Origin of the sequence: Collinsella sp. i05-0019-G5, from assembly GCF_042851345.1 — a bacterium.
GTDB lineage: Bacteria > Actinomycetota > Coriobacteriia > Coriobacteriales > Coriobacteriaceae > Collinsella.
Genome location: NZ_AP031421.1, coordinates 1,435,835 through 1,490,948, shown reverse-complemented (window position 1 = coordinate 1,490,948; position 55,114 = coordinate 1,435,835). Strand labels below are relative to the sequence as shown.

The following is a 55,114-nucleotide window of genomic DNA, read 5'->3' as shown; positions in this document are numbered from 1 at the left end:
GCGCCATACCTTTGCGACCGACTTGCTCGAGGGCGGTGCGGACCTGCGCTCGGTTCAAGAGCTGCTAGGTCATGCGAGCCTGTCCACGACGCAGATCTACACGCATCTCACACCCGATCGGCTTAAACGTGCCGTGGCTCAAGCCCATCCCCGCGGCGAATAGTGGCTGGGACGTCCCGCGCCGCACTCAGGTGTGTGGTTTTGATTGCGGGTTGGCAGGAAGAGGCATTCCTGCTATCATTCATCGGGTTGCTTCACGGCAACATGTTTTTATCACGCACGCGCGGCTACTTCATACCGTGGTGCCCGGGCTTTGGTAGCACATGTCCGGGTTGGTTTTGGAGGATGACCCCGCGCGGAGGCAAACCACAGGAGGTTTAACATGGCTACCAAGATTAATATCCGCACCCTGCTCGAGGCCGGCTGCCACTTCGGTCACCAGACCCGTCGCTGGAACCCCAAGATGAAGCCGTTCATCTTCGGTGAGCGCAACGGCATCTACATCCTCGACCTCAAGCAGACCATCCTCGACGCCGACCAGGCCTACACCTTCGTCAAGAACGTCGCCAAGGGTGGCAACGTGCTGTTCGTCGGCACCAAGAAGCAGGCTCAGGAGGCCGTCAAGAACGCTGCTGAGCGCGCCAACATGCCTTACATCAACCAGCGTTGGCTCGGCGGTATGCTGACCAACTTCGTCACCATCCGCTCCCGCATCAACCGCATGGAGGAGCTCGAGGCCATGGTCGAGGACGGCCGCATGGCTGTTCTGCCTAAGAAGGAGCAGGCTGTTCTCGGCAAGGAGCTCACCAAGCTCCAGACCAACCTCGGTGGCGCCCGCGACATGAAGGGTCTGCCCCAGGCTCTCTTCGTCATCGACACCAAGCGCGAGGAGAACGCCATCAAGGAGGCTCAGCGCCTGAACATCCCCGTCGTCGCCCTGATCGACACCAACTCCGATCCCGACGAGGTCGAGTACGGCATCCCCTGCAACGATGACGCTATCTCCGCTGTCACCCTTATGTGCGAGCTCATGGCTGACGCCTGCCTCGCTGGCTCTGGTAAGGAGCAGGTCTCCGAGGCCGAGATGGCCGCTGAGCCCAAGGCCGAGTAAATCAGTCTTAGTTAATTCTTTTTCATCTCTTTGAAAGGAACCACAATGGCCCAGATTACCGCCGCTATGGTCAAGCAGCTCCGCGAGATGACCGACTCCCCGATGATGGAGTGCAAGAAGGCTCTCGTCGAGGCTGACGGCGACATGGACGCCGCTGTCGACGTTCTGCGTAAGAACGGCCTTGCCAAGGCTGCCAAGAAGGCTGGCCGTGAGACCAACGAGGGCGCTGTCGCCGCGTTCGTCTCCGAGGATGGCAAGACCGGCGCTCTGCTCGAGCTCTCCTGCGAGACCGACTTCGTTGGCTCTAACGCCAAGTTCACCGGCTTTGCTTCCAAGGTCGCTGAGGTTGTCGCTACCACCGAGCCTGCTGACGTCGACGCTCTGCTCGAGAAGCCGATGGGCGAGGAGACCGTTTCCTCCGAGCTCACCGAGATGATTCACATCATGGGCGAGAACATGAAGATCTCCCGCTTCGCTGCCCGCAAGGCTGAGAACGGCGCGCTCGCTTCTTACATCCACATGGGTGGTAAGATCGGCGTCCTCGTCGAGTTCGCCTTCGAGAAGGCTGAGACCGCTCAGGCTGAATCCTTCAAGACCTTCGCTCACGACGTTGCCCTTCAGGTTGCCGCCGTCGCCCCGATCTGCGCTACCCGCGATCAGGTTCCGGCCGAGACCGTCGAGCACGAGAAGCAGATCTACATGGCTCAGGCTGCCGAGTCCGGTAAGCCCGAGGCTATCCAGGAGAAGATGGCTGTCGGCCGTCTGGAGAAGTTCTACAAGCAGTCCGTGCTCACCGAGCAGGAGTTCATCAAGGACAGCTCCCTCACCATCAAGAAGTACGCTGAGCAGGTCTCCAAGGAGCTCGGCGACACCATTACCGTCGTTGCCTTTGACCGTCTGGTCCGTGGCGAGTAAATAAGCTCTTGTAGCTGGTAATGAGCAGGCTGTGGGTTTTACTCACAGCCTGCTTTTTCATGGCTCTTCTTAGAGCCTTTGATAGAATGTTGGGAGTTCAATCTAAAGGAGGATCGCTTTGTCCGACATCCGATATAAACGCGTGCTTCTTAAGCTTTCCGGCGAAGCGCTGATGGGCGACGGCCAATATGGCATCGACCCCAAGGTTACCGACCATCTTGCTAAGCAGGTCAAGGAGCTGCTCGCCGTTGGCCATGAGGTCGGCGTCGTTGTCGGCGGCGGCAATATTTTCCGCGGCATGGCAGGCGCTGCCGGTGGCATGGAGCGTGCTCAGGCCGACTACATGGGCATGCTGGCAACCGTTATGAACGCGCTCGCCCTGCAGGATGCCTTCGAGCATAACGATGTTCCCTGCCGCGTGATGAGCGCTATCCAGATGAACGAGATCTGCGAGCCCTATATTCGCCGTCGCGCCATCAACCACCTTTCCAAGGGCAACGTCGTTATTTTTGCCGCCGGTTCGGGCAATCCGTACTTTACGACCGACACCGCCGCGGCTCTTCGTGCGTGCGAGATCGGCGCCGAGATTCTGATTAAAGCCACCAAGGTTGACGGCATCTACGATAAGGATCCCGTCAAGTGCGCTGATGCCGTCCGTTTTGACAAGATTACCTATCACGAGGTTCTCGTCCGCGGTCTGCAGGTTATGGATTCCACCGCTACGGCACTGTGCCAGGATAACCGTATGCCGATTTTGGTCCTCAACCTCGATGGCGAGGACACCGTCAAGCGCGCGCTCGCGGGTGAGCCCGTCGGCACGCTCGTCTATCAGGAGGATTAAGCATGGCAGAGAACATCACCGCCCATATGGACAAGTCGCTCGAGTCCCTCAAGCATAACTTCTCCAAGGTCCGTACCGGCCGCGCCAATGCCAACATTCTGTCCGACATCACCGTCGATTATTACGGTGTTCCCACGCCGGTCACGCAGGTTGCCGCCGTCAAGACCCCCGAGGCCCACATGCTGCTCATCGAGCCGTGGGACAAGGCACTTATCAACGCTATCGTCAAGGCCATCGGCGCTTCCGATCTGGGTATTACCCCCAACTCCGATGGCACCGTCGTTCGTCTGCCGTTCCCGGCTCCCACCGAGGAGCGCCGTCGCGAGCTCGTCAAGGAGTGCCGCGAGTACGCCGAGCAGGCCAAGGTGTCTATCCGTAACATCCGTCGCGACTTCAACAACAAGCTTGAGCGCGATGAGGAGCTCACCGAGGACGATGTCCGTCGCGAGCAGGCCAAGGTCCAGAAGCACACCGATGAGTATGTCGCCAAGGTCGAGGAGCTTCTGAAGGAAAAAGAAGCCGAGGTCATGGAGATCTAAGGTGCAATACGACGAGCATAAACTGGTCGAGTACTTTGCCGACGCCCCTGCGGGCGTCGGTTTTTCCGACCTTGACCTCAATAACATTCCGCACCATATCTCGTGCATCATGGACGGCAATGGTCGTTGGGCCACATCGCGCGGTCTTGCACGCACCGAGGGCCACAAGGCGGGTATCGTCTCCCTTCGTGAGATTATTACCGCCTGCGTGCGTCTGGGCGTCGACGTGCTTTCGGCCTATGCGTTTTCTACCGAAAACTGGAACCGCCCGCAGCATGAGGTCAACGTCTTGATGCACCTGTTTGCCAAGACGTTTATCGACGAGCTGCCGCTTCTGAAGCGCGAAAACGTGCGCGTTGTCTTTTTGGGTGACATTTCCGCGCTGCCCAAGAAGACCCGCGACGTTTTTGAACGCGGTCTTGCCGAGTGCGCCAATCACACCGGCATGACGCTGGCGCTTGCCGTCAACTACGGCGCGCGTGCCGAGATTACCCGCGCTGTCCGTCAGATCGCACTCGACGCTGCCGCCGGTAAGATCGATCCTGGCGCAATTGATGACGACATGGTGGCTTCCCACCTCTATACCGCCGGCCTTCCCGATCCTGAGCTTGTGATTCGCACTTCTGGTGAGCTGCGCCTTTCGAACTATCTGCTGTGGCAGGTGGCTTATTCCGAATTCTACGTCACCGATACCTATTGGCCCGACTTTGATCGTTGGGGCCTTGTCGACGCCATTTTGGCCTATCAGGGCCGTGACCGTAGGTTTGGTGGACTGAGCAAGACCGAGGAGGCTTAATCGTGTCCGATCGTCCCAAGGCATCTGCTCCCAAGACGCCTGCGCGCAAAGCTGCCACTGCGGGAACGCCTGCAGTGAAGAGCGGCACCGGTTCGTGGCTGGCGGGCTTTATTACCCGTGCCGCCGCCGGTATCGTCTACGCCGTTGTCTTTATCCTGTGCCTGGTTTTGGGTATCGTGCCCACGGCCATCTTTGTTTCCGTCATGAGCGGTCTGTGCTGCTATGAGTTTTTCCGTATGACAAGGCTCGATGGCAAGATGGCTAACGAGCGCATGGGTATCGCTGCCGCCGTGCTCTTTCCGCTGTCGGCGTTGGGCGATTCGATGCTGCTGAATGCCCTGCTTTTTGCCCTGATGCTCACTGTGGGCATTTGGTATGTCTGGTCGCCGCGTACCCGTATATCCGATGTTGCCGTGACACTCATGGGTCCCATCTACACCGGTTTTATGCTGTCGGCTATCGTGCTGCTGCGCGATGCCGTGCCCGGTTTTGCCGGCGCCCTGCTTTCGGTGGGTGTTTGCGCGTCTCTCTGGGTCTCCGATTCGTTTGCCTATATCGTGGGTAGCCGTATCGGCAAACACAAGATGGTTCCCAAGATCTCTCCCAAAAAGAGCTGGGAGGGGTTTGTTGGCGGCATCCTGGGCTCGGTTTTGATTTGGCTCATCCTGTGGGCGACGCATTTCTTCAAGCTCAGCCTGCCCTATGCGCTGCTGTGCGGCGTGGTCGTGTCCATTCTGGGCGTTATCGGCGACCTTATCGAGTCGCGCATCAAGCGCGGTGTGGGCGTCAAAGATTCCGGCAACCTTATCCCGGGCCACGGCGGCATGCTCGATCGTAGCGATTCGCTTATCTTCGGCTGCATCACCGCGCAGCTGATGCTGATGATCGGAGGCGTGCTGTAATGTCATTCCAGACGACGTATGGCCCCGATGGACGCCTCCGTGTTGCCATCCTGGGTTGTACGGGCTCCATCGGCACCCAGGCGCTCGATGTGTGCCGCCAGCATGCCGATCGCCTGCAGGTGACGGCGCTGTCCGTTAACTCCAGTACCTCCGAGCTTGTTGCCGCTGCCCGCGAGTTCTCGGTTTCGGCGGTTGCCGTGGCCGATGTCGCTCATGGCGATGACGCCGTGCTGCAGGAGTTGCCCGAGGGAACGAAGCTCGGCGTTGGCGCGCAGGCGGTTTGCGAGCTCGCGCGTCGCGACGTTGTCGACTGCGTACTCGTCGCTATTGTGGGTGCCGCCGGTCTCGAGGCGAGCCATGCGGCCTTGACCTCGAATAAGCGTCTTGCCCTTGCCAACAAGGAGTCCCTCGTCGTCGGTGGCGACTTGCTTATGCCGTTGGCGCAACCGGGCCAGCTTATTCCAGTCGACTCTGAGCACTCCGCCATCTACCAGTGCTATCTGGGGGAGAACCCGCGCGAGGCTCATTGTATTTGGCTCACCTGCTCGGGCGGTCCGTTCTTTGGCCGCACGCGCGACGAGCTAAATCGCGTGACGCGTGCCGATGCCCTCGCACATCCCACGTGGGCCATGGGTGCTAAGATCACCATCGACTCCGCCACCCTCATGAATAAGGGCCTGGAGCGCATTGAGGCCATGCATCTGTTTAACTGCGACCTCGATTTCATTAACGTGGTCGTGCAGCGTCAGTCCAAGATTCACTCTATGGTCGAGTTTGCCGACGGCTCCGTGATGGCGCATCTCGGTGCTTCCGACATGCGTATTCCCATCCAGTTCGCGTTCTCGTATCCCGAGCGTTGGGATACCCCGGCGCCTCGTATCGATTTCCGCGAGCTGGGGCAGCTCACGTTTGATGCTGCCGACATGGATACCTTCCGCTGTCTGGCACTGGCCGAGCGTGCCGGCAAGACGGGTGGCACCATGCCGTGCGTGCTCAATGCCGCCAACGAGGTCGCCGTCGATGCCTTCCTGCACGATGGCTGCAGCTTTACCGATATCGATCGCATTGTGGAATCCTGCATGGATGCCCACGATATGCAGGCGGTCGATTCGTTTGAGCAGCTTCGCGACATCGATGCGTGGGCGCGTGAAAAGGCTGCGCAGGTACTCTCCGCAACCCGTTCCTAACCCATAAGGATTGCTTTTTCGTTTTATGGATACTGTTCTGAGCGTTCTCTCATCGGTCTTTTGGGGCCTGCTGATGCTTTCCGTCCTCGTGTTTTTGCACGAGGGCGGCCACTTTTTGGCGGCGCGTGCCTGCGGCGTCCGTGTGACCGAGTTCTTTTTGGGCCTGCCGTGCCGCTTTGACATCCATTACACGTCGCGTCGCATTGGAACCAAGTTTGGCGTGACCCCGCTGCTGCTGGGTGGCTACGCTGCCATCTGCGGTATGGATCCGACCGATGTCTCCTGCGCCGATCGCGTGCTCGCGGCTATCTACCGTCATGGTCGCGTGACCGTGGCCGACCTTGCTGTCGAGCTCGAGCTTTCCGAGGAGGATGTGCTCGAGGCTTGTGCTCTGTTGCTGGGCTGGGGCTCCATCGCTCCCTGGTATGAGGAAGGGGAGAAACCCTCGCCGAGCTACTATCCCACCAAGTATCAGACGCTGCCGCGAGACGCGGCGGGTTACACCACCTTTGACGGCCGCCGGTTCGATCGAGAGCATGCGACTGCCGAGGGCGATGTGTGGGAGCTGCCGTGCGGCGAGGCTGATTTCTTGGCGCAAGAGCGCTCGCACACTTATCTTGGCCAGGGCTTTCTCAAGCGCGCCTTTATGCTGCTCGCGGGCATTCTCGTCAATATCCTGACGGGTTTTTTGCTGCTTATGAGCATCTATTCCATTGCGGGCGTCACCGTGCCGATCGATACCAACGTGATCGGTCAGGTTGACGAGGGGTCTATTGCCGCCAAGGCGGGTATCGAGGCTGGTGATGCGATCCTTTCGGTTGACGGTGTATCGTGCTCCACATGGATGAACGTTTACGATGCCATCGGCAAGGCCGCCGGTAAGGACGATATCGCCATCGAGTACGAGCGTGACGGCAAGCAGCATTCGACCACGGTTGCGCTCAAAGAGGACGAGCGCCTAGGTGTGTATGCCTCTACGCAGGTAGTCCGTTTGGACCCCATCACCTCGGCGCGTCTGTCATTCTCCTATGTTGTGCAGACCGCGGAGGGCGTGATGCGCCTGCTCCAGCCGCAGCATACGATGGAGATTCTCGATCAGTCTTCTTCGATCGTGGGTATTAGCGTTATGTCCTCACAGGCTGCTGCTGCCGGTCCTGCCACGTTCCTTTCGTTTGCCGCCCTCATTTCGTTCTCGCTTGGCTTTATGAACCTGCTGCCCATCCCACCACTCGATGGCGGCAAGCTGGTCATCGAGATCATTCAAAAGATTGTGGGCCGCGAGTTTCCGCTCAAGGTCCAGACGATTGTGAGCTATGTGGGCATCGCGCTCTTTGCGCTGCTGTTTGTCTATATGCTTCGTTCCGACATCCTTCGATTTATTCTGTAGGGGAGTGTTTGGATTGTCTTTATCCCATCCTTTGCCTCGCGATTTGACGCGCCCCGTGCATGTGGGCGGCGTGCAGATCGGTGGCGGTGCGCCGGTGGTGGTCCAATCCATGACCTGCACCGATACCGCTGATGCCCAGGCAACGCTTGCGCAAGTGTGCGCGTTGGCGCAGGCTGGCTGCGATATCGTGCGCGTGAGCGTGCCCACCGAGGCCGCGCTTGAGGGTTTCCGCACCATCTGTGCCGAGTCTCCGGTGCCGATCGTCGCCGATATTCACTTTAACCATAAGCTCGCCATTGGTGCCGTTGAGGCCGGTGCTGCCAAGCTGCGCATCAATCCCGGCAATATCGGCGATTGGGCCAAGGTTGACGCGGTGATCGATGCTGCTGGTGCCGCGGGCTGTGCGATTCGTATCGGCGTCAATGCCGGTTCACTCGAGCAGGATATCGCCGAGCGCGAAGACCTCACGCAGCCCGAAAAGCTCGTGATGTCGAGCGAGCGCTTCGTCAAGCACTTTGAGGACCGCGGCTTTACGAACATCGTGCTTTCGGCCAAGGCCCATAGCGTGCAAACGACGCTCGATACCTATCGAGCCCTGTCGCGTGAGATTCCCCACGTTCCGCTTCACCTGGGCGTAACCGAGGCGGGTACCAAGCTTCAGGGCACCATTAAGAGCTCGGTGGGCCTTGGTATTCTGCTGTCTGAGGGTATTGGTGACACCATGCGCGTCTCTCTCACGGCCGATCCGGTTGAGGAGCCGCCGGTTGCCTGGGGTATTCTGCAGTCGCTGGGCCTGCGTCGCCGTGGCCCCGAGATTGTCTCGTGCCCCACGTGCGCCCGCTGCCAGGTTAACCTCATTCCCATCGCCGAGGAGGTCACCGAGCGGCTTAAGAACTACTCCGCGCCGCTTTCTATCGCTGTGATGGGATGTGCCGTTAATGGCCCCGGTGAGGCTTCTGATGCCGATCTGGGCGTTGCTTGCGGACGTGGTCAGGCCCTGCTCTTTTCGCATGGCCAGATCATTGGTAAAGTAGCTGAGGACCAAATTGTCGACGCGCTTATGGCCGAGGTCGACAAGCTTATTGAGGAGAAATAAATGACCCGAGCAATGTATATGTCTAAGCTCTATGCGCCGACGCTTAAAGAGGATCCGGCGGACGCTGAGCTCGCCAGTCACCGCCTGCTGCTCCGTGCCGGCATGATCCGCAAGGAGGCCGCCGGCCTGTATTCCTACCTGCCGCTTGCCTGGCGCTCGATCCGTAAGATCGAGAACATCGTGCGCGACGAGATGGACGCTGCCGGTGCCCAGGAGCTTATGATGCCTATCATGGTCGACGCCGAGTTGTGGCGTGAGTCCGGCCGCATCGACGCCTATGGCAAGGAGCTTGTGCGCTTTGACGACCGTCACGGTCGCGAGTTCGTCCTGGGTCCCACCCACGAGGAGACCGTCACGGCCCTGGTGCGCAATGAGCTGCGCTCCTACAAACAGCTGCCCGTCAACCTGTACCACATTCAGGACAAGTTCCGCGACGAGTTCCGTCCCCGCTTTGGCCTGATGCGCGGTCGCGAGTTCATCATGAAGGACGCCTACAGCTTCTCCGCCACGCAGGAGAGCCTGCAGGAGGAGTACGACAAGATGAAGCAGGCCTACGCTAACATCTGCGAGCGCTGCTACATCAAGGCTCTGCCCGTTGTCGCCGACTCCGGCGAGATCGGCGGCGACACTTCCGTCGAGTACATGGCTCTTGCCGACGCCGGCGAGGCTTCGCTCGTCTACTGCGACGATTGCGGTTTTGCTGCCGATGACGAGGCTGCAAGCACCAAGGTCGTTGTGACCGAGGGCCCCGGCGATGGCACGCTCACCAAGGTCGAGACTCCGGGTATGGGCACCATCGAGGCCGTTGCCAAGTTCTTCGGCTTCCCCGAGAACGGCACGCGCAAGTCGCTGGCACTCATCGACTCCGAGGGCAAGCCGGTCGTGGCCATTGTCCCGGGCGACCACGAGCTCAATGACTGCAAGGCCGAGCATGTCTTTGGCAAGGGCTACCGCATGATGACCGACGAGGAGCTTCAAGCGAACGGCCTGCACAAGGGCTTTATCGGACCGGTCAACCTGCCCGAGGGCATCCGTCTGGTGTGCGACGAGAGCCTGCGCGATTCCAAGCAGTGGGCCTGCGGTGCCAACGAGGTCGATTATCACTTTACCGGTGCCTGCCCCGAGCGCGACTTTACCGTCGATGAGTGGGCCGATCTGGTCACCGTTGTCGCCGGCGACCCCTGCCCGCACTGCGGCAAGCCGCTCTCCGCTGCCCGCGGCATCGAGGTCTCTCAGGTCTTCCAGCTGGGCACCAAGTATTCCGAGGCCATGGGTGCCACCTTTATGGACGAGGATGGCAAGGAGAAGCCGCTCATCATGGGCTGCTACGGCGTTGGTGTGTCCCGCTCGCTCGCTGCCGTCGTGGAGCAGCACAACGACGAGCACGGTATCGTCTGGCCGGTCTCCGTTGCCCCGTACGAGGTCGCGGTGATTCCGCTCGATCCCAAGAAGGAGGAGTGCGCTACCGTCTGCGAGCAGATCGTTGATGGCCTGTGCGCCAAGGGTATCGAGGTCGTCGTCGATGACCGTGACGAGCGTCCCGGCTTTAAATTTGCCGACAACGACCTTATGGGCTTCCCGTATCAGGTCGTTCTGGGTAAGCGTGGCCTCAAGAACGGCACCGTCGAGCTCAAGGACCGTGCTACGGGTGAGCGCGAGGACGTGGCGATCGACGAGGTCGTCGCCAAGGTCGCCGAGCTTGTGAAGGCGGCACGCCGTTAATCGGCGATTTCGCTTGTAGTTCGATATACGGGACGGCCCCGCATTTCTCCAGATAGGGGAGATGCGGGGCCGTCCTTTTATCTTGTCGGCGTACTCAATCGCTAAAAGGAAACCCCACAGCCCATGCGAGCTGCGGGGTTTCCTTTGTGCCTCCGATGCGAAATAAATCGCTCAGATATTACTGATAATCGACGACGTCGATCCAGTTCTTCAGGAACTCATCGTTCACGTTGCGCTTACGAGCGAGCTCGGAAGCGGCGACGATGCTCGTCCACTGACGCACGACCTGCATGGGCATGTCGGCGCGGTCGCAGTAGAGCTCCAGATAAGCCTCGGCCTGGTCCTTGCTGTTGAGGGCAAAGAGCAGGTAGGTGGTGGCAACGTCGGCAGCAGGGGAGCCCTGGGTAGCGTGTGCCCAGTCGCACACATAGAGCTGGCCGTCGTCGCCGACGATGACGTTGGAGGGGTTGAAGTCGCCGTGGCAGACCTTGAACTCCTTGATCATACCGTCCAGACGCTCCTGAAGGTTGTAACGCGTGGTGGCATTGAGCTGATCAAGGCTGTCGATCATGCGGGCGAACTTGTCGCGCTGACGGTTGAGCAGCGGGGAGGTGTAGCCGTGGATCTCGATCTGGAGGTCGACGAACATCTCGAGGTACTCACCGAAGCGCTGGGGCTCGGCAGTCATCTTCTCGGCAAGGGTGGTGCCCGGAACCTTCTCGGTCACGAGCGCCCAGCCGTTGGCGTTCTCGAGCTGGGAAACCTCGAGAGCCTTGGGGCTGCGGATGCCGCACTCATTGATGCGGGCAAGATTCAAAGCCTCGTTGAACACGTCGGAGACAGGCTTGGTCTCGTTAAAGACCTTGACAATCTTGTCGCCCAGGTCGTAAACGACCTTGTTGCCACGGCGGACGAGCTCGGTCTTGGAATCGGGTAGCAGCATGGTTGCATCCTTTCAACGATGCGATAGAAGCGACGGCGGGGGTGTGTGAAACACCCGTGCACCCCCGCCGTTAAAAACCGTGCTAAAACTAGCAGACGGCGTAATCCTGGGGCTCGCGGCCGTAGTAGGCGTCCAGGTAGAGCTCCTTGATCTCGCTCATGAGCGGGTAGCGCGGGTTGGCGCCGGTGCACTGGTCGTTGAATGCCTGCTCGGTCATCTCGTCGAGGGTGTCGAGGAAGTACTGCTCGTCAACACCGTAGTCGGCGATAGTCTTCTTGACGCCGATGAAGTCCTTGAGCTCCTCGAGCTTCGTGATGAAGTTCTCGAAGACCTCCTTGTCGTCCTTGCCCTCGATGCCGCAGTACTTGGCCATCTCGGCGTAGTTGTGCAGTGCGTTGGGGTAAGGATACTGGGAGAAGGTACCCATCTTGACGGGAGCCTCGGCGGCGTTGTAGCGCATGACGCGAGTCAGGATGACGGCGTTAGCGATGCCGTGGGGCAGGTGATGGAAAGCGCCGAGCTTGTGAGCCATGGAGTGGTTGAGGCCCAGGAAGGCGTTGGCGAAGGCCATACCGGCCATGCAGGAGGCGTTGTGCATCTCCTCGCGGGCGTGCGGGTCCTTGGCGCCGTTCGTGAAGCTGGAGGGCAGGTTCTCAAAGACGAGCTTGGCAGCGCGCTCGGAGAGGCCCTTGGTGTAGTCGGAAGCCATGATGGAGACGTAGGACTCGATGGCGTGGGTCATGACGTCGATGCCGGAGGCAGCGGTCAGGCCGCGCGGGGCGGTCATGCAGTTGTCGGCGTCGACGATAGCCATGTTGGGGAGCAGCGCGTAGTCGGCGAGCGGCCACTTGATGCCGGTCTCCTTGTCGGTGATGATGGCGAACGGCGTGCACTCGGAGCCGGTACCCGAAGAGGTCGGGACGGCGACGAAATAGGCCTTCTTGCCCATCTCGGGGAAGGTGAAGATACGCTTGCGGATGTCCATGAAGTCCATGGCCATGTCCTCAAACTTGCACTCGGGGTGCTCGTACATCATCCACATGATCTTGCCGGCGTCCATAGCGGAGCCACCGCCGACGGCGATGATGACGTCCGGCTCAAAGAGAGCCATCTGCTTGGCGCCGCGACGTGCGCACTGCAGCGACGGATCGGGCTCGACGTCGTAGAAGCAGTCGTGGGCGATGCCCATCTCGTCGAGCTTGGCCTCGATGGCGCGGGTGTTGCCATTCTTGAAGAGGAACTGGTCGGTGACGATGAAGGCGCGCTTCTTGCCCATGACGTTGCCCAGCTCGTCGAGGGCGACGGGCGTGGAACCCTTCTTGAAGTAGACCTTCTCGGGAGCGCGGAACCACAGCATGTTCTCACGGCGCTCGGCCACAGTCTTAACGTTGATCAAGTGCTTCACCCCAACGTTCTCGGAGACGGAGTTGCCGCCCCAGGAGCCGCAGCCCAGGGTCAGAGACGGCTTCATGCCAAAGTTGTACAGGTCACCGATGCCGCCGTGCGAGGACGGGGTGTTGATGACGATACGGCAGGCCTTCATGACGTGCTCGAACAGGCTGATCTTCTCGGCCTGGGCGGGGTGCACGTACAGAGAGGCGGTGTGGCCCGGGCCACCGGCGAGCACCAGGTGCTCGGCCTTGTCGACGGCCTCCTGGAAGTCCTTGGCGTGGTACATGGCCAGGACCGGGGAGAGCTTCTCGTGGGAGAACTCCTCCTTGGCGGGGTCGGTGGAGGTGACCTCAGCGATCAGGATCTTGGTCTTGGCGGGAACCTCGATGCCGGCGAGCTCGGCGATCTTGGCGGCAGCCATGCCGGGGATGCGGTGATCCAGGGCGCCGTTCTTGAACATGGCGGCACGCAGGGCCTCCATCTCGGCACCCTGCTTGACGAAGTAGCAGCCGCGCTTCTGGAACTCGGCCTTAACCTGGTCATAGATGCTGTCGATGACGGTCACGGACTGCTCGGAAGCGCAGATCATGCCGTTATCGAAGGTCTTGGAGTGGATGATGGAGTTGACGGCGAGCAGCACGTCGGCGGTGTCGTCGATGACGACCGGGGTGTTACCGGCGCCAACGCCCAGGGCGGGCTTGCCCGAGGAGTAAGCGGCCTTGACCATGCCCGGGCCACCGGTGGCGAGGATGATGTCGACGTCGCGCATGACCATGTTGGTCAGCTCGATGGAGGGGACATCGACCCAGCCGATGATGCCCTCGGGGGCGCCGGCCTTGACGGCGGCGTCAAGCACGAGCTTGGCGGCGGCGATGGTGCACTTGGCGGCTGCCGGGTGCGGGGAGATGATGATGGCGTTGCGGGTCTTCAGGCTGATCAGCGTCTTGAAGATCGCGGTGGAGGTGGGGTTGGTCGTCGGGATGACGGCGCCCACGATGCCGATGGGCTCGGCGATCTTGGTGATGCCGTAAGCCTCGTCGCGCTCCAGAACGCCACAGGTCTTGGTGTTCTTGTAAGCGTTGTAGATGTACTCTGCGGCGTAGTGGTTCTTGATGACCTTGTCCTCAAGAACGCCGCGGCCGGTCTCCTCGATGGCCATCTTTGCCAACGGGATACGAGCCTTGTTGGCGGCCATGGCGGCCTCATAGAAGATCTTGTCGACCTGCTCCTGCGTGTACGTAGCAAAAAGCGCCTGGGCCTCTCGCATCTGAGCGAGCTTAGCCTCAAGCGCCTCTACGTTGTCCACAATTGCGGGAGTAGTGTTTTCCGGTGACTTTTTCACCATTTGTGTCTCCTTGCGATCGGAGATTTACCCTACGCCTTGCATGATAGCAAGAAATAATTCGGTGAACGGTAAGATTCCTGTAAAAGGCACACTAAAACGCTTCAATAAACTGAAACGTTTTAACTAAAACTATCTGCCTGCTGCATCGCCCCGCTCATTGGGTACAGACTCTCATGAGTATTTCAATGGGAAAACGGGACATCTGTTTGATAATCGCTATTCGCGGGTCGCGGTTGAGTCGGACACACAGGCGGTGCAGCTACTCGATTACATCCATTTCAATCCCGTGTAAGGTGCGTCCGACTCGCTCGAGGCGTACCGTTAGTTACAAGGCATACCAGCTGGGCTATGATCCCTTTGACATCTGCAAACCCTCATATAAGTCTGTCCCCAATGAGTGCAAAAAGGCGCCCTCCGTAGGGGAGGGCGCCTTTGGTAAGTTCTATGTGAACGCGAGGTCTTTGACCCGGAGAGTCCGAGGTACTTTTTGGTAAGACCTTATTTAGGAGCGCGCAACCTTGCCGGACTTGAGGCAGGTGGAGCAAACGTTCATCTTGCGACGGTGACCATCGACGACGACGTAGACGCGCTGGATGTTGGGGCGGAACTTACGGTTGGTGACGCGGTGAGAGTGGCTGATGGAGCGACCGGCAACGGGGTGCTTACCGCAAACTTCGCAAACTTTGGACATAACTGACCCTCCTTGGGCGACAAACGAACATGTCGCGTTAACAAACAAGCCTGAACTATAGCACAGAAGTCGCTCCCTGTGCGTAATCTACACAGAGATATTCCTCTTTTGGCGATAGTGCCCACGCCACGGCCCTGGACGTAGATCCGATTTGCGTGCAGCAGAGGGGATTATGCCAGCTCGTGCGTGCGTTTTCAAGCTCGTCCCACAAATATATATAGGTTTATGGAGCATTGGGCTCCGTTTACGGATTGCTCTGTATTTATGCTCGCAATTACGCTCTAGGTTGGCTACACTATCCCTTGACCATTAAAGGGGTACGAGATACCCACATGGAATTACATAGCTGCCAAAGAGCAGCCCTTCCTGTGGGTGTCTGGTCCGCTTTGAGCGGTCGGGCATCTATTTTTTTGACTGTGTCAGCAGTCAAGACATGTGAGGAAGGAGATCGATGGGCACGACTTCCCCCAAGGCGGTCATTATGGACGAGACCGCCGTCAATCGAGCGATGACCCGCATCGCGCACGAGATTCTCGAGCGCAACGAGGGCTGTGAAGACCTCGCTTTGGTCGGCATCGTCACGCGCGGCGACCTTCTGGCAAAGAAGCTCGCCGAGGAGATCAAGGAGATCGAGGGCGTCGAAGTTCCGCTCGGCAGCCTCGACATCAGCTTCTACCGCGACGACTATGCGACCAATTTCGCTCCCGCGATCCACGCTACCAACATTCCCTTCAGCGTCGACGGCAAGCGCGTCGTGCTGGTGGACGACATCCTGTATACGGGGCGTACCATCCGCGCCGCTCTCGACGCCGTCATGGACCTGGGCCGCCCGAGCCGTATTGAGCTGGCGGTCCTCGTTGACCGCGGCCACCGCGAGCTCCCCATCTCGCCGGACTTTGTCGGCAAGAACGTTCCCTCGTCGCATGAGGAGAACGTGCACCTATATATGAAGGAAGTCGACGGCCACACCGCCGTCGAGATTAACGACGTCGCGCCGGGTTCCCACGTGGGCTCCGCGCCGCTGGGAGGTGAGTAGTACCGTGGCGTTCAACCATAAGCACCTGATCGACATTACCGAGTACTCCGAAGAGGACATCAAGCTCATCCTCGAGACCGCCAAGGCGTTCTCCGAGGTCAACGAGCGTGCCATCAAGAAGGTCCCCACGCTCAAGGGCAAGACCATCGTCAACATGTTCAACGAGCCCTCGACGCGCACCCGCAGCTCCTTCGAGCTCGCCGAGAAGCGCCTTTCGGCCGACAGCCTTAACTTTGGTGGCTCCTCGACCTCCACGGTCAAGGGCGAGAGCCTCGTCGACACCGTCGAGACCCTCAACGCTTATAAGATCGACTGCATCGTCGTACGCGACAAGCACGCCGGCGCTCCCTACATCGTCACGCAGAACTCGCCCGCGAGCGTCATCTGCGCCGGCGACGGCAAGCACAACCATCCCACGCAGGCTCTGCTCGACCTGTACACCATCTGGGAGCACAAGGGTGACTTCCACGGTCTGAAGGTCGCCGTCGTCGGCGATATCGCCCACTCACGTGTTTGCGGCTCGCTGATCCCCGCCCTTAAGATCATGGGCTGCGAGACCTACGCCGTCGCCCCCGGCACGCTGCTGCCGCCGGCGCCCGAGGTCCTGGGTTGCGACCACGTGACGAGCGACCTCGATTCCGTCCTGCCCGAGCTGGACGTCGTCTACATGCTGCGCGTGCAGCAGGAGCGCCTCGAGGGTGCCCCGTTCCCGACCATTCGTGAGTACCACAAGCTCTTCGGTCTGACCAAGGACCGCGAGAAGCTCATGAAGCCCGACGCGATTATCTGCCACCCGGGCCCCATCAACCGCGGCGTCGAGTTCGATTCCTATATGGCCGACCACCCGCAACGCTCCGTCATCCTGGAGCAGGTCTACGCCGGTATCTGCGTGCGTATGGCTATCCTGTATCTGCTGCTTGGAGGTGCCGATAATGGCCTTGCTTCTTAAGAATGCCCACGTCGTCGACCCGTCCGTCGAGCTTGACGGTGTCGTTGACGTCCTGATTGACAGCGACAAGATCGCCGAGGTCGGCGAGAATCTCGCCGTCGAGGGAGCCGAGGTCCGCGACCTTTCCGGCAAGTACCTCGTCCCCGGCCTGGTGGATATGCACGTTCACCTTCGCGAGCCCGGCTACGAGGTCAAAGAGGACATCGAGAGCGGTACCCGCGCAGCTGCCAAGGGCGGCTTTACCGGCGTGTGCTCCATGCCCAACACCGATCCCGTCACCGATAACGGTACCGTCGTGGAGTTCGTAAAGTCCCGTGCTGCCGAGGTCGGTCACTGCCGCGTCTATCCGTCGGGCGCCATGACCCGCGGTCTTAAGGGCGAGGCCATGTCCGAGATGGGCGATATGGTCGCCCACGGCGCCGTCGCCTTCACCGACGACGGTCGCGGCGTGCAGGGCGCGGGCATGCTCCGTCGCTGCATGGACTACGGCAAGATGTTCGGCAAGGTCTTCATGAGCCACTGCCAGGACGAGGACTTGGTCGGCCACGGCCAGATCAACGAGGGCAAGGTCTCGACCCGTCTGGCCCTCGAGGGCTGGCCGGCTGCCGGCGAGGAGCTCCAGATCGCCCGCGACATCGAGATCGCCAAGCTGACCGGTGCCAAGCTGCACATCCAGCACATCTCCACCGCCCATGGTCTGGAGATCGTGCGTGCCGGCAAGGCCGCTGGCGTTCAGGTTACCTGCGAGGCCACCCCGCACCACATGTTCCTGACCGAGAACGATCTGGACGAGACCTACAACACCTCGCTCAAGGTCAACCCGCCGCTGCGTACCGAGGAGGATGCCGAGGCCATCCGTCAGGGCGTCATCGACGGCACCGTCGACGTTATCGTCACCGATCACGCTCCCCACACCCCGTGGGAGAAGGCCCGCGAGTTCGAGCTTGCGCCCTTTGGCATGATCGGTCTCGAGACCTCGCTGTCGCTCGTGCTCACCGAGCTGGTCAACACGGGTAAGATGAGCATGGGCCGCATGGTCGAGCTCATGGCCATCAAGCCGCGTGAGATCCTGGGCCTCGACCAGGTTCAGGTCAAGGCGGGCTCCGTTGCCGACCTGACCGTGTTCGACGCGTCCGCCACCTGGACGGTTGGCGAGGACGGCTACGAGTCGCGCGCCGAAAACTCCGGTTTCGCCGGCCGCACGCTTACCGGCCGTGCCACCGATGTGTTTGTCGGCGGTAAGCAGACGCTTGCCGACGGCTGCATCTGCTAGCATAGCCTTATCGCTTTTGTGCGCGGCGCCCTTGCGGTGCCGCGCTTTCTATTCGTTTGGACCATGCAACCGCATGGGGGATTGGAGCGTCTATGCCCACACCTTCCACTGCACGCATGCACGACTTCGAGGTCGTCTCGAACCGGGAGATCGCCGACGGCATCTTCTCGCTCGTCATCTCGGCCCCCAAGCTTGCAAGTGCGCTCAAGCCCGGCCAGTTTGTGAACATTGCCGTGCCCGGCGATGCTTCCTCGCTGCTTCGCGTGCCCCTGAGCTTCTATCGCGCCGACGCCGAGGCCGGCACTGTCGAGCTGTGGTACGCCGTCGTGGGCGACGACACCCGTCGCCTGTCGCAGATGGCCCCCGGCTCCAAGTCCAACCTGTTGGGCCCTGGCGGCCGCGGCTGGCTTGTTCCCGAGGGCACCAGGAAGGCGCTGCTCGTGGCGGGCGGCATCGGTGTTCCGCCCGTGCTGTGCCTTGCCGGCAAGCTTGCCGAGCAGGGTGTGGCCGTCGACGTGTGCCTGGGTTTTGGCACCGCTTCCAAGGCCGTGGGCATCGATGAGTTCCGCGCGCTGGGCGCCACGGTCAACGTTTGCACCGACGACGGCTCGCTCGGCACGCACGGTTTTTGCACCGATCCTGCCGCCGAGCTGCTCGGCGAGGGCGGCTACGACTACGTCGCCAGCTGCGGTCCCGCCGTCATGATGAAGAAGGTCGCCGCTGCTGCCACCGAGGCCGGTGCGTACTGCGAGGTGTCCCTCGAGCGCATGATGAGCTGTGGCTTTGGCGCCTGCAACACCTGCAATGTCGAGACGGTCGACGGTATGAAGGGTGCTTGCATGTGCGGCCCCGTGTTCGATGCTTCCAAGGTGGTGGTCTTCTAGTGGGTACCGTGAACATGGCCGTCGATTTCGGCGGCGTCAAGATGCAGAACCCCATCAACACCGCAGCCGGTACCTTTGGTTACGGTTGGCAGTTCCAGAACTTCTTTGATGTTTCCCAGCTGGGCGCCATCACCACCAAGGGTTGCGCAGCCGAGCCCTGGCCCGGCAACCCCGCGCCCCGCATGGCCGAGATCCCCGGCGGTATGATCAACTCCGTGGGCCTTCAGAACCCCGGCGTGGCCGCCTTTGCCCGCGAGTCCGGCCCGTGGCTCGAGCAACTGTCCAAGGACGGTTGCCAGGTCATCTGTCAGGTTGCCGGCCACTCCGTTGACGAGTTTGTGCGCGCGCTCGAGATGTATGTCGAGCTATGCCCCTGGGCTGCCGGCTACGAGATCAACGTGAGCTGCCCCAACATCGCCGCCGGCGGTGCCGCCATGGGCTCTACGCCCGAGGGCGCCTCTTCCGTTATGGCTGCCTGCCGCAAGGTGACCGATAAGCCGCTGTTCGTGAAGATGGCGCCGGTCAACGTCGCCGAGATCGCCAAGGCCCTCGAAGCCGCCGGCGCCGACGGCCTTTCGGCCATTAACTCCATCCAGGGCATGGCCATCGACGTCCATACCCGCAAGTCCCGCGTGGCAAAGCCCAAGGGCGGCCTTTCGGGCCCGCTGTGCCACCACATCGCCGTGCGCATGGTCTGGGAGGTCGCCCAGGCCGTCGATATCCCCATCAACGGCGTCGGCGGTGTCATGACCGGCGAGGATGCGGCCGAGTTTATCCTGGCCGGTGCCACCTGCGTGTCGGTTGGCATGGCCAACTTCGTCGATCCGTGCGCTTCGCTCAAGATCGCGCACGAGCTCGAGGCCTGGGCCGAGTCCCAGGGCGTAAAGGACATCAACGAGCTGGTAGGTGCTTTCGAATGCTAGAGACCGATGCCCGCGACCGCGTAATCGTCGCCCTCGACTGCGATCGTGAGCGTGCGCTCGAGCTCGCCCACGAGCTTTCGGGCCATGCCGCTTGGCTCAAGGTTGGTATGACGCTCTATTACGCCGAGGGTCCCCAGATCGTCAAGACCTTTAAGGACCTAGGCTTTAAGGTCTTTCTTGACCTTAAGTTCCATGATATTCCGCATCAGGTTCGCGGTGCCGCCCGCTCGGCCTCGCTTGCCGGTGCCGACCTGCTCTCGGTTCACGGCTTGGGTTCGGGCGCCATGCTCGCTGCCTGCCGCGAGGGTGCCGAGGAGGCGCGCGACGACCGCGCCAAGCTCGTCGCCATCACCGTGCTCACGAGCATGAATCAGGATGCCTTGAGCGAGATCGGCGTCGAGTCGCCCGTGGCCGAGGAGGCCGCCCGCCTGGCAAAGCTCGCTCAGGCCAACGGCATCGACGGCATCGTGTGCTCGCCGATGGAGGCTCACGACATGCGTGAGATGTTGGGTCCCGATGCCCTGATCGTGACTCCGGGTGTGCGTCCGGTTGGTGCCGCCCTTGGTGACCAGTCCCGCGTGGCGACGCCTTCCCAGGCTATCGAGCGTGGCGCAAGCCACATTGTGGTGGGCCGTCCCATCACCGGTGCCGACGATCCGGTTGCCGCCTTTGACGCCATCGTCGCCGAGCTTGTCGAAAACGTCGCGTAAAAGATTCCCCTAAGTCACCACTTTTGGGTCTCATTAGCACAAAATAGCCCCTGTGCCTGCGTAAACTTTCCCATCCTTTGTGTGGAATCGCAGGCCAGGGGCTTAACTTTGGGCGCAGTATATTGCACTTTTTGCGGGTATCGTCTAACCTATGGAGCCGCGATTGGGCATTTTGTACGTTCTACGTGCTAAAATGCCAATTATTGAATCAGATATAACCCAACTATTTGGAGGTACGAATGGCACTCCCTCAGCTTACCGATGAGCAGCGCAAGCAGGCTCTTGAGAAGGCTGCTGCCGCACGTCACGCCCGCGCTGAGCTTCGCGAGCAGATCAAGAAGGGCGAGAAGTCCCTCGAGTCCGTGCTCAACTCCGATGACCCCATCGCTTCCCGCATGAAGGTTTCCACCCTCATCGAGTCTCTCCCTGGTTATGGCAAGGCCAAGGCCGCCAAGATCATGGAGGAGCTCGGTATCTCCGCTACCCGTCGCGTCCAGGGCCTCGGCGTCCGTCAGCGCGAGCAGCTCCTCGAGCAGCTGACCAAATAAGTGAGCGCTCAGGATTCCAAGCTCTTTGTGATTTCTGGACCGTCAGGCGCAGGCAAGGGTACGCTCGTCACTCGTGTGCGCGAGCGCCGCTCGAACCTGGGCCTGACGGTTTCGGCTACCACGCGAGCACCACGCAAAGGTGAGGTCGACGGCGTCAACTACTTTTTTCTGACGCGCGAGGAGTTCGACCGCCGCGTGGCAAACGGTGAGTTTGTTGAGTGGGCCGAGGTCCACGGTAACTGCTACGGCACGTTGGTGAGCGAGGTCCAGTCCAAGCTCGCCTCTGGTTCGTCTCTCATCTTGGAGATCGATGTCCAGGGTGCCCTGCAGGTGAAGGAGCGTTTCCCCGAGGCCGTGCTGATCTTTATCAAGCCGCCTTCGCTTGAGGTGCTCCGCGAGCGTCTAGTCGGTCGCGGTACCGAGACGCCCGAGACGATTGAGCTGCGTATGGCAAACGCCGCCGATGAGCTTGCCCTTGCCGACCGCTACGACGACGTCGTGGTTAATGACGATCTCGACCGCGCGACCGATGAACTCGTTCGCGTTCTCGATATGCATGAAAGGATCTGAGGTCCGTGTCCGTTGTAAAGCCTTGCATTGACGATCTTTTGGAGAAGACCGATCACAACCGCTTCCTGCTCGCTTCGCTTGCCTCCAAGCGCGCCTGCGACATCAATAGCATGCTGCGTGGCCAGCACAACCGCGTGCTTGCCGTCCAGGATGTCGATGACATCACCATCGGGCTTTCCGGTGCCGATACCATCTCGATGGCTATGGACGAGATTGTCGACGGCGACATCTCTTACGACGAGGCCCGTTACGAGAAGGCGCTCGGCCACAAGGTTGCTGAAGCCTAAATGGCGGCTCGCGTCTGCCTGGTCCACTATCACGAGGTTGGACTGAAGGGTAAGAACCGCGCACATTTTGAGCATATCCTCATGGATAACATCAAGGCGGCCTTGGCCGCCTTTTCCGTGAATGCCGTGTCTCGAATTTCCGGTTATATCCTCGTGACCTTTAACGAGCATCAGGCCGATGAGGCGGCGCGTGTCATTCGCACCGTTCCCGGCGTTGCTCGTGTGTCTTTGGCGTATCACACTAACCGCGACCCGCAGGAGTACTGTGCCGCCGCCGTCAAGGCGCTGCGCGAGTTTGGTCCTTTCGATTCGTTTAAGGTGCACGCCAAGCGCTCCAATACCGACTATGAGCTCACCTCGATTGATATCAATCGTCAGGTGGGCGAGGTACTGTGCGAGGCCTTCCCCGATAAAAAGGTTCAAATGCATGACCCCGATGCGATGGTGCACGTACTGGTGGTCCAGGGTAGCGTCTACGTGTATGCGCGCTCCGAGCGTGGCGTGGGCGGTCTGCCGGTGGGTTCTGCCGGCAAGGTCGTGACGCTGTTGTCGTCGGGTATCGATTCTCCGGTGGCGACCTGGATGCTCGCGCGTCGCGGCGCGGTGTGCGTGCCGGTACATTTCTCCGGTCGTCCGCAGACGCCCGATACGAGCGAGTATTTGGTGCAGGACATCATCCGTGCGCTTGAGCCGGGTGTCCAGATCGGCCGCCTGTACGTGGTGCCGTTTGGCGACTGCCAGCGTGAGATTTCGGTCACCTGTCCCAGCAACCTGCGCGTGATTATGTATCGCCGCATTATGTATTCGGTTGCCGAGCGCATTGCACACATCGAGGGTGCCAAGGCTATCGTTACGGGCGAATCACTTGGGCAGGTTGCCTCCCAAACGCTTGAGAACATCATGGCCGTCAACGAGGCCGTGAAGATCCCCGTGTTCCGTCCTCTCATCGGTTCGGACAAGCAGGAGATCATCGCGCGCGCCGGGGAGATCGGCACGTTCGATATCTCGACTGAGGCCGCTCCCGACTGCTGCACGCTGTTTATGCCGCGCCGTCCCGAGACGCACGCTAAACTCGATGCCGTGCATGAGGCGTGGGAGCTGTTCGATCACGAGGAGATGATTGAGCGTTTGCTCAAACAGACCGAGTATATCGACTTCGAGAGCAACACGTATAAGACCCCTAAGACCTTAAAACGCAAACATTCCGAGCTCGCTCCACGTGAGATTTACCAAGATCACGAATAATATTGTGTATAGACCGGCGGTGATTTTGCATCGTCGGTCTTTTTCTATCTGGGCATTAGGCGACAAACGGTTCATCTGTCGACGTCTGCCTGAATAAATGGACACTTTTCAGCAAGGTTTTGGTCAGCTTTTGGTTTGACCGTGGAAACTGGTGTGGGCGTGCGGAGTCTGCGGCGCTCGTTTCCTGACACGATGGTGTTGGGAGGTGTTTGCTATGGCGCAGCGCGAGCAACACGAACGGGTTAAACGGATGGACCGCTGGGCAGAAAAGCTGCTCGGCCATAAGGCGGTGGTCGTGGCGATTCTGGTTGCCATTGCCGCTGCGAGTGGCCTGGCGATGGCAAATTTTGGTGGCCATTCCAGCAACGTGTCGTTTGAGCGTAGTGACGAGGCAGGCGCCTCGGATGTGCGAGGGGACGGGGATGTGTCACCTGATGATGCCGATGAGTCGTCTGCCAAGAGTTCTTCTGCCGCCGAGGTGTACGTCGATGTGGATGGCGCCGTTGTGAGGCCTGGCGTGTACCGGCTCAAAGGCGGAGCGCGGGTATCCCAGGCAATCGATGCTGCCGGAGGGCTTACGGCCGAGGCGGATGTGACAGGGCTTAATCGTGCGTCCAAGATCACAGATGGTCAAAAGATCTATGTGCCGACGGTGGGGGAGCAACAAGCGGCTGTGGCGGTCGGCGGGGCCGAAAGCGGTGCTGCCACGACTCCTGGTGCGGGGTCTTCGTCGGGGCTCGTGAACATCAATACGGCAAGTGCGGCGGAGCTGCAGACGCTTTCGGGCATCGGGCCTTCTATGGCCCAGTCAATTATCGACGAACGGACGCAAAACGGGGCCTTTGCCTCGGTTGATGACCTTATGCGCGTATCGGGGATCGGTGAGAAGAAGCTCGCCAAAATCAAAGATTGCATCTGCGTATGAGTGCGACCGAGCGCGAGCATGTGATGCCACCGCGGCCCTTGATGCCGTGGACGATGGTCCTTTGTGCCGGTTTGTGTGCGAGCTGTGGCTTGGTGCTTAACGTGGCAGCCGATGTGCTGCTGGGAGAGCGGGCAGCGCCCGTTATATTGCTTATGGCCATTCCCGTTGCGGCTGCGGCGTGCATCGTATTGGCTCGGTCCTGCATGCGTCTTGTGCGATGGAAGCGATGGCTGTATGCCGCGGCTCTCGGCCTCGTGGCGGGGGCGGTCGTGTCCGCTGGTTGGGCGATAGGGGCGCTGCGCGCTTCGAGGGCATTGGATAATCGGGCTGCGAGCAGTCTCGAATTTTATGTGCAGGGCGATCCGTCCATCAATGACGGTTCGTACTCCTATACCTGCGATGCGTATGCGGGCGAAAAGCGCTTGGGTCAGGTACGGCTGTCGTGTGATCATGAACTCGACGCCGGTTCGCATGTACGTGCTATCGGTCGAATTTCGCGGTTTGAGAATGATGCGTATGGGCGCTCACGCGTGCTTCGGGGCGAGCTTCGAAAGGTTAAAGTCGTCCGGTTGGTATCGGTCGACGAGGGTTCTCCGGGGCCGTTGCTTTGGCTTCGAAACGAGCTCCTTGCCCTTATCGCGCCCGCGACCGATCCAGCGCGCTCGCTTATTGCCGGCGTTGTCTGCGGACGCTCGGCCGAGCTGCGTGCCCTGCCGGCGGGCGATTGGTTTTCGGTAACGGGCACCGCACATCTTATCGCCGTTTCGGGCAGTCATCTTGCCATCGTGGGGTTTGTGATTGAGAGCGCCCTGCAAAAGACGCGTCTCTCTCGTGGGCTGCAGCGGGGGCTGTTGGTGCTGGCCCTCGCTGCCTATACCGTCTTTACGGGCGCCTCGCCCTCGGCCGTGCGCGCGTGCTGTATGGTGGCGGTGACACTTGTCGCCAACGGCGCCGGACGTCGTCGGCATGGCCTCTCGGCTCTTTTTTTGACCATGGCAATTTTTGTGTTGCTGCGGCCGACGGTATTGTTCGAAATGGGTTTTCAGCTATCGTGCGCCAGTGTTTTTGCCATCCTTTGTTTTTGCCCCTACGCCACCTACGCCTTGGGCGAGTTGGGTGTGCCATCGGGCGTCGCCAGTATTTTGTCTGTCACGCTGTGCTCGCAGCTGGCGACACTTCCCGTTACGATTCCCGCATTTGAGACGTTTTCGCTCATTGCCCCGCTCGCAAATGCCGTGATCGGTCCGGTGATAAGCGTGCTGCTCGCTATATCGATTGTGCTGGTGCCCTGCTCGCTTGTGCCGCTGTTGCGTCACGGGGCGCTCGTGGTGCCCATGATTGTCGCTCGCTGCGCCCTGTTCTTTGAGCAGCTCTTTGCTGCCGTTCCGGGCGCATCCGTAAGCGTGCCGCCCGGTACACCCTTGGTATACGTGGTGCCGTTTGCGCTGGCCGTCCTCTTGGTCTGGTGGCCACGCCCCTGCGCACGGCCCATGGCAGTGGGGCTGTTGTGCTTGATGCTTGCAGCGGGTGTTCCGTATGTCTATTGGGATCGATGCGCACCGCCTTCGGTAACGGTCCTCGATGTTGGCCAGGCCGATGCGATTCTGGTTCGTCAGGGTGGCACCGTGGCGCTCGTCGACTGTGGGCTCGATGAGCGCGTGGTGTCGGCGTTGGTTCGCAACAATGTCCACCATATCGACGCCGTCTTCGTGACGCATTGGGACGAAGACCATTGGGGTGGTCTTCCCGATGTGCTCGATCAGTTTTCGGTTGGAACCATTGCGGTCGCGGCCGATGCGCTAGAAGGCGCGCCTGCTGAGGTTCTGAATCGCCCCGGCGTTACGTATCGGCAGGTGGCCCGCGGAGACACGTTCGATATCGGCGCATTTCGGGCTCGTGTGATGTGGCCGTTTGACACGGTGGATGGCGAGGGCAATGAGGACTCGCTTGTCTTGCTGCTTTCCTATGCTAGGGAAGGCAAGAGCCTGCGCGTGCTCCTCACCGGTGATGCCGAGCTCGATCAGGAGTGCGAGTTTGTGCAGGCGGTGGGCGATATCGATGTGCTCAAGCTGGGGCATCACGGCTCAAAAGTTTCCGTCGACACTGACCTACTGGAAACGCTTAAGCCCGAGCTCTCTATCGCGAGTGCGGGCGAGGGCAACCGCTACGGTCATCCATCCGATGCCTGCATCGATGCCGTTCGCGATGCGGGTGGCGTGTTCGCATGCACCATCGAACAGGGAGATATCACTGTCTCGCCGACTGCAACCGGTTTTGCCATGCGATGTCAGCGACCTTGATGCTGCCGTTGGCGTGGGACCAACCCGTGGGATAGAATGACACGGTACGAGCACGAGAGCCTGCGGGAGGGGAGCGCGATGTCCGAAACCGGTCTTTTGCCGGCGTATCTGATCGTCGGTACCGACGGAGTCAAACGCGACCATGCCGTCTCGCGTATGAAGGCTCGTCTGGAAAAGACGGGCATGGTCGAGTTCAACCTCGACGAGCGCGATATGACCAAAGACCCCGATATCGAGTCGATTATCGGGTCGCTTAACACCTTTCCCATGGGCAGCGAGTTTCGCCTGGTAATCCTTGACGGCTGCTCAAAACTCGTCAAAGCGATCTCCGAGCCGCTTGTCGAGTATCTGGCGAGTCCCAGCCCCACGACGGTTTGCCTCATCATCGCCGATTCGCTTGCCAAGAGCACGCGCCTGTACAAGGCAATCGCCAAGATTGACAAGAAGGCCGTGATCGACTGTTCGGGCACCAAGCGCTGGGAGCTCCCGCGCCGCGTGCAGCAGATGGCGACGCAGCACGGAAAGTCCATCTCGACGGCGGCCGCCGAGGAGCTCGTTTCGCGCTCGGGTGAGAACACTCGCATGCTCGATAACGACTTGGCCAAGCTTGCCCAGATGGTCGAGGCGCCGCAAATTGAGCTTGCCGATGTGGAACGCTGGATCGTGCGCACGGCCGAAGTCCAGCCCTGGGATTTTCTCAACGCGGTCTCGGCTCGTGATATGCGCCGCTCGCTTGAGCTCTTTGGGCTGTTACCAACCAAGAGCTATGTGTGGACCTACACGCTGCTGTGCGGACGCATTCGCGAGCTTATCGTCGCCAAGGCACTCGATGCGCGTGGACAGGGCCGCGAGCTTGCCGCGACGCTCAAGCTCCAGTCTTGGCAGGTCAAGAATCACCTGACCTGGGCGCGTCGTTTTTCGATGACCGAGCTCGTTGCCGCGCTCGAGGGCGCGGTCGATGTGGAGCTCGCATTGAAGGGTTCGGCTGATTCCCAGACCGCGCTTTTGCTCTGGATTACGAACATCTTGAGAAAATCGTGATGATACCTGCCTATTTGACAAATTCGTTCTATCCCTTTGAGGGGGAGCGTGCTATAGTAGGCGCTTGCATGACCTCACCGTGTCTCAGAGGTGTCATACATTTTTTGCAAGGAACTCGAAAGGAACTCCAGAAGTGGCAAACATCAAGTCTCAGAAGAAGCGTATCCGCACCAATGAGGCAGCTCGCATGCGTAACAAGGCTGTCAAGTCCGAGCTCAAGACGCTGACCAAGCACGTCCAGTCCGCCGTCGCCGAGGGCGACGCCGAGAAGGCCCAGGCTGCCCTCAAGACCGTCACCAAGCGTCTCGACATGGCTGCCGCCAAGCATGTTATCCACAAGAACCAGGCTTCCAACCGCAAGTCCGGTCTTGCCAAGCTCGTGAACAGCATCAACGCCTAAGTTGTAAATTTCACACCACACAGATTACGCGCATAAATGGAGCCTGTTTTATGGAACAGGCTCCATTTTTTGTACCGCTCGGGTAAGATAGTCCGCATGGATACTTCAATTGACATTTCCCACATCCGCAACTTCTCGATTGTTGCGCACATCGACCATGGCAAGTCCACGATCAGTGACCGCATTCTCGAGCTCACCCATACCGTCGACGAGCGCGACATGGAGTCGCAGCTGCTCGACACCATGGATATCGAGCGCGAGCGCGGCATCACGATCAAGTCCAATGCCGTTCGCGTGTCCTATGACGCCGACGATGGCGAGACGTATCAGTTCAATCTGATCGATACGCCGGGCCACGTGGACTTTACCTATGAGGTTTCGCGCTCGCTGGCAGCCTGTGAGGGCGCGGTGCTCGTTGTCGACGCCACGCAGGGCGTTGAGGCGCAGACCGTCTCTAACGCGACGCTCGCCATGAACGCCAATCTGGACATTGTGCCGGCCATCAACAAGATCGACCTGCCCTCGGCCCATCCCGACGAGGTCAAGACCGAGATCGAGGATGACCTGGCGATTCCCGCCGATGATGCCGTGTGCGTGTCGGGCAAGACCGGCGAGGGTATTCACGATCTGCTAGAGTCCATCGTCTTTTTGATCTCTCCGCCTAAGGGCGATGCAAATGCTCCGCTCAAAGCGCTCATTCTGGATTCGTACTTTGACGAGTATCGCGGCGTGGTGGCCACGGTGCGCGTCTTTGACGGCTCCATCAAAAAGGGCGATACCCTGCGCATGATGCAGGCAGAGGGCGACTTTTTGGTCGACGGCGTGGGTGTCAAGCGTCCTGCCGAGACCCCGGTTGACGCGCTGGCGGTTGGCGAGGTCGGCTACGTGGTCACGGGCCTGAAGGACCCCGAGGCCGTTCGCGTGGGCGACACCCTTACCTGGGCGTCGAACCCCTGCCCCGAGCCGCTTCCTGGTTACCGCGAGGCCAAGCCCATGGTCTATACGGGCCTGTTCCCGATCGATAACAAGGACTACGAGAGCCTGCGTGACGCACTCGATAAGCTGCACGTCAACGACCCGTCGTTGGTGTGGGAGCCCGAGACCTCGGTGGCGCTCGGCTTTGGCTTCCGCGTGGGCTTCCTGGGCCTGCTGCACATGGAGGTCGTCAAGGAACGCCTGGAGCGCGAGTTCAACTTGGACCTCATTGCCACGAGCCCCTCGGTGGACTATCACGTCTACAAGACTGACGGCGAGATGATTGATGTCCGTAGTCCGCAGGATCTTCCCGAGGCCACGCGCATCGAGCGTATCGAGGAACCCTACCTCAAGGCTAAGATCATCTGCCCGCCCGAGTATACGGGTGCCGTCATGCAGCTCGCTATCGAGCACCGTGGCATTACAACCGACATGATCCATCTCACGAGCAAATCGGTCGAGATGCGCTTTGACATGCCGCTCGCCGAGCTCATCCTGGACTTCTTTGACCAGCTCAAGAGTCGTACCAAGGGCTATGCCTCGCTCGACTACGAGTTCAACGAGTACCGTCCCTCCGAGCTCGTGAAGCTCGATATCTTGCTTTCGGGCGACGAGGTGGACGCGCTGTCGTTTATCGTCCATAAGGACAAGGCCTATGGCCTGGCCCGTGGTCTGTGCGACAAACTTAAGGAGATCATCCCGCGTCAGCTGTTCGAGGTTCCCATCCAGGGTGCTATCGGCAACAAAATCATCGCCCGTTCTACCGTCAAAGCGCGTCGCAAGGACGTTCTTGCTAAGTGCTACGGCGGCGATATCTCGCGTAAGCGCAAGCTGCTCGAGAAGCAGAAAGAGGGCAAGAAGCGCATGAAGGCCATCGGCTCGGTCGAGGTCCCGCAGGAGGCCTTTATGGCGATCCTCAAGGTGGACGAGTAGGTCTATGGCGCTTTCCGAATACAGCAAGCGGCTGCTGGGCGCCTATGCCGAGCAGCCGTTCCTTATGGCTCCCATGGCGGGCGTAACCGATCCCGCTTATCGCATCATGTGCCGCCGCCGCGGTGCCAATCTCGCCTATAGCGAGATGGTGAGCGTGGCGGGCCTTGCCTATGCCAGCAACAAGACCTGGCGCCTGGTGCTACCGGCCGACGAGGAGCAGCAGATTTGCGTGCAGCTCTTTGGCTCCAAGCCCGAGCAGTTTGCGAGTGCCGTCGCCGCCGTCGAGGAGCGTGTGGGCGATCGCCTGTCATTGATTGATATCAACATGGCCTGTCCGGCTCGCAAGGTCGTTACTAAGGGCGAAGGCTCGGCGCTTATGCGCACGCCCGACCTGGCCGAGAAGATTGTCGAGGCAGCGGTGGGCGCGGCGCATGTTCCCGTGACCGTGAAGATCCGCAAGGGTTTTTATGCCGAGGACCGCAACGCCGCAACGTTTGCCCAGATGCTTGAAGGGGCGGGCGCCTCTGCAGTTGCCGTGCACGGTCGTTGTGCCACGCAGCTCTACACCGGCCAGGCCGATTGGTCGGTTGTCGATGAGGTTGCCGACGCCGTCGAAATTCCCGTTATCGGTTCGGGCGATGTGTTCTGCGCCGAGGATGCCGCGGAGCATCTGCGCAGTTCTGGTGCCAGCGCGGTGTTTATCGCGCGCGGCATCTACGGCAATCCGTGGGTGTTCGGTGATGCTCGCGCCCTTGCGCTCGATGGCATGCCGGTGCCGGCGCGCAGCTCCGTTGAGCGCCTAGACGCCCTGCGTGAGCACCTAACGCTGACGCATGAGCTCCTGCCGCTCATGTCGCGTGCCCGTACGTACGCAAGCTGGTACTTAAAAGGCATGCCCCATGCCGCCGCTTGGCGTGCTCATGTGGTGCGCTGCTCCACGTACGAGGAGTTCATGGCGCTGGTCGATGAGATCGAGCGCGATGTGGTGGCCTGCGAGGCTGCCCTTGCCGCCGGCGAATCGGTGCCCCCTCATCCGCTGGGGGCTTAAGGGTGGCCGTTACCGCGCTGTATGCGCACGTGCCGTTTTGCGCCCAAAAGTGCCGGTACTGCGACTTTGACTCACGCAGTTTTGCTCCGTGCGACCTGAGCGCTGCGCTCGATTTCTATTTTGAGCAGTTGTTCGCGCGTCTCGATGCTTTTGGCAAGGCTGGGGCCTTTGACCAGATCCGCACCGTCTATGTTGGCGGCGGTACGCCGTCGCTGGCGGGGGAGCGCCTGGTGGAGCTGGTGCGGCGTATTCGTGCGTGGTGCGCCCCCGTTGAGTTTACCTGCGAGGCCAATCCCGAGTCGCTGACCGCCGAGCTTGCTGCTGCGCTTGCCAAGGTTGGTGTCACACGCGTCTCTCTGGGCGTGCAAACCCTCGTCAATACTGAACTGGCTGCTATTGGCCGCATTCACGATGCCGATCGGGCGCTCGCCGCCATCGCGACGGTCAAGAACGCTGGGCTTGACGTGTCGTGCGACCTTATGTGCGGACTTCCCGGGCAGACCGCAGCGAGTTGGAAGCACACGCTCGATGGCGTGCTGGCGGCGGCTCCGCATCATGTGTCGGTCTACCCGCTTACGCTTGAGGAGGGGACGCCCCTTTATCGCATGGCGTGCCGCGACGAGTCGGTCGAGCCCGACGAGGATTTTCAAGCTTCGTGCATGGATGTGGCGCGTGAGCGTCTGGGTGCGGCCGGCTATCACCCGTATGAGGTGGCAAGCTATGCGCTCGACGGCCATGAGTGCGCCCATAACATTGCCTACTGGACCGGACGGGGCTACCTGGGCCTGGGTCGTTCTGCCGCGGGCATGCTCGACGCCGGGGATTTCGACCGTCTTGCAGGTTTGTTCCCCGGTGTTTCTTCTCGAGGCGTTGCGTACCGCGTGCGTCTGGTGCAACGTGACGATGACGCGACGGCGTTCGAGGCCGAATATCTCTCGCAGCGCGAGGCTGCGGCCGAAGACCTGATACTTGCTTGTCGCATGACGCGCGGTGTCGCGTCCGACCTTTTGGTTCGCGCGGCTCGTGTCGTCCCGGCCGATGAGCTGGCAGCTGCCTGCGATCGCGCGCTCGAATTGGGTCTTGCCACTTGGGTGCCCGAGACGCTCGGAGTCCATGAGGGACCCTTCACTTCGGCAGATGTCATCGCGGGCCATGTTCGAGCTCGTTTAGCGCCGACACACCTGGGCTGGCTCGATGGAAATGTTCTGTTCGAGCTGTTTTGGGATCTAGCTTAGGTCGCTCGGGTAGAATTACCGAAATATATACGCTGCTGTGAGCAGGAGGTTGCCGTACATGGCGACGATGAACGAAAAAGATTACTACGAGATTCTCGGTGTCTCCAAGGACGCCACCTCGCGTGATATTCAAAAGGCCTTTCAGCAGAAGGCCCGTAAGCTCCATCCGGACGTCAATAAAGAGCCGGGTGCCGAGGAAAAGTTCAAAGAGGTTTCCGAGGCCTACGCTGTGCTTTCGGACGAGCAGAAGCGTGCGCGCTATGACGCCATGCGCTCGGGCAATCCCTTCGCCGGCGCTCCTACGGCTTCGCCTTATGGTGGCGGTTACGCCGGCGGCGCCGGGTACGGCAATCCCTTTGAGGGCGGCTTTCCCTTTGGTGGCGCCTGGGGCCAGCAGCGTCGTGGGCAGGCTGCCTATAATCCCGAGAACGGCGCCAACGTGGTCGTCGATATCAAACTCGACGCCAAGGAGGCCAAGGGCGGTACCCGCAAGACCGTCCGCTACACGCGTTTCGATACGTGCGGACATTGCGGCGGCTCGGGTTCTGTCTCCTCCGAGCATGCCCATACCTGCCCAAGCTGTGGCGGCCGCGGCCACATCGACGTCGACCTGTCCTTCCTGTTTGGTGCGGGCACGTTCCAGTCGGTCTGCCCCGAGTGCGGCGGTTCCGGTAAGGTCGTGGCCGACCCCTGCCCTGATTGCGGTGGCAGCGGTCGTACTCGCGTAACCTCCGAGCAGACGATTGAGTTTCCTGCCGGCACGCACGATGGCGACGAGGTCCGCATTAGCGGCATGGGTCATGCTGGCACCAACGGTGCCGCGGGCGGCGACCTGGTCGGCCGTGCCCATGTCGAGTCCGAGCGCTTGGAAGGCAAAGCTCGTACCGGTTTTTACCTGATGGGCATCGTGGCGCCGTTTTTGGTACTCTCGGCCATCTCGGGCGTGTTCTCGGCCTTTGCTGTGATGTGCTTTATTCCGTTTACCATGGGCCTGTTCATGGTGCTTTCGGACGGCGTGCTTCATCGCAGCCTGCTGTGGTGGAAGCGCGGTGCGATGCAGTTTGCCAACGGTTTTGCCAATGGCTTCATGTTCGCGCTCGTGTCGGTTTGGTTCGCGAGCTGCTCGCAACGGGCCATGCTTTCGCCTTACGGAATGCAATAACATCAAACCCTCTGTTTGCGGTTGGCCCAGCTTGGGTATAGGACGCACTGTGACAATAATGAAAGTCGGAAGGATTCGGTCGTGTCGGAAAATAGGGATTACTACGAGGTACTTGGCGTCGACAAGGATGCCGACGCGCGGACGATTAAGCGCGCGTTTCTAAAGAAGGCCCGTACCGTACACCCGGACGTTTCGGACGACCCCGAGGCCGAGGCCAAGTTCAAGGAGCTCAACGAGGCCTATTCCGTTCTTTCCGATGAGCAGAAGCGTGCTAACTACGACCGTTACGGCACTGCCGACGGCCCTGGTGGTTCGGGCTACGTCGATATCAACGATATCTTTGGTGGTATGGGCATGGACGACTTGTTCTCGTCGTTTTTTGGCGGCGGTGCCGGCGGTGGCGCCCGCAGCCGTCGCGAGCGTCGTCGCGGTCGTGACATGGCCATCTCGCTTTCGGTGACGCTCGAGGAGGCGGCGCTCGGCTGCAAAAAGACAATCAGCTATGACCGCTTTGCTCCTTGCGAGGACTGCAATGGCACCGGTAGGGCAGAGGGCGCACAGGAAAAGCAGTGCGGCCGCTGCCACGGCACGGGCTATGTCACGACGGTTCAGCGATCGTTTTTGGGCCAGGTTCAGTCTTCCTCGCCTTGCCCCGACTGCCATGGCGAGGGCACGGTTATCGACCATCCCTGCGAGACCTGCGATGGTCAGGGCCGCACGCCTTCGCATGAAAAGATTGACATCGATATTCCCGCCGGCGTTTCGACCGGTCGACAGCTGCGTGTGAGCGGCTTTGGCGAGGCCGGTCTTCGCGGCGAGCCTTCGGGCGACTTGATTGTCAACGTGCGCGTTGCCGACCATGAGCGCTTTAAGCGCAACGGTGACGACCTGTACCTGGTGAGCGATATCTCGATTGCGCAGGCTGCGCTCGGCTGCGAGATCGATGTCGAGGGCATTATGCCCGACGAGGTCGTTAAGGTGTGCGTCCCCGCCGGCGCCCAGTACGGCGACACCGTGAGCGTCAATAATTACGGCATGCCGCGCATTGGCGGTGGCGGTTCGCGTGGCCGCTTGATCGTGCAACTGCGCGTGGTCGTTCCCACCAATCTTTCCAATAAGCAGCGCGAGCTGCTCCGTGCTTTTGCCGATGAGATGGGCGATGACGTCGCTTCCGGTAAGAAGTCGGTGACCGACCGTATCAAGAGTGCCCTCGACGATATCCTCGATTAAGGAGCCCGCGTGCTCGCACCCCATATTTCCGTCGTCAACCTCGGCTGCCGTGTCAACCGGGTTGAGTCTGACCGTATCACTGCCGATCTTATGCGCCTGGGTTTTGCTATGGTGGAGCCCCAGGATGCCGACCTGATCGTCATTAACACCTGTGCCGTTACGGGCGAGGCCGAGGCCAAGACCCGTAAGGCCGTCCGTCATGCGCTGGCCCATCCAAATGAGCCCTATGTAGTCGTGACCGGATGCGTGGTCAATTTGCATCCCGAGGAGCTGTTGGAGCTTTCGGATCGCGTGATTGCCGAGCCGTCTAAGATCGATGTCGCCGAACGTGTCTGCGATGTGCTGGGTGTCGAATCCGATAGTGTGGCCGCCTGCAGCGACAGCGATGTGGTCGACGCTCTGGGTCGCTCGCGTCTGGGTGTGAAGATCCAGGATGGCTGCAACCACCGTTGCACCTATTGCATCGTGTGGAAGGCCCGCGGTCCCGAGCGTTCCGTGCCCGTCGAGTCCGTGCTTGAGCAAGTTCGCGAGGCCCAGGAGGCCGGCGTGCCCGAGGTGGTGCTGACCGGTGTGAACCTGGGTGCCTACGATGGCAAGAGCGCGACCGACGAGCATGTCGAAATCGATGAGCTGCTCGAGGCCATCATGGAGCGCACGACTATTGCGCATGTGCGCATTTCCTCGGTCGAACCCATGGATATCTCTGAGCGCCTGCTTAAGGTTATGGCGCGCTATCCGCAGCGTATTGCCCCGTTTTTGCACCTGCCCGTACAGTCCGGCTGTACGGCGACGCTGCATCGCATGGGTCGTCCCTATAGTGCCGAGGCCTTTGAGGACACGGTGCGCATGATTCGCGCCATCCTGCCGCAGGCGTCTCTTTCGTGCGACGTCATCGTCGGTTTTCCTGGTGAGACGGACGAGGAGTTCGAGGAGTCGCTGGCGCTGTGCCGCCGCGTGGGGTTCTCGCGTATGCACGTGTTCCGCTACAGTAAGCGTCCCGGTACCCTTGCTGCCGACATGCCCGACCAGGTGCCGCCCGAGGTTATGGCCGAGCGCAGCCGCCGTATGCGAGACGCGGCGCAGGAGCTCGCTATCGCCGACGCTCGTCGTCGCGTGGGCACCGTTGAGCGCGCCGTGCTCGAGTATGGTGACAACCTGACGCTCGGTTCGTTCCATCATGCCCGTCTTGACGATACCTGTGGACTTACAGCCCCGTGCCTGCTCGATGCTGCTATCATCGGAGTCGATGATTCCGGCTTGGTCCATGCGCGCAGGGAGGTCCATGGAAGCCTCGAAGATTAGACTTACCGTTCCCGAGGGAGTTGATCCCTCGCGTGTTTTGGGCGCCGGCGACGGCGTCCTTCGTGCGCTCGAGAGCTTGGTTCGCGCTCACGTGGTCGCCCGTGGCGATAGGATCTCCGTGAGCGGCGACCCGGACGAGGTCGAGCTCGTGGCTCGCTTTTTCGAACATGCTTTTCGCGAGGCGGCGGCCGGTCGTACCCTGTCTGCCGACGATGTCTCGCGTTGCCTGGCCGTCTTGCGCGACGGCGAGCATGAGGCCACATCGCTTCGCGATGACGTGCTGCTTTCGTATCGCGGTCGCGTCATTCGTCCCAAGACGCTTGGGCAAAAGCGCTATGTGGATGCCATTCGCTCGCATACCATCACCTTTGGCTTGGGTCCTGCCGGTACCGGTAAGACCTATCTGGCCATGGCGCTCGCCGTTGCCGCGCTCAAGCGCCATGAGGTGGGCCGTTTGATCTTGACGCGTCCGGTTGTCGAAGCAGGGGAGAACCTGGGCTTTTTGCCCGGCACCCTCGAGGAAAAGATCGATCCGTACATGCGCCCGCTCTACGATGCCCTTTTTGACATGATGGATCGTGAGCGCACCGATGAGCTTATGGAGCGCGGCGTGATCGAGATCGCCCCGCTCGCCTACATGCGCGGTCGTACGCTGAGCGATGCTTTCGTGGTGCTCGACGAGGCGCAAAATACCACGCCCGAGCAGATGAAGATGTTCCTGACACGCCTTGGATTCAACTCCAAGTTCGTGATTACCGGCGACCTCAGCCAGCGCGACCTGGTGGGTCGTCGTGGTGGCTTGGCGGATGTCGAGAAGATTTTGGGCCGTGTCGACGATGTGGCATTTTCTCACCTCGAGCGTGCCGACGTGGTGCGTCATGCCCTAGTGGGTTGTATCGTTGAGGCATATGATGCTTATGATGACGTGCGTGAGCAACGCTCACGCGACCGAAAGGAGTCCCGTTGAGTGTATTGATCAGCAACGATGCCGAGCTCGATACGCTGCTCGATGCTCAGGAGGTGGAGCACATCTGCGAGGTCGTGCTTGCCGCCGAGGGCGTTGAGCGTGAAGTCGAGATTTCCCTTTCGTATGTCGACGAGGACGAGATGCACGAGCTCAACCACGAGTGGCGCGGTATCGACCGCACCACCGATGTGCTCTCGTTTGAGTGCGATTCGGCCTTTGACGATGACATTCCCGCCGATGAGACGCTCGAGCTCGGCGATATCATCTTGGCCCCGCAGGTTATTGCCCGTCAGGCCCCCGGTTTTGGCAATAGCCCCGCTGACGAGTGCCGTCTGATGCTCGTTCACGGCATGCTGCACCTGCTGGGCTATGACCACATCGAGGACGACGAGGCCGAGGTTATGGAGGCCCGCGAGGACGCTATCCTGCGCGATCTGGCGCTCGAGCGCGGCGAGGATCCCAAACTGGTTCACGTCGGCCCCATCACCAATCATGCCCACGACTAGGAGCCGTTTATGATTCCCGGATCGAACAAGGACCATCCGTCCTTTTTAAAGTCGTTCTCCTACGCCATGGAGGGCTTCGTCACCGCCGTCAAGACCGAGCGCAACATTAAGGTCATGCTCGTGGCGGGCGTGTGCACCGTCATTGCCGGCTGCATCGTGGGGCTCGACATTGCCGAGTGGGCCACGATTATCATCTGCTGCGGCCTGGTGATTCACGGCGAGCTGTGCAATACCGCCATGGAGGCCATTGTCGATCTGGCGACCCAGGAGCTCCATCCGCTGGCAAAACGCGCCAAGGACATCGCCGCCGCCTCTGTATACGTTCTTTCCATCACCGCCGCGATTGTGGGCGTGCTGGTATTTGCCCACGCGCTCGGCTTTATTTAGAAAGGGATTCCCATGTCCGACAATATGCAGTCTACCGATGAGATTTTGGACGACGAGTCCCCGGATGCTAAGGCGACCGAGGCCTATGAGGAAGTCGAGGAGTTCGACCCGTTTGAGGGCATGAGCGACGAGGAGCTCGACGCCCTGTGCGATGAGGACGACAGCCTCGCGGGCTTTGGCGACGTTGAGCCCGGTTTCCGCAGTGGCTTCGTGGCCTTGGTCGGCCGCCCCAACGCCGGTAAGTCAACGCTGCTCAACGCCTGCTATGGCAAAAAGGTCGCCATCACCTCGCCGGTGGCCCAGACGACCCGCCGCCGCATGCGCGCCGTCGTCAACCGCCCCGGCTACCAGCTGGTCTTTGTCGATACCCCGGGTATCCACAAGCCCAAGGACGGTCTAGGGTCCGAGCTGAACAAGAGCGCGCTGTTCGAGCTGAACGATGTCGATGTTGTCGCGTTTTTGATTGATGCCACCAAACCGATCGGCAGGGGAGACGCCTGGGTTGCCGAGCGTGTCAAGAATGCCCGTTCCAAGAAGGTCCTGGTGCTCACCAAGGCCGATGAGGCCGACCCCGCACAGGTCATGGAGCAGCTTAAGGCAGCCCACGAGCTTATGGACTTTGACGACGAGATCGTGACGTCGTCGGTCAAGAACTTCAACGTCGATGCCTTTATCGAGACCGTTGCGCACTTTTTGCCCGAGGGCCCGCGTTGGTTCCCCGAGGACATGGGTACCGACGCTTCTGACGAGACGCTCGTTGCCGAGTTTGTGCGCGAGAAGGTCTTGCGCCGCACCCGTGATGAGATCCCTCACTCCGTTGGCGTAATCTGCGACGCGCTCGAGCAGACCAAGAAGGTGCTGCGCGTGCACGCCACTATTTACGTCGAGCGCGAGGGCCAAAAGGGCATCATCATCGGCAAGGGCGGCGAGATGATCAAGCATATCGGTATCGACGCCCGTCGCGATCTTGAGCGCATTTTTGGCACGCAGGTCTTTTTGGAGCTGGACGTGAAGGTCAAGGCCGGCTGGCGTGACGACGAGGCCCAGATTCGCCGCTTTGGCTACAACGCCGAGGACTAAGGCAATTTTACAAACCCGCAGGTAGAACGCTTGCATAAAGGTTTTGCGTCCTAATTTGTCCTTACGGGTACCTAACTAATTTCCAAAGTACGCGCTATCGACCGTCTCGATGAATAGTTCTTTGTCTGGGCGGTCGTAGTGTTTGCCGAGAATATTCTTCGCGGCGTGGCCCATCATTTTGTCCACCATCTGGGCTGGAATGCCGTACTTCCAAAGCATTGCCGTGGCCCATGAGTTGCGCAACTTGGTCATGGTCAGGTATCGCAAATCAATCGTCCCATTCCTGTAATAGCTAAGCCACTCGCCTGTAATCCTCTTGCGATCCATCGGCATTCCCGTGCCTTTGTCGCAGATGTATAGCTCTTGGTCTTCGATGCGCTGCTTTGCTATCTCGGCGAGCCGTAAACTCCACGGCGGCGGGATGATAATTGGACGGCGGCTTTCTGCCGTCTTAAGCGGCTCAAAGCTATTGTTTTGAGAATACTGGTGATAAAGGTTGTAGACGGCGTATGTACGGCCATTGTGGTCATCAAACGTAATGTCTTTTACCGCCGCTGCCGCTGCTTCGCCGACACGGCATGAGCCTTTAGCCATTAGAATCACCACACCCTCGATGCGACTATCTCGCAACGATTCAAGGATGCTGTCGATTTCGGCTACCGTGTAGACTTCTAGCCCGCTGTCGCCTGCGTTCTTCTTTTCACGGGGCATTTTATATTTTGCATCGATAAAAGAAATGCCGTCCACATCGTGGAGTCTTGCACAGTTGACGAGGTTGAGAACGATAATGTGCGAGACATGAGCCTGCGCTGCGGTGAATTTGTCCAGCCAACGTTGGTACTCTTCGACACGTACCTTATTCATAGCCCTGTTTGCCCATTTGGGCGAAACCTTTGACCTCCATGCGCTACGGTAATTGATGAATGTACTGTGCGACATATCGCCAGTTTCAAGCTGCTTTTCCAGCTGCGGGAAATACCATTCGTCCCAGCACTGCTTGAATGTCGGGCACGGCACAACGCGCTCATTGGGCGGCAGGTGGTGTAGTTGCCAAAGGCGGCGCAGCTCATCGTCCGCTTCGCGCGAGGTGCAGGGGTAGAGCGTCTTAGATCTGCGTACTCGATTGAGTCCGTCCCACTCGCACCACCTGATGCGCCATTTGTTCTTGGTGATTTTGGTCTTCGTCCCCCATGACGAACGTGTCATAATTAAAAAAGTCCCTCCTGTCGGGCATAGCCGACTCTAGCAATGCGGATGGGATTGTTTAGCGCTCCACTGGTCTTGGCGGGTTAGTGGGGCGCTTCCTTGTGGCTAGTCGCTACATGACTGAGTTCAGGACCCTGACGAATTCCTCTGCCTGGGAATGGCTGCTCAGTCTGTAGCCATAACCCGTCCGCAGCCTGTTGTTCAGGATTACCTGCTTGCCCTTAATCTTGTAGACGCCGGTGACGTCATTCAGGTAAACCACCTCCATATGCGTGCCGAAGAAGGTGTTCTTCTTGAGCGTGGTAATTCGGTTCGGGTAGATGCAGATCTCTTTGAAGACACCGGCACCTTTATCCCTGAAAAGCAGCGTGTCGTTGTCCATGTTTATTCCTCCTCGTCTGGAAGGGTTGAATCATGCTCTTCAAACACTGGCTTTGTCTTGTATACGAAATCTAGATAACGCATTGCGGCTTCTTGTTCATGTGCTTCAAGAAGGCGATATTTTTCAACCAGCTTCTTTTCTTCAGCTGATAGCTCGAAATTGCCATCATCGTAGAAGTATGAGATTGGCACTCCAAAATGCTTACACAGCTTAATGAGCGAATCGGCATCTGGCTGGCCTCTGCCGACCTCCCATGCACTGATCGTCTTACCGCTTTTGGAAACAGCCTTTCCAACTTCATCGACATTCTCGCCACATGACTGTCTAATTTCACTTAGCTTTTTGGCTAGGTATGCTCTTCCAGGCTCCATTGGCTATCAACCTCCTTTATCGCTAAGCAAATAATACTCGACCAAATAAATGCTGTCTACAAAACGTAGGAAAATCGCTATAAATTATTGTTGACAACCTACAAAACGTAGGTAATATGAAACGCGTACCTACAAAACGTAGGAAGGAGGTAAGTCCTGTGGGTATCCAAAACACTGTTTCATCCGCAATTAAGAAGCGCGGAATCACCGTCGCCGAGCTTGCACGGCGAGTCGACATGGAGCCTGAGTTGCTTCGTCGCAGCCTGGCGGGAACGCGAAAGCTGACTGGGATTGAGCTTGTAAATCTCTGCCATGAGCTTGATCTGGAAATCGAGGATTTTCCGACCGAATAGCCGGAGCCCCACAGCCAATACCCAAAAGGCAAAGGGGAAGGAGGAATGGATGCCTGATATGACCCAATGGACGCTCAACTTCTGTGCCGGCATGTGCGTGGCCCTGTTATTTGGGGTTGTCCGCATTCAGATAAAAGTCGACGACATAGAAAAGCGTCTGCGCAGCCATCGCATAAGGCTGGGGGATGCAGCTGAGAAGCCCGCTGATGACAGCGAGAAATAGCACTCGCCGCAGGACCCGCTTCTTACGAGAAACGGTCTCCACCACGATTCTTGGCTTGCTATGTCGGTCAGTTCTTTTCATGCCGACAAATCTATGGGGAATGTCCCCCGGACCAGAAAGAAGGAGAAGGAAATGTCGATTGAAGAGCTTGAGAAGCGCGAACGCGATGCTTACGAGGCTTTCATGGAAGCCGACTGGATGCACGCCGACATGCGCCTGAACGAGTGGCTGGATGCCGCCCATGAGCTTAACGAGGCGAAGGGGCTGTGATTGCCGATTGGTTCGAGCGTCACCCGATTATCGGCTTCGGGCTTTTCTACACGGCCTACAGGGCTGCGGAGATTTTCATCACGACTTTGAATGAGGCGAACAGGCTGTGAGGCGCAGGTCTCCAGACTTTGAGAAGGGCTTCAACTACTGCCTGTTTCTCAACGTCATCGTACTTTTAGCCGTTCTACTCCTCGTGCCTTTGGTCAAAGCCCTAGAAAGATGCTTATGAGCTTGAGTATGGCCGCTTCGTAAATAAGCGAAACCGCCACCATCAGCAATATCGGAATCCTATTCCAGACCATTTTCCGATGTTCCCCCGCGAACGTTTGCGCTGGTAGATAGCGCACTTCTGTTCATCCGCTCCGTACCCGTCTCCATCGGCGCCGGGCTTTTTGGCCTTCTCCTTGACGCCGATCGCAAGGCGGTACCTGTGTCGCCGGCAGGCAACCCTAGGCGACATGGAACGCAGCGGCACCCATCAAGCTGTTCCGCCTGACGAGACGGGCGCGCAGCGGATGAATGGAGCGACCTTTGATAACCGCATCCGCCATTTGCCGTGAGCAGGGGGAGCCTGTGACGGCTGCAATGGCTCGGCAGCTGGCTCCGTTGAAAAGCCAGACGGTCAGGTGCGATGCCTGGCAGTAAGTCTCAGCGTCGTGCGGTGCGCATCCGCTATCAACTCGTCGTAAGCGTTTTCGATAGTTCTCTGCCCGTCCGTTACCGCCAGGATGCGCACCTCAAGGCGCTGGGAAAAAAGAGTGGCCCCATTAACACTCCAATGAAGTGGAAAGCAGCGGAGTGAAAAGGGAGCCACAGGCAAAACCCACCATAGGAGGTGGACGCTATGAATCATACCAAAAGCAACTGGGACGACCCCATCAGCGAGTTCCAGCACGCGATGGATGCGGCATCCGAGAAGCTGCGCCGCCAGCTGGAAGACCTCGAGCCGTACTGCGGCTCGGAGGCGCTGAAGTTCGCCGTCCAGGCTGGCTACCAGCCGCAGATGGCCTACTCGGTCATCGAGACCGCCAGATATACGGGGGTCTCCCCAAGCACCCTTTATGCGGAGAACAAGGCTGGACGATTGCCGTTCAAGACAATCGGCAGCAGGAATGCGCTCATAAGAGTGGTCGATGTCGACAAGTGGATGGAGGGACGCTCCGATGGCCGTTAGGGTTTTCGATTTCCTGTCAGACCGCTGGAAGCGGCTCAACCCGAAGCTGCGCAACGCCATCGTCTCGACCGTCCTCATCGCAGGGCTCATCTATGCCGGATGGCTCGAAGGCACCGCTCCGAGTGGCATGTACTACTAGGAGGTGCCGATGGTCGGCTTCTTTGGATGGACCGCGGAGCGCGGTCGCGACGGCAGCTGGTTCGCTACCAAGTTTGTCGAGAAGGGCCCAACGAGGGGCAGCGCGACCGGAATCGTCCGCTCGCGCCATCTGCTGGTCAACGTCAGCAAATCTGCGGACAAGGAAGCTGCGATGCGTGAGATCAAGCGTCTCTACGTAATCGGAGCGCTGCAATGACGGAACCGACCAAAAACAATGGAGAAAATGTGGAATCGGGGGTAGTTGTCCCTCGAAAAAGGGACAACTCATATTTCTGGCGGTCTGACGAGGACAGATACATCAGGACGCACAGGATGGACGGCTATCTGCTGCTGTCGGAGATGATGACAGGCCGCGGATGGCCGAGGTCTCCCGAATCCATCAAGAAGCACGCCAAGAGAAAACTCGGAATCAATCTAAGCAAATACCCCGAATCGGGGATGCACCGCTGTATCTCGTGCGGGAAGTGGGACGTGCGTCCCAACTCCCATGCCGGGCGCATGGGTCTCTGTCCAGCCTGCTGGAGACGAAGGCAGGCGGAAGCCATCCGCGAGGGCATGGACGAGAAGAAGGCTGAGGCCGAGTACCAGAGGGAAAAGAAGCGCAGGCGCGATGCGAGAAAGCGTCTGCAAAGAGAGAAGGAAAAGAACAATGGAAGAGACTGTGGAACAGGTTCAGGCGAAGCCCGAACCCGTGAAGATCTCGGCGCTTGAGCTTGAGAACGTCAAACGTATCAGGGCCGTGGCGCTCCGTCCGACCGAGAACGGCCTGACCGTAATCGGCGGTCGAAACGGCCAGGGCAAGACCAGCGTGGTCGATGCAATCTCGTGGGCGCTCGGCGGCAAGCGCAAGCAGCCGTCCAAGCCGAACCGCGAGGGCAGCGCGACACCGGCGAAGCTGCACGTTGAGCTGAGCAACGGCCTCGTGGTCGAGCGCTCGGGTAAGAACGCATCGCTCACGGTGACCGACCCATCCGGCAAGAAGGCGGGCCAGAAGCTTCTCGACAGCTTCATCGAGGAGCTTGCAATCGACTTGCCGAAGTTCATGGTCATGACCGACAACGAGAAGGCGCAGGAGTTGCTGCGAATCATCGGCGTTGGTGACGAGCTTAGCGAGCTTGACAAGAAGCTCGGCGAGCTGAAGAGCGAGCGCCTCGACATCGGCCAGCGCAAGCGCGCCAAGGACAAGATCGCGGAGGAGATGCCGTTCTTCCCCGATGCCCCCGACCACCGCGTGTCTCCTGCCGAGCTCATCGAGCAGCAGCAGGCAATCCTCGCGAAGAACGGCGAGAACCAGCGCAAGCGCGAGAAGGTCGGCATCATCAAGCAGCAGCGCGACAACCTTAACATGCTGTGCGACAGCCTCAACAGCCAGATCATGTCGCTCAACGAGGAGCTGAAGCGCAAGACCGAAGAGCTGGTGAAGCTCACCGAGGACTACCAGACGGCGCTCAAGGATGCAGCCGACCTCGAGGACGAGAAGACCGATGAGATCGAGCAGAGCATCGCCAACATCGATGCGCTCAACCAGAAGGTCGAGGCCAACGAGCGCCGCAAGCGGGCGCTCAAGGATGCCGAATCCCTGAACGACGATTACCAGAGCTGCAACAGCGAGGTCAATGCGGTCGAGAACCAGCGCAAGAAGCTGCTCGAGACCGCCAAGATGCCGCTGGACGGCCTGACGGTCGAGGACGGAAAGCTGGTGTACAACGGCGCGGTCTGGTCGGACATGAGCGGAGCCGAGCAGCTGCGCGTGGCGACGGCGGTCGTTCGCTCGCTCAAGCCCGAGTGCGGTTTCGTCCTGGTCGACAAGCTCGAGCAGATGGACTCGCAGACGCTCGCCGAGTTCGGTGCCTGGGCCGAATCCGAGGGCCTGCAGGTCATCGGTACCCGCGTGGCGACCGATGACACCTGCTCCGTCATCATCGAGGACGGGCGCGTGGCCGAGAGTGCTGGGCAGCTGAATGTCGAACTCCCCGATGTAAAGATTCCCGAGGTCAAGATTCCAGCCACCATGCAGTTCGGAGGTAGCTTCTAATGACGTTCCAGATCACCCGCGGTCAGCGCCTGCGCCCGCAGAAGGTCGTCCTCTACGGCCCCGAGGGCGTCGGCAAGACGACGCTTGCGGCTCAGTTCCCAAGCCCCCTGTTCATCGACACCGAGAGCTCGTCCGACTACTTGGACGTCCCGCGCCTTCCCGCTCCCACGAGCTGGCAGATGCTGCTCGATGAGGTCACGTGGATTCGAGATTATCCCGAGGAATGCGGCGGCACGCTCGTTCTGGACACCGCCGACTGGGCGCAGAAGCTGGCAGTCGATGATACGTGCAACGCCATGGGCTACAAGAGCATCGAGGACGCCGGTTACGGCAAGGGCTACACCTACGTCACCGAGCGCTTCGGCAAGCTGCTGAATCTCTTGAGCGAGGTGTGCGAGCGCGGCTGCAACGTGGTCGTGACCGCCCACGCGATCATCAGCAAGTTCGAGCAGCCAGACGAGATGGGGGCCTACGACCGCTGGGGCCTGAAGCTCATCGACGGCAAGAAGGCCAGCGTCGCGGCGATGCTCAAGGAGTGGGCGGATGCGGTGCTCTTCGCCAACTACAAGACCATCGTCATCACCACCAGCAAGGACGGCAAGGTCGGCAAGGCCCAGGGCGGCAAGAACCGAATGCTCTATTGCTCCCATGCCGCCACGTGGGATGCGAAGAACCGCTGGGGCCTGCCGGACGAGATCCCCATGGAGTACCAGCAGCTGGCTCCGTTCATCCCCGTCCCGCAGCTCGCACGGCAGCAGCCGCAGGTGCAGCAGCAGGTCGAGACGGTCAACGTCTCCACGGTCGCGCCCGAGCAGATCGAGCAGGCGCGAAGCATTCCCGACCCGTTCGAGCCGGAACGCCCGGCATACCTCAAGCCGCTCTACGACCTGATGCAGCGTGACGGCATCAGTGCTGAGACGGTGAGCGAGGCCATCTTCAAGCGCGGTTATTTCCCCGAGGGCACGCCGGTCGATTCGCTGTCCGAGGATTTCGCAAACTTCCTCGTCGCGGTTTGGGACGGGATGCGCGAGTACATCAATTCCGGCATGGTGGCCGGTCGAAAGGAGTAAGAAATGGCAAACGATATGGGTCAGTCCTTTGGGTGGGACGGCGAAATCGATGCGGTGGAGAACGAGTTCGAGCTGATGGAGCCCGGCGAGTACTGGGCCACGGTCGAGAACGTCGAGCGCCAGCAGTTCAACGGCAGCGACAAGATGTGCGCCTGCCCCATCGCCAAGGTGAACGTCCGCCTGGACAACGGTCGCGTGCTCTCAGACCGCCTGTTCCTGAATTCCAAGAGCGCATGGAAGATCACCCAGTTCTTCGTCTCGATCGGGATGCGAGCGGTCGATGCCCCCAAGGAGCAGAAGCTGAAGATGGATTGGGTCGGCGCGGTCGGTCGCCGCTGCAAGATCAAGGTCGGCACCCATGAGTACAAGGACAAGACCTATAACGAGATTTCCGAGTGGATGAAGCCCGAAGCCCAAGTCGTTGCACCCCAGCAGCACGTCTACGGCAACGCCAATCCCGAACCCGTATCACCCGCGATGCAGGGCATGATCAACCAGACCTTCCAGAATGCGCAGGCCGCGCAGAACGGGGGCTTCTAAGGCATGAGATTCAACCTGCGTCCCTATCAGGAGCAGGCCATAGCCGCAATCGAGGAGCGCTGGGAAGCGGGAGACCGCGCAACGCTCCTCGTACAGGCAACGGGCACCGGCAAGACAATCGTCATGGCCGGTGTCACGGAGGACGCGGTCCGCGATGGCGGTCGCGTCCTCATTCTTGCCCACCGCGGTGAGCTGCTCCAGCAGGCAGCCGACAAGCTGCAATCATCCACGGGACTGCGCTGCTCGGTCGAGAAGGCTGAGGACACGAGCGTGGGAACCTTCGAGCGCGTGACGGTCGGATCCGTCCAGACCCTGTGCCGCGAGAAGCGCCTTCGGGCACTCGGCAGGGACAGGTTCACGCACATCCTCATCGACGAATGCCATCACGCCGTCTCCTCGAGCTATCAAGCAGTCCTGGATTACTTTGACGGCGCGAAGGTGCTCGGCGTGACGGCGACGGCAGATCGCGGTGACCGCCAGAACCTCGGCAAGGTGTTCGATTCGCTTGCCTTCGAGTACAACATGCCAGAGGCCATCAAGGACGGTTACCTCTGCCCGATCAAGGCGCAGACCGTGCCGCTCCAGCTCGACATCTCAAACGTCTCCGTTCGCTCCGGCGACTGGGCGGCAGACGAGCTGGGCACAGCGCTCGACCCGTACCTGCCGCAGATCGCCCAGGAGATGAAGAACGCGGGGCTGGAAGAGCGGAAGACGGTCGTGTTCCTACCGCTGATCAAGACAAGCCAGAAGTTCTGCCGCTTGCTCAACGAATGCGGATTCCGCGCCGTGGAGGTCAACGGGCAGAGCGAGGACCGTGCCCAAATTCTCAAAGACTTCGATGACGGCAAGTATGACGTGCTGTGCAACTCGCTCCTTTTGACCGAGGGGTGGGACTGCCCGAGCGTCGATTGTATCGTCAACCTCCGACCGACCAAGAGCCGAGCGCTCTATTGCCTCGATGAGAGCACTGAGGTGCTTACGCGCGACGGATGGAGGAGCGACGCAGAGGTTGGTGATGAGGTGCTAGCGTTTGACCCGAAAACCGGCAAGTCCGCATTCAGTCCGGTCGTCGCTAAAGTTAGAAGGAAGCTCTGCGAAGACGAATACTTTTGCTCGCTTAGTGGCCAATCCTCTGACATCCGCATTACCAACAAGCATCGGATGCTCTATGACAACAAGCGTAGGGGTGGCTGGAAGTTCGCAACTGCCGAACATGTCGCCAGTCTCAGGGACGGTGCTTACATCCCAGTCTCTGGACACGGGACGTTTTCGGGTGTTCCGCTAACGGATGACGAACTCATGTTTATCGGCTGGGTGATGACCGATGGGTCCATCAATAAGCACAACAACGCAATCACGATCACCCAAGGTACTCAGCACTCGGAATATTGCGAGGAGATAACTCGCTGCATCGAGGGCTGCGGCTTCAAGTACACCCGGGCCGTTCGCAAACGAGTCGGAGTCGAATGGAACCAATCTGGCGACTGCATGACGTGGACCATCTCGAAAGGCATGCCACGGGGAAGAGACAAGGACAAGACCGGGTGGAGAAGACTCGAACCGTATATCTCGAAGGACATGAGCCCCGCTCTGTTTGACATGAGCGAGCGGCAGTTTGCCGTAATGCTCGAAGCGATATATCACGCCGACGGTGCGAAGTCCCAAGCGAAGACTTATCACATATCGAAAGGCAACAGAACGTTCATCGAACGACTGCAAGCTATGGCAATTCAGCGCGGATACCGTGCCGGAATGTCAGTTGAATACCCCGGTGTCTCCAGAAAGAGCAGCCTGTTCACCGTCCATATCAAAAAACAGGACTTCATAAAGGTCGGCAGCACGTCTGGAAGGCACTCAACGTGGGTCAAGGAGCCACACTCGGATGAGATGTGCTGGTGCGTCGAGACCGAGATGGGAACCGTTTTCACGCGCAGGAGCGGGTACGTTGCCGCTATGGGTAACTGTCAGATAGTCGGTCGCGGCACGCGCCTGTCGCCCGAGACGGGGAAGACCGACCTGCTGTTGCTCGACTTCCTGTGGATGACCGAGCGTTTGGAGTTGGTTCGCCCTGCAGCGCTCGTTACGGGCTCTCGGGAGGTCGCGCAGAAGATGACCGCCATGGTCGAGCAGGCGGGATGCCCGGTCGACCTGCAGAAGGTCGAAAGCAGGGCATCAGACGAGGTTGTTGCGGAGCGCGAGGAGGCCCTCGCCAAACAGCTCGCCGAGCAGCGCAAGAAGAAGGCCAAGCTGGTCAACCCGCTGCAGTACGAGATGTCAATCGCCGCCGAGGACCTGAGCGGATACATCCCCGAGTTCGCCTGGGAGATGGCACCAGCCACCGACAAGCAGAAGGCCGCGCTCGAGAAGTATGGCATCGACGCTTCAGAAATTTCCAACGCCGGCAAGGCGTCGAAGCTGCTCGACCGAGTGAAGAAGCGCCGTGACAGCGGGCTCAGTTCGCCCAAGCAGATCCGTCTGCTCGAACGCCGGGGATTCAAGCACGTCGGCACGTGGTCGCTGGAAGCCGCAAGCTCGATGATCTCGCGAATCAGCGCGAGCGGATGGCGAATCCCGAGCGGAGTCAATCCTGCGACTTATGTACCTAGCGAAAGGAACGAATAAGATGGCAATTGAGCTACCTAGAGATGCGAACGGCCAAATCATCCCGCTCGACACGACCATGATGTATCGCGATGACAATAGTCAGTTCCATGTGACCGATTTCTTCTACGAAGCGAAGCCTGATAGGTGGTTTGCATGTAGTGGAAACATATGTATCGAAACCAGTAGGTTGTATCTCGACGCATCTGAAAAAGATAGCTTGGAGAAGCTGGCTGCTGATATAGACAGGACTCTTAATCACCCCCAAGGACTTGTCTGCGCGTATGCCAACCGCAAAAAGCGCGAGTGCAACGGCTGCAAGCTCAGCGGGCATCTAAGTTGTCTTAAGGCTTTCACGAGCGACATTTCGTCCCGCGTCCATCGCCTGGCCGGTGATGCCGAATGAGTATCGAAATGCCAAAAGATGCCGAGGGACGCGAGATACCTCTGGATGCCGTTGCCCTATATGACGATAGCGGCAACGTCCACAACATCCGCCGATTCATGTACACGAACGACTTTGACTCAAGCGACAAGTGGATAAACAGCTGGACTATGGTCGTTGATGACTACAAAACTGCCAAACCGGAGCAAATGTACCTAAACAAGCCCGACAGTTGGGAGAAGCTGGAGGAGGACTTGGGAAGAGCGGCAGAACGCGATGTTGTTCCGACGGGCTGCCGATACTTCAACGCCACCAACAAATGCAAAGGTTGTCCGCTTTATGGCGGCGTTAACTGTGATGTGCATAGAGACGAGCGTGCATTTGAGAACATTCTCGACCGTATCCGCAAGCTGAGGGGTGAGGACGAGTGAACATGACGCCATGTTGGATTTCCGAAATGCCCGGAGAGAAGACAAAGGCGCTGCTTATGGGTTTCTACCAAAAAGCGTGGACGCATGATGCATCGCCCCTAATCGGAGGATTCCCCGCCGGGCAAATCGCGTACCCGGTCGCGGTCGTGCTGCTCGAATCGGGCGACGTTACGACAGTCAGAGCTGAATCCGTGACGATTGACGCGCCCGAAGAGCTGTTTGAGCAGTACGCATGGATGGATGGTGAGGACGAATGACGACTAAGGCAAAATCTCGCTACGTGCTCAACAAGAAGGCCTTGCAGCACTACCTGATTGACCATGATCTCACCCAAGCCGACTTTGCCAAGAGGCTCGGCATCTCGACTTCGTATTTCAACAAGCTGATGAACGGGCGAAAAAGCATATCAATCAGCAACATGTTCTCGATTGCAGAAGAGACGCATATGGATATTCGCGTCTTCTTGGAGAAGGTGGACGAATGATTACCGATGAAGAGTTGCGCGAGATAGCTGAAGAATTACGTATTCACGGCAATTGCGTAGGCTTTGAAGACTGCACTGAATGCCAGGCGCTCAGTACGAAACTGTTCGGCGATAGATTTGTTTTGTGCCAGCTGGATGATCGAGACGCGAGTTATTGGGGAGCCGTCGCCGACATAATCGACCGCCCGATGTGTCACGACCTTATCGAGCACGAGCGAGACCCGTTTATTCCCGGTAAGCGGTTGACCGACGGCTACTTCCACTGTTCAAACTGCGATTGGGACGGACGGATCTGGGAACACATCGGCTTCGGAGACATGCTGGCCTACGAGCCGGTTCATTGCCCGAAATGCGGGGAGGAGATCAAGCGATGATGTTGACTGAAGACTTAAGCGAGACCGTGAATGTGTTGAGGCGCACCGCTGCCGACTCGCTCGGCGGCGAGACGTTCCAGCGGGCGCTGGCGAGAATCACAAAGGCACCGGCTACCGACTGGCGCACCGTGATGCGCCGAATCGCAGATCTTATCGACCACGGCGTCTGCTACAACGTCTACGACGAAAGCGAATGCGGCGCATACGACAACGGTTTCGAGTGCTCCGTTTGCGGATGCAGGGTCGAGGATGAGGAGCACTATCACGTGAGCGGCACGTGGAACTGGTGTCCACAGTGCGGCAAGAGAGTGTGGCCGAAGAAAAATGAGTAACGTCTACAAGCTGACGCAGAAGAGCGTCTGGACAAACAATATCGGCAGGCACACCACCTAGTATCTGCTGGATGAGCGCAAGATGGGCTACTACATCGACTACATCGAGTGGACGGTGCAGCGCGACTGGGGGTTTCTCAGGCTGGATTCCGAGTGCATGGCCTTCCGCTACGACGGCAAGAAGGGCTGCGTGACCAGCTGGAGCGAGTGCGCTACCGTCTGCGGCATGGAACCGCAGGAGGTATTCAAGACCATCTGCGAGCGTCTCGGGATAAAGGTGAGATACCTCTAGCCGGAAAGGCCAGAACAATTATTTCCCTCAATAGAAAGGAATCCAACAAATGAATATCACCAAGCGTAGGGTCGCGTTCGTCGCGGCCCTCATCGTATCCGTCCTGGCTATCGTCACGGTGTGCGGTCTGGCTGGCTGCTCATCGTGCAGCCGCTCGGTCAAGAGCGTGAGCAGCGATTTCAGCGGCGGAATCAACCGTACCGTCACGCTCTACGACAACACGGGCAAGGAGATCAAGAGCTGGCACGGCAAGTTCGACATTGAATCGAACGACCAAGAGGTTTTCTTTGACGATGCCCAAGGCAAGCGCGTGATTATCCAAGGCGGCATTGTCGTAAGTGAGGAGGATTAGATGAAGTTCTCACCGAACATCCAAATGATTCAAGCAGTGTTCGACAGCTCGAAACTCAGACCCTCATACGCCCACGGCGTGGAGGATGCCGGGTGCGACCTCAAAGCGAACATCCCCAGCCCAATCACCATCGAGCCTTGGAAGTCGGTTTGGGTCGGCACGGGAGTGCATCTGGCGATGCCGGAGGGCATGTTCGCGCTCCAGGCACCGCGCTCGGGGCTGAGCTGCAACCACGGCATTACGCTCGCAAATGCGCCGGGAATCATCGACCCCGGCTACCGCGGCGAGATTCGCTGCAAGCTGGTGAATCTGAGCGATGAGCCTTATACGGTCTATCCGCTTGAGCGAATCGCCCAGCTGGTGTTCCTGCCGCTCGTCAACGCCGTTTTCGCTGAGGTGGACAGCCTGCCGGAAAGTTCGCGCGGTGAGGACGGCTACGGAAGCACGGGGGCGATGTGATGGCAGATCAGGTTGGAAAGCGCTGCGCTACGTGCCGTTTTGCGAGAGATCCGTTCACCGTCAAGGTCTACGAGGTCAAGATTGACTACCTGACGTGCCGGCGAGACCGGCGCGACATACCGCACGTGTGCCAGCCTTGCAACACGTGCAATTTCTGGGAGCCGAAGGAGGTCGAGCGATGAACAGCGTCGACAAGCTGGTCCAGAAGAAGCTGATGGAGGCCGCACGCGCGGTCGGCTTCTTGGAGGGCATGAGCACGTGGCTTTGGACGAAGGTCGGTCCCGATCTGACCGATGAAGCCGTGGTCGAGTTCGAGAAGCGCGTGTCCGCGATAGCCGAGTGTTTCGGTCTGGACAGAGAGGACTATTGATGTGCCAAGTGATGGGAGTCGATTTGACTGAGGATGAGGTTACGCTGACGAAGGACGCCGGGTGTCCCGAGCACTACAGGGGCGATGGGTTCATTACATGCTCCCGTGCCATGAAGGCGGCACTCGGCAGATGGCCTGCCACCACGGCTGTGTGCTGCACCATGGCGGTCTGGTGGTGGTGCTGCGCCTTCAAGTACGTGTGGAGGTGCATGGTCAAGGGCAAGACACTCGAGGACATCGACAAGGCAATCGACTGCCTGTACAAGCTGCGCAAGGAGATCAAGCCGTACCTGAAGTCGCAGATGAAGGCTGATCGCATTATCGCCGGCAAGACCGTTGAAGACCGATGAGCTTGCAAAAGAGAGGGAAAGGACAAGACATATGGCAGGACACGAGACCGTGCGCTCGACCAACTTGAGCGCACTCCAGGGCATCTTCTTCGAGGAGCTGGACAACCTGATGGCGCTCGACATCAACGGCGATGACGAGGCAATCGAGCGCGAGATCAACCGCGCCAAGGCCGTCTCGGATGTCGGTGCGCGCGCCATCGAGAACGCCAACACCGCCGTCGGCATCATCCGCGCACGCTCCGAGATGGCCTGCGCGAAGCTCGCGAGCGTCCCCGCGATGCTGAAGGCGTAGAAGCGATGAGCAGGGTCATGACGAAGGCGGAACATGCGTGGCTTCTCGACATGGCCCCGCGATTCCGCTCATGGGACGATCTCCTCGCCTCGTTCGAGTGCGCCTTCGGCTACCAGCCGAAGCGCCAGACTGCGCAATGCTACATCTCGAAGCACGGCGTGAAGCTTATGAGCACTACCGTCCGCTGGATGGAACACCCGGAGTATGACGAGTTCCTGCGGGAATTCGTCCCCGGCCATTCGCAGGGCGAGATCATCGACGAGTTCGAGAAAAGGTTCGATATAAAGTTGAGGGTTGCCCAGCTCAAAGACCGCGAATCGACCCTGGGCCTGAAGCAGGGCACGTATGGCGGCAGGTTCGCGCCGGGCACCATACCTCCCAACAAGGGCAAGAAGCTGACCGACTACGTCAAGGACGAGCAGAAGCTGGCGAACATCCGCAGGTGCCAGTTCAAGAAGGGCGAGGAAGCCCACAACGAATGCCCCACCGGAACCGAGCGCGTGAGCAGGGACGGATATATCGAGGTCAAGGTGCCCAAGGAGGATGCCGACGACCGCGCCCACGGATGGTGGAAGCCGAAGCACCGGCTCATCTGGGAGCAGGTCAACGGTCGAAAGCTCCAGAAGGGCGAGAGCGTCATGTTCGCCGACCGCGACATGACGAACTTCGACCCCGAGAACCTCGTGATGGTCACGCAGGCGCAGCGGCTCTACATTAACAGGCACAACATTCCGTACCACGATGCCGAGTCGCTGCGCACAGCCGTCGCCATGGCGAAGCTGAGCGAGGCGATCGTGACCGCCGAGCTGAGGCCGCGCAAGTGCCCGTGCTGCGGCAAGACCTACAGGCCGCAGTACAAGGCGCAGCGCACCTGCCGCGAGTGTCTGGAATCGGGGCGCAAGGCTAAACGCAGTTACGGCATCGCCGTGTGCGCCAAATGCGGCGCGACATTCGAGAAGTTGAGCGCACGGGGGAAGTACTGTCCAAAGTGTCGCAAGAAGAAATACAGAAAGGAGAAGAGCTGATGGAAGACCATAGCGACCTTCTGGACGCGCTCTCGGCAATCGACCCGTCCACACTCAACTACCAGGAATGGCTGAACGTCGGCATGGCGCTCCATGAGAGCGGGCTTCCGCTCGATGCGTGGGACGAATGGAGTCGCAGGGACGCGGGAAGGTACCACGAGGGCGAGTGCGAGCGCAAATGGCGCGGCTTCGGCTCGGGGCAGACCAGGGTGAAGTCGGGCACGCTCGCGAAGATGGCGACCGAGCGCGGATGGGTCCCGCCGCGTGCGTCCCAGGGAATGGGCGAGGCGCTGTCATGGGACGGCGAGATCTCGACTGCGCTCATCGACCCGTCATGGGTCGAGCCGGTCGAGCTGCCCGAGACCGACAAGACCGGCCCCGAGGAGCTTGTCGAATACCTCGGCTACCTGTTCGACGAGGACGATGTGGTCGGCTACGTGTGCGAGAGCTGGGACCGCGAGGGCAAATGGCTCCCCAAATCGAAGGGGTGCTACTCGCGCACCGCCGGCGAGCTCATGCGCGACCTGAAGAAGTACGGCTCAATCGAGCAGGCGATGTGCTCCTACGACGACCGCGCCGGCGCATGGATCCGGATCAACCCGCTCGACGGCAAGGGCGTGGGCAACGCGAACGTCTCCGAGTTCAAGTACGCGCTGGTCGAATCCGACACGCTCGCCAAGGAAAAGCAGCTCGCGCTCATGCAGGAGCTCCAGCTGCCGTGCGCCGCAATCGTCGATTCCGGCAAGAAGAGCCTTCACGCCGTGGTGAAGGTCGACGCTCGCGACTACAACGAGTACCGCG

The 55,114-nt window shown here is 59.7% G+C and carries 67 protein-coding genes (2 of these 67 cut by a window edge); 61 read left to right on the top strand and 6 right to left on the bottom strand.

Features of this window, described 5'->3' with window-relative positions; translation table 11 throughout:
• From ACGHIZ_RS06950 to ACGHIZ_RS06900, 11 genes are all read left to right on the top strand, one after another.
• Positions 1–163: the 3' end of a tyrosine recombinase gene (locus tag ACGHIZ_RS06950; RefSeq protein WP_390447058.1), read on the top strand. The gene continues 680 nt to the left of window position 1, outside the view; only the last 163 of its 843 coding nucleotides appear in the window; its start codon lies off the left edge, out of view; the stop codon is at positions 161–163.
• A 219-nt stretch (positions 164–382) separates the two neighbouring features.
• Positions 383–1,111 carry a 30S ribosomal protein S2 gene (gene rpsB, locus ACGHIZ_RS06945; RefSeq protein ID WP_006236109.1) on the top strand — a complete coding sequence of 243 codons (729 nt, stop codon included), beginning with the start codon at positions 383–385 and terminating at the stop codon, positions 1,109–1,111.
• A gap of 45 nt (positions 1,112–1,156) precedes the next feature.
• Positions 1,157–2,026: a translation elongation factor Ts gene (gene tsf / locus ACGHIZ_RS06940; protein WP_022094736.1), complete on the top strand. Its 870-nt coding sequence runs from the start codon at positions 1,157–1,159 to the stop codon at positions 2,024–2,026.
• A 118-nt stretch (positions 2,027–2,144) separates the two neighbouring features.
• Positions 2,145–2,867, top strand: a complete 723-nt coding sequence (gene pyrH / locus ACGHIZ_RS06935; RefSeq protein WP_390447055.1) for a UMP kinase — start codon at positions 2,145–2,147, stop codon at positions 2,865–2,867.
• A gap of 2 nt (positions 2,868–2,869) precedes the next feature.
• A complete protein-coding gene (gene frr, locus ACGHIZ_RS06930) occupies positions 2,870–3,406 on the top strand; it encodes a ribosome recycling factor (RefSeq protein WP_006236112.1) in 537 nt (178 codons plus the stop codon).
• A 1-nt stretch (position 3,407) separates the two neighbouring features.
• The gene (locus ACGHIZ_RS06925; protein ID WP_055309876.1) at positions 3,408–4,202 is read left to right on the top strand and encodes an isoprenyl transferase; all 795 of its coding nucleotides are present in this window, start codon (positions 3,408–3,410) and stop codon (positions 4,200–4,202) included.
• A gap of 2 nt (positions 4,203–4,204) precedes the next feature.
• On the top strand, positions 4,205–5,104 hold the full coding sequence (locus ACGHIZ_RS06920; protein ID WP_390447051.1) for a phosphatidate cytidylyltransferase: 900 nt from the start codon (positions 4,205–4,207) through the stop codon (positions 5,102–5,104).
• Entirely contained in the window at positions 5,104–6,291 is a 1,188-nt protein-coding gene (dxr, locus tag ACGHIZ_RS06915) for a 1-deoxy-D-xylulose-5-phosphate reductoisomerase (RefSeq protein ID WP_390447048.1), read from the top strand. The genes ACGHIZ_RS06920 and dxr overlap by 1 nt, the downstream gene beginning before the upstream one ends.
• A 25-nt stretch (positions 6,292–6,316) precedes the next feature.
• Positions 6,317–7,678, top strand: a complete 1,362-nt coding sequence (locus ACGHIZ_RS06910; protein WP_390447045.1) for a M50 family metallopeptidase — start codon at positions 6,317–6,319, stop codon at positions 7,676–7,678.
• A gap of 43 nt (positions 7,679–7,721) precedes the next feature.
• Positions 7,722–8,774 carry a flavodoxin-dependent (E)-4-hydroxy-3-methylbut-2-enyl-diphosphate synthase gene (gene ispG / locus ACGHIZ_RS06905; RefSeq protein ID WP_390447042.1) on the top strand — a complete coding sequence of 351 codons (1,053 nt, stop codon included), beginning with the start codon at positions 7,722–7,724 and terminating at the stop codon, positions 8,772–8,774.
• Positions 8,775–10,496 (top strand): proline--tRNA ligase, encoded by a 1,722-nt coding sequence (locus ACGHIZ_RS06900; protein ID WP_390447039.1) that lies wholly within the window; start codon positions 8,775–8,777, stop codon positions 10,494–10,496. It begins immediately after the preceding gene.
• A gap of 178 nt (positions 10,497–10,674) precedes the next feature.
• Here the strand turns inward: ACGHIZ_RS06900 and ACGHIZ_RS06895 are convergent, their stop codons facing one another.
• The 3 genes from ACGHIZ_RS06895 to rpmB form a co-directional block, all read right to left on the bottom strand.
• On the bottom strand, positions 10,675–11,439 hold the full coding sequence (locus tag ACGHIZ_RS06895) for a phosphotransferase (RefSeq protein ID WP_390447036.1): 765 nt from the start codon (positions 11,437–11,439) through the stop codon (positions 10,675–10,677).
• Between the two features lie 88 nt (positions 11,440–11,527).
• Entirely contained in the window at positions 11,528–14,176 is a 2,649-nt protein-coding gene (gene adhE, locus ACGHIZ_RS06890; RefSeq protein ID WP_055285142.1) for a bifunctional acetaldehyde-CoA/alcohol dehydrogenase, read from the bottom strand.
• A 502-nt stretch (positions 14,177–14,678) separates the two neighbouring features.
• Positions 14,679–14,867: a 50S ribosomal protein L28 gene (rpmB, locus tag ACGHIZ_RS06885; RefSeq protein ID WP_022094725.1), complete on the bottom strand. Its 189-nt coding sequence runs from the start codon at positions 14,865–14,867 to the stop codon at positions 14,679–14,681.
• 451 nt (positions 14,868–15,318) lie between these two features.
• Here rpmB and pyrR point away from each other — a divergent pair, with 451 nt between their 5' ends.
• From pyrR to era, 24 genes are all read left to right on the top strand, one after another.
• The gene (gene pyrR, locus ACGHIZ_RS06880; RefSeq protein WP_117770320.1) at positions 15,319–15,903 is read left to right on the top strand and encodes a bifunctional pyr operon transcriptional regulator/uracil phosphoribosyltransferase PyrR; all 585 of its coding nucleotides are present in this window, start codon (positions 15,319–15,321) and stop codon (positions 15,901–15,903) included.
• Positions 15,904–15,907: 4 nt separating this feature from the next.
• Positions 15,908–16,852, top strand: coding sequence for an aspartate carbamoyltransferase catalytic subunit (locus tag ACGHIZ_RS06875; protein WP_035138537.1), 945 nt, complete (start codon positions 15,908–15,910; stop codon positions 16,850–16,852).
• A complete protein-coding gene (locus tag ACGHIZ_RS06870; RefSeq protein ID WP_227790433.1) occupies positions 16,836–18,125 on the top strand; it encodes a dihydroorotase in 1,290 nt (429 codons plus the stop codon). Before ACGHIZ_RS06875 ends, ACGHIZ_RS06870 begins: the two co-directional genes overlap by 17 nt.
• Positions 18,126–18,241: 116 nt before the next feature.
• Positions 18,242–19,009 (top strand): dihydroorotate dehydrogenase electron transfer subunit, encoded by a 768-nt coding sequence (locus tag ACGHIZ_RS06865; protein WP_390449895.1) that lies wholly within the window; start codon positions 18,242–18,244, stop codon positions 19,007–19,009.
• A 14-nt stretch (positions 19,010–19,023) separates the two neighbouring features.
• Positions 19,024–19,932 carry a dihydroorotate dehydrogenase gene (locus ACGHIZ_RS06860; protein WP_390449892.1) on the top strand — a complete coding sequence of 303 codons (909 nt, stop codon included), beginning with the start codon at positions 19,024–19,026 and terminating at the stop codon, positions 19,930–19,932.
• On the top strand, positions 19,926–20,642 hold the full coding sequence (pyrF, locus tag ACGHIZ_RS06855) for an orotidine-5'-phosphate decarboxylase (protein ID WP_390447033.1): 717 nt from the start codon (positions 19,926–19,928) through the stop codon (positions 20,640–20,642). The genes ACGHIZ_RS06860 and pyrF overlap by 7 nt, the downstream gene beginning before the upstream one ends.
• Before the next feature lie 239 nt (positions 20,643–20,881).
• Complete coding sequence (gene mihF / locus ACGHIZ_RS06850) at positions 20,882–21,190, top strand: integration host factor, actinobacterial type (RefSeq protein ID WP_006236130.1); 309 nt, start codon at positions 20,882–20,884, stop codon at positions 21,188–21,190.
• The gene (gene gmk, locus ACGHIZ_RS06845; RefSeq protein WP_138374178.1) at positions 21,191–21,760 is read left to right on the top strand and encodes a guanylate kinase; all 570 of its coding nucleotides are present in this window, start codon (positions 21,191–21,193) and stop codon (positions 21,758–21,760) included.
• A 5-nt stretch (positions 21,761–21,765) separates the two neighbouring features.
• Positions 21,766–22,047 (top strand): DNA-directed RNA polymerase subunit omega, encoded by a 282-nt coding sequence (locus ACGHIZ_RS06840; RefSeq protein WP_035138532.1) that lies wholly within the window; start codon positions 21,766–21,768, stop codon positions 22,045–22,047.
• The gene (gene thiI / locus ACGHIZ_RS06835; RefSeq protein ID WP_390447030.1) at positions 22,048–23,292 is read left to right on the top strand and encodes a tRNA uracil 4-sulfurtransferase ThiI; all 1,245 of its coding nucleotides are present in this window, start codon (positions 22,048–22,050) and stop codon (positions 23,290–23,292) included.
• A 214-nt stretch (positions 23,293–23,506) separates the two neighbouring features.
• Positions 23,507–24,217, top strand: coding sequence for a ComEA family DNA-binding protein (locus tag ACGHIZ_RS06830; protein ID WP_117745970.1), 711 nt, complete (start codon positions 23,507–23,509; stop codon positions 24,215–24,217).
• Entirely contained in the window at positions 24,214–26,517 is a 2,304-nt protein-coding gene (locus ACGHIZ_RS06825; RefSeq protein WP_227790430.1) for a DNA internalization-related competence protein ComEC/Rec2, read from the top strand. Before ACGHIZ_RS06830 ends, ACGHIZ_RS06825 begins: the two co-directional genes overlap by 4 nt.
• Positions 26,518–26,595: 78 nt before the next feature.
• Positions 26,596–27,558: a DNA polymerase III subunit delta gene (gene holA / locus ACGHIZ_RS06820; RefSeq protein ID WP_227790429.1), complete on the top strand. Its 963-nt coding sequence runs from the start codon at positions 26,596–26,598 to the stop codon at positions 27,556–27,558.
• A 133-nt stretch (positions 27,559–27,691) separates the two neighbouring features.
• Entirely contained in the window at positions 27,692–27,958 is a 267-nt protein-coding gene (rpsT, locus tag ACGHIZ_RS06815; protein ID WP_022094714.1) for a 30S ribosomal protein S20, read from the top strand.
• Between the two features lie 96 nt (positions 27,959–28,054).
• Complete coding sequence (lepA, locus tag ACGHIZ_RS06810; protein ID WP_390447025.1) at positions 28,055–29,866, top strand: translation elongation factor 4; 1,812 nt, start codon at positions 28,055–28,057, stop codon at positions 29,864–29,866.
• 4 nt (positions 29,867–29,870) lie between these two features.
• Positions 29,871–30,914, top strand: coding sequence for a tRNA dihydrouridine synthase DusB (dusB, locus tag ACGHIZ_RS06805; protein ID WP_368137541.1), 1,044 nt, complete (start codon positions 29,871–29,873; stop codon positions 30,912–30,914).
• A 2-nt stretch (positions 30,915–30,916) separates the two neighbouring features.
• On the top strand, positions 30,917–32,149 hold the full coding sequence (hemW, locus tag ACGHIZ_RS06800; RefSeq protein ID WP_390447022.1) for a radical SAM family heme chaperone HemW: 1,233 nt from the start codon (positions 30,917–30,919) through the stop codon (positions 32,147–32,149).
• Between the two features lie 58 nt (positions 32,150–32,207).
• Entirely contained in the window at positions 32,208–33,311 is a 1,104-nt protein-coding gene (locus ACGHIZ_RS06795) for a DnaJ domain-containing protein (RefSeq protein ID WP_390447019.1), read from the top strand.
• Between the two features lie 81 nt (positions 33,312–33,392).
• Entirely contained in the window at positions 33,393–34,541 is a 1,149-nt protein-coding gene (dnaJ, locus tag ACGHIZ_RS06790) for a molecular chaperone DnaJ (protein WP_117773521.1), read from the top strand.
• Between the two features lie 9 nt (positions 34,542–34,550).
• Entirely contained in the window at positions 34,551–35,843 is a 1,293-nt protein-coding gene (locus tag ACGHIZ_RS06785; RefSeq protein WP_390447015.1) for a MiaB/RimO family radical SAM methylthiotransferase, read from the top strand.
• Positions 35,824–36,810, top strand: a complete 987-nt coding sequence (locus ACGHIZ_RS06780; RefSeq protein WP_117773519.1) for a PhoH family protein — start codon at positions 35,824–35,826, stop codon at positions 36,808–36,810. Before ACGHIZ_RS06785 ends, ACGHIZ_RS06780 begins: the two co-directional genes overlap by 20 nt.
• On the top strand, positions 36,807–37,316 hold the full coding sequence (gene ybeY / locus ACGHIZ_RS06775) for an rRNA maturation RNase YbeY (RefSeq protein WP_117654802.1): 510 nt from the start codon (positions 36,807–36,809) through the stop codon (positions 37,314–37,316). The genes ACGHIZ_RS06780 and ybeY overlap by 4 nt, the downstream gene beginning before the upstream one ends.
• Positions 37,317–37,325: 9 nt before the next feature.
• The gene (locus ACGHIZ_RS06770) at positions 37,326–37,703 is read left to right on the top strand and encodes a diacylglycerol kinase family protein (RefSeq protein WP_117639888.1); all 378 of its coding nucleotides are present in this window, start codon (positions 37,326–37,328) and stop codon (positions 37,701–37,703) included.
• A gap of 12 nt (positions 37,704–37,715) precedes the next feature.
• Positions 37,716–38,783, top strand: a complete 1,068-nt coding sequence (gene era / locus ACGHIZ_RS06765; protein WP_197032771.1) for a GTPase Era — start codon at positions 37,716–37,718, stop codon at positions 38,781–38,783.
• Between the two features lie 75 nt (positions 38,784–38,858).
• Here the strand turns inward: era and ACGHIZ_RS06760 are convergent, their stop codons facing one another.
• From ACGHIZ_RS06760 to ACGHIZ_RS06750, 3 genes are all read right to left on the bottom strand, one after another.
• A complete protein-coding gene (locus tag ACGHIZ_RS06760; RefSeq protein ID WP_390447010.1) occupies positions 38,859–39,989 on the bottom strand; it encodes a tyrosine-type recombinase/integrase in 1,131 nt (376 codons plus the stop codon).
• A 112-nt stretch (positions 39,990–40,101) separates the two neighbouring features.
• Positions 40,102–40,371 (bottom strand): hypothetical protein, encoded by a 270-nt coding sequence (locus tag ACGHIZ_RS06755; RefSeq protein ID WP_390447007.1) that lies wholly within the window; start codon positions 40,369–40,371, stop codon positions 40,102–40,104.
• Positions 40,372–40,373: 2 nt separating this feature from the next.
• Positions 40,374–40,742, bottom strand: a complete 369-nt coding sequence (locus ACGHIZ_RS06750) for a helix-turn-helix domain-containing protein (RefSeq protein ID WP_390447004.1) — start codon at positions 40,740–40,742, stop codon at positions 40,374–40,376.
• 158 nt (positions 40,743–40,900) lie between these two features.
• Between ACGHIZ_RS06750 and ACGHIZ_RS06745 the strand changes: the two genes are divergently transcribed.
• The 26 genes from ACGHIZ_RS06745 to ACGHIZ_RS06620 all read left to right on the top strand — a co-directional run.
• Entirely contained in the window at positions 40,901–41,095 is a 195-nt protein-coding gene (locus ACGHIZ_RS06745; RefSeq protein ID WP_390447001.1) for a helix-turn-helix domain-containing protein, read from the top strand.
• Between the two features lie 49 nt (positions 41,096–41,144).
• Positions 41,145–41,318, top strand: coding sequence for a hypothetical protein (locus tag ACGHIZ_RS06740; protein ID WP_390446998.1), 174 nt, complete (start codon positions 41,145–41,147; stop codon positions 41,316–41,318).
• Between the two features lie 132 nt (positions 41,319–41,450).
• Positions 41,451–41,588, top strand: a complete 138-nt coding sequence (locus tag ACGHIZ_RS06735; protein WP_390446994.1) for a hypothetical protein — start codon at positions 41,451–41,453, stop codon at positions 41,586–41,588.
• An 844-nt stretch (positions 41,589–42,432) separates the two neighbouring features.
• A complete protein-coding gene (locus ACGHIZ_RS06730) occupies positions 42,433–42,762 on the top strand; it encodes a helix-turn-helix transcriptional regulator (protein ID WP_390446992.1) in 330 nt (109 codons plus the stop codon).
• Positions 42,752–42,901 (top strand): hypothetical protein, encoded by a 150-nt coding sequence (locus ACGHIZ_RS06725; protein ID WP_390446989.1) that lies wholly within the window; start codon positions 42,752–42,754, stop codon positions 42,899–42,901. Before ACGHIZ_RS06730 ends, ACGHIZ_RS06725 begins: the two co-directional genes overlap by 11 nt.
• Positions 42,902–42,910: 9 nt before the next feature.
• Positions 42,911–43,117: a hypothetical protein gene (locus ACGHIZ_RS06720; RefSeq protein WP_390446986.1), complete on the top strand. Its 207-nt coding sequence runs from the start codon at positions 42,911–42,913 to the stop codon at positions 43,115–43,117.
• Between the two features lie 29 nt (positions 43,118–43,146).
• The gene (locus tag ACGHIZ_RS06715; protein ID WP_390446983.1) at positions 43,147–43,632 is read left to right on the top strand and encodes a hypothetical protein; all 486 of its coding nucleotides are present in this window, start codon (positions 43,147–43,149) and stop codon (positions 43,630–43,632) included.
• Entirely contained in the window at positions 43,571–44,956 is a 1,386-nt protein-coding gene (locus ACGHIZ_RS06710; protein WP_390446980.1) for an AAA family ATPase, read from the top strand. Before ACGHIZ_RS06715 ends, ACGHIZ_RS06710 begins: the two co-directional genes overlap by 62 nt.
• The gene (locus ACGHIZ_RS06705; protein ID WP_390446978.1) at positions 44,956–46,026 is read left to right on the top strand and encodes an ATP-binding protein; all 1,071 of its coding nucleotides are present in this window, start codon (positions 44,956–44,958) and stop codon (positions 46,024–46,026) included. Before ACGHIZ_RS06710 ends, ACGHIZ_RS06705 begins: the two co-directional genes overlap by 1 nt.
• A 3-nt stretch (positions 46,027–46,029) precedes the next feature.
• The gene (locus ACGHIZ_RS06700) at positions 46,030–46,566 is read left to right on the top strand and encodes a DUF669 domain-containing protein (RefSeq protein WP_390446975.1); all 537 of its coding nucleotides are present in this window, start codon (positions 46,030–46,032) and stop codon (positions 46,564–46,566) included.
• A gap of 3 nt (positions 46,567–46,569) precedes the next feature.
• Positions 46,570–49,188 (top strand): DEAD/DEAH box helicase family protein, encoded by a 2,619-nt coding sequence (locus ACGHIZ_RS06695; RefSeq protein ID WP_390446973.1) that lies wholly within the window; start codon positions 46,570–46,572, stop codon positions 49,186–49,188.
• Position 49,189: 1 nt separating this feature from the next.
• Positions 49,190–49,573, top strand: a complete 384-nt coding sequence (locus ACGHIZ_RS06690) for a hypothetical protein (protein ID WP_390446970.1) — start codon at positions 49,190–49,192, stop codon at positions 49,571–49,573.
• Positions 49,570–49,983, top strand: a complete 414-nt coding sequence (locus ACGHIZ_RS06685) for a hypothetical protein (protein ID WP_390446967.1) — start codon at positions 49,570–49,572, stop codon at positions 49,981–49,983. Before ACGHIZ_RS06690 ends, ACGHIZ_RS06685 begins: the two co-directional genes overlap by 4 nt.
• 26 nt (positions 49,984–50,009) lie before the next feature.
• Positions 50,010–50,240: a hypothetical protein gene (locus ACGHIZ_RS06680; RefSeq protein ID WP_390446965.1), complete on the top strand. Its 231-nt coding sequence runs from the start codon at positions 50,010–50,012 to the stop codon at positions 50,238–50,240.
• Entirely contained in the window at positions 50,237–50,467 is a 231-nt protein-coding gene (locus ACGHIZ_RS06675; RefSeq protein ID WP_390446962.1) for a helix-turn-helix domain-containing protein, read from the top strand. The genes ACGHIZ_RS06680 and ACGHIZ_RS06675 overlap by 4 nt, the downstream gene beginning before the upstream one ends.
• Positions 50,464–50,841: a hypothetical protein gene (locus tag ACGHIZ_RS06670; protein WP_390446959.1), complete on the top strand. Its 378-nt coding sequence runs from the start codon at positions 50,464–50,466 to the stop codon at positions 50,839–50,841. Before ACGHIZ_RS06675 ends, ACGHIZ_RS06670 begins: the two co-directional genes overlap by 4 nt.
• Positions 50,838–51,173 (top strand): hypothetical protein, encoded by a 336-nt coding sequence (locus tag ACGHIZ_RS06665; RefSeq protein ID WP_390446957.1) that lies wholly within the window; start codon positions 50,838–50,840, stop codon positions 51,171–51,173. The genes ACGHIZ_RS06670 and ACGHIZ_RS06665 overlap by 4 nt, the downstream gene beginning before the upstream one ends.
• An 82-nt stretch (positions 51,174–51,255) precedes the next feature.
• On the top strand, positions 51,256–51,465 hold the full coding sequence (locus tag ACGHIZ_RS06660) for a hypothetical protein (RefSeq protein WP_390446955.1): 210 nt from the start codon (positions 51,256–51,258) through the stop codon (positions 51,463–51,465).
• Between the two features lie 49 nt (positions 51,466–51,514).
• Positions 51,515–51,817, top strand: a complete 303-nt coding sequence (locus ACGHIZ_RS06655; RefSeq protein ID WP_390446952.1) for a DUF5052 family protein — start codon at positions 51,515–51,517, stop codon at positions 51,815–51,817.
• Positions 51,818–52,276: a dUTP diphosphatase gene (gene dut, locus ACGHIZ_RS06650; protein ID WP_390446949.1), complete on the top strand. Its 459-nt coding sequence runs from the start codon at positions 51,818–51,820 to the stop codon at positions 52,274–52,276.
• Positions 52,276–52,458 (top strand): hypothetical protein, encoded by a 183-nt coding sequence (locus ACGHIZ_RS06645; protein ID WP_390446946.1) that lies wholly within the window; start codon positions 52,276–52,278, stop codon positions 52,456–52,458. The genes dut and ACGHIZ_RS06645 overlap by 1 nt, the downstream gene beginning before the upstream one ends.
• Complete coding sequence (locus tag ACGHIZ_RS06640) at positions 52,455–52,646, top strand: hypothetical protein (protein ID WP_390446943.1); 192 nt, start codon at positions 52,455–52,457, stop codon at positions 52,644–52,646. The genes ACGHIZ_RS06645 and ACGHIZ_RS06640 overlap by 4 nt, the downstream gene beginning before the upstream one ends.
• Positions 52,647–52,669: 23 nt before the next feature.
• Positions 52,670–52,996 (top strand): hypothetical protein, encoded by a 327-nt coding sequence (locus tag ACGHIZ_RS06635; RefSeq protein WP_390446940.1) that lies wholly within the window; start codon positions 52,670–52,672, stop codon positions 52,994–52,996.
• A 31-nt stretch (positions 52,997–53,027) separates the two neighbouring features.
• Entirely contained in the window at positions 53,028–53,288 is a 261-nt protein-coding gene (locus tag ACGHIZ_RS06630; RefSeq protein WP_390446937.1) for a hypothetical protein, read from the top strand.
• 5 nt (positions 53,289–53,293) lie between these two features.
• Positions 53,294–54,313: an HNH endonuclease gene (locus ACGHIZ_RS06625; RefSeq protein ID WP_390446934.1), complete on the top strand. Its 1,020-nt coding sequence runs from the start codon at positions 53,294–53,296 to the stop codon at positions 54,311–54,313.
• A protein-coding gene (locus ACGHIZ_RS06620) for an AAA family ATPase (protein WP_390446931.1) crosses the window boundary here: on the top strand, positions 54,313–55,114 show its 5' portion. The gene runs 1,508 nt beyond the window's last position; 802 of the gene's 2,310 nt are visible here — the first part of the coding sequence; its start codon is at positions 54,313–54,315; the stop codon falls past the right edge of the window. Before ACGHIZ_RS06625 ends, ACGHIZ_RS06620 begins: the two co-directional genes overlap by 1 nt.

Bases quoted from the DNA above. Each gene is read 5' to 3' on its own strand.
- ACGHIZ_RS06825 (WP_227790430.1), top strand. From the start codon at position 24,214: ATGAGTGCGACCGAGCGCGAGCATGTGATGCCACCGCGGCCCTTGATG.
- ACGHIZ_RS06865 (WP_390449895.1), top strand. From the start codon at position 18,242: ATGCACGACTTCGAGGTCGTCTCGAACCGGGAGATCGCCGACGGCATC.
- ACGHIZ_RS06760 (WP_390447010.1), bottom strand. From the start codon at position 39,989: ATGACACGTTCGTCATGGGGGACGAAGACCAAAATCACCAAGAACAAA.
- ACGHIZ_RS06750 (WP_390447004.1), bottom strand. From the start codon at position 40,742: ATGGAGCCTGGAAGAGCATACCTAGCCAAAAAGCTAAGTGAAATTAGA.
- ACGHIZ_RS06900 (WP_390447039.1), top strand. From the start codon at position 8,775: ATGACCCGAGCAATGTATATGTCTAAGCTCTATGCGCCGACGCTTAAA.
- ACGHIZ_RS06770 (WP_117639888.1), top strand. From the start codon at position 37,326: ATGATTCCCGGATCGAACAAGGACCATCCGTCCTTTTTAAAGTCGTTC.
- ACGHIZ_RS06795 (WP_390447019.1), top strand. From the start codon at position 32,208: ATGGCGACGATGAACGAAAAAGATTACTACGAGATTCTCGGTGTCTCC.
- ACGHIZ_RS06625 (WP_390446934.1), top strand. From the start codon at position 53,294: ATGAGCAGGGTCATGACGAAGGCGGAACATGCGTGGCTTCTCGACATG.
- tsf (WP_022094736.1), top strand. From the start codon at position 1,157: ATGGCCCAGATTACCGCCGCTATGGTCAAGCAGCTCCGCGAGATGACC.
- ACGHIZ_RS06645 (WP_390446946.1), top strand. From the start codon at position 52,276: ATGGCAGATCAGGTTGGAAAGCGCTGCGCTACGTGCCGTTTTGCGAGA.
- ACGHIZ_RS06730 (WP_390446992.1), top strand. From the start codon at position 42,433: ATGAATCATACCAAAAGCAACTGGGACGACCCCATCAGCGAGTTCCAG.
- rpmB (WP_022094725.1), bottom strand. From the start codon at position 14,867: ATGTCCAAAGTTTGCGAAGTTTGCGGTAAGCACCCCGTTGCCGGTCGC.
- ACGHIZ_RS06705 (WP_390446978.1), top strand. From the start codon at position 44,956: ATGACGTTCCAGATCACCCGCGGTCAGCGCCTGCGCCCGCAGAAGGTC.
- lepA (WP_390447025.1), top strand. From the start codon at position 28,055: ATGGATACTTCAATTGACATTTCCCACATCCGCAACTTCTCGATTGTT.
- ACGHIZ_RS06695 (WP_390446973.1), top strand. From the start codon at position 46,570: ATGAGATTCAACCTGCGTCCCTATCAGGAGCAGGCCATAGCCGCAATC.
- ACGHIZ_RS06675 (WP_390446962.1), top strand. From the start codon at position 50,237: ATGACGACTAAGGCAAAATCTCGCTACGTGCTCAACAAGAAGGCCTTG.
- pyrR (WP_117770320.1), top strand. From the start codon at position 15,319: ATGGGCACGACTTCCCCCAAGGCGGTCATTATGGACGAGACCGCCGTC.
- ACGHIZ_RS06655 (WP_390446952.1), top strand. From the start codon at position 51,515: ATGAATATCACCAAGCGTAGGGTCGCGTTCGTCGCGGCCCTCATCGTA.
- ACGHIZ_RS06895 (WP_390447036.1), bottom strand. From the start codon at position 11,439: ATGCTGCTACCCGATTCCAAGACCGAGCTCGTCCGCCGTGGCAACAAG.
- ACGHIZ_RS06725 (WP_390446989.1), top strand. From the start codon at position 42,752: ATGGCCGTTAGGGTTTTCGATTTCCTGTCAGACCGCTGGAAGCGGCTC.
- ACGHIZ_RS06910 (WP_390447045.1), top strand. From the start codon at position 6,317: ATGGATACTGTTCTGAGCGTTCTCTCATCGGTCTTTTGGGGCCTGCTG.
- ACGHIZ_RS06660 (WP_390446955.1), top strand. From the start codon at position 51,256: ATGGGCTACTACATCGACTACATCGAGTGGACGGTGCAGCGCGACTGG.
- rpsB (WP_006236109.1), top strand. From the start codon at position 383: ATGGCTACCAAGATTAATATCCGCACCCTGCTCGAGGCCGGCTGCCAC.
- ACGHIZ_RS06720 (WP_390446986.1), top strand. From the start codon at position 42,911: ATGGTCGGCTTCTTTGGATGGACCGCGGAGCGCGGTCGCGACGGCAGC.
- pyrF (WP_390447033.1), top strand. From the start codon at position 19,926: ATGCTAGAGACCGATGCCCGCGACCGCGTAATCGTCGCCCTCGACTGC.
- era (WP_197032771.1), top strand. From the start codon at position 37,716: ATGTCCGACAATATGCAGTCTACCGATGAGATTTTGGACGACGAGTCC.
- dxr (WP_390447048.1), top strand. From the start codon at position 5,104: ATGTCATTCCAGACGACGTATGGCCCCGATGGACGCCTCCGTGTTGCC.
- ACGHIZ_RS06670 (WP_390446959.1), top strand. From the start codon at position 50,464: ATGATTACCGATGAAGAGTTGCGCGAGATAGCTGAAGAATTACGTATT.
- ACGHIZ_RS06780 (WP_117773519.1), top strand. From the start codon at position 35,824: ATGGAAGCCTCGAAGATTAGACTTACCGTTCCCGAGGGAGTTGATCCC.
- ACGHIZ_RS06710 (WP_390446980.1), top strand. From the start codon at position 43,571: ATGGAAGAGACTGTGGAACAGGTTCAGGCGAAGCCCGAACCCGTGAAG.
- ACGHIZ_RS06700 (WP_390446975.1), top strand. From the start codon at position 46,030: ATGGCAAACGATATGGGTCAGTCCTTTGGGTGGGACGGCGAAATCGAT.
- adhE (WP_055285142.1), bottom strand. From the start codon at position 14,176: ATGGTGAAAAAGTCACCGGAAAACACTACTCCCGCAATTGTGGACAAC.
- ACGHIZ_RS06685 (WP_390446967.1), top strand. From the start codon at position 49,570: ATGAGTATCGAAATGCCAAAAGATGCCGAGGGACGCGAGATACCTCTG.
- ACGHIZ_RS06665 (WP_390446957.1), top strand. From the start codon at position 50,838: ATGATGTTGACTGAAGACTTAAGCGAGACCGTGAATGTGTTGAGGCGC.
- ACGHIZ_RS06690 (WP_390446970.1), top strand. From the start codon at position 49,190: ATGGCAATTGAGCTACCTAGAGATGCGAACGGCCAAATCATCCCGCTC.
- ACGHIZ_RS06830 (WP_117745970.1), top strand. From the start codon at position 23,507: ATGGCGCAGCGCGAGCAACACGAACGGGTTAAACGGATGGACCGCTGG.
- ACGHIZ_RS06735 (WP_390446994.1), top strand. From the start codon at position 41,451: ATGTCGATTGAAGAGCTTGAGAAGCGCGAACGCGATGCTTACGAGGCT.
- thiI (WP_390447030.1), top strand. From the start codon at position 22,048: ATGGCGGCTCGCGTCTGCCTGGTCCACTATCACGAGGTTGGACTGAAG.
- ACGHIZ_RS06860 (WP_390449892.1), top strand. From the start codon at position 19,024: ATGGCCGTCGATTTCGGCGGCGTCAAGATGCAGAACCCCATCAACACC.
- dut (WP_390446949.1), top strand. From the start codon at position 51,818: ATGAAGTTCTCACCGAACATCCAAATGATTCAAGCAGTGTTCGACAGC.
- mihF (WP_006236130.1), top strand. From the start codon at position 20,882: ATGGCACTCCCTCAGCTTACCGATGAGCAGCGCAAGCAGGCTCTTGAG.
- ACGHIZ_RS06870 (WP_227790433.1), top strand. From the start codon at position 16,836: ATGGCCTTGCTTCTTAAGAATGCCCACGTCGTCGACCCGTCCGTCGAG.
- dusB (WP_368137541.1), top strand. From the start codon at position 29,871: ATGGCGCTTTCCGAATACAGCAAGCGGCTGCTGGGCGCCTATGCCGAG.
- frr (WP_006236112.1), top strand. From the start codon at position 2,870: ATGGCAGAGAACATCACCGCCCATATGGACAAGTCGCTCGAGTCCCTC.
- ACGHIZ_RS06630 (WP_390446937.1), top strand. From the start codon at position 53,028: ATGGCAGGACACGAGACCGTGCGCTCGACCAACTTGAGCGCACTCCAG.
- ACGHIZ_RS06640 (WP_390446943.1), top strand. From the start codon at position 52,455: ATGAACAGCGTCGACAAGCTGGTCCAGAAGAAGCTGATGGAGGCCGCA.
- ACGHIZ_RS06755 (WP_390447007.1), bottom strand. From the start codon at position 40,371: ATGGACAACGACACGCTGCTTTTCAGGGATAAAGGTGCCGGTGTCTTC.
- ACGHIZ_RS06740 (WP_390446998.1), top strand. From the start codon at position 41,145: ATGCCTGATATGACCCAATGGACGCTCAACTTCTGTGCCGGCATGTGC.
- ACGHIZ_RS06680 (WP_390446965.1), top strand. From the start codon at position 50,010: ATGCCCGGAGAGAAGACAAAGGCGCTGCTTATGGGTTTCTACCAAAAA.
- holA (WP_227790429.1), top strand. From the start codon at position 26,596: ATGTCCGAAACCGGTCTTTTGCCGGCGTATCTGATCGTCGGTACCGAC.